The sequence below is a fragment of the Neobacillus niacini NBRC 15566 genome, from assembly GCF_001591505.1.
GTDB classification, from domain to species: domain Bacteria; phylum Bacillota; class Bacilli; order Bacillales; family Cytobacillaceae; genus Neobacillus; species Neobacillus niacini.
In genome coordinates this window covers 115,344-173,014 of sequence record NZ_BCVA01000001.1, presented here as the reverse complement: position 1 = coordinate 173,014, position 57,671 = coordinate 115,344, and the positions used below count along the sequence as shown (strand labels likewise).

Annotated in this window: 62 protein-coding genes (2 of these 62 cut by a window edge); 48 read left to right on the top strand and 14 right to left on the bottom strand. The window is 39.6% G+C overall.

Features of this window, described 5'->3' with window-relative positions; all coding sequences use genetic code 11:
• The 15 genes from bcd to BANA01_RS00845 form a co-directional block, all read left to right on the top strand.
• Positions 1–752, top strand: partial view of a branched-chain amino acid dehydrogenase gene (gene bcd / locus BANA01_RS00915; protein ID WP_034673141.1) — the 3' portion only. Its footprint begins 343 nt before the window's first position; only the last 752 of its 1,095 coding nucleotides appear in the window; its start codon lies beyond the left edge, outside the window; its stop codon occupies positions 750–752.
• Positions 753–841: 89 nt separating this feature from the next.
• Positions 842–1,945, top strand: a complete 1,104-nt coding sequence (gene buk, locus BANA01_RS00910) for a butyrate kinase (RefSeq protein WP_034673144.1) — start codon at positions 842–844, stop codon at positions 1,943–1,945.
• A gap of 20 nt (positions 1,946–1,965) precedes the next feature.
• Positions 1,966–3,387: a dihydrolipoyl dehydrogenase gene (lpdA, locus tag BANA01_RS00905; RefSeq protein WP_034673147.1), complete on the top strand. Its 1,422-nt coding sequence runs from the start codon at positions 1,966–1,968 to the stop codon at positions 3,385–3,387.
• 43 nt (positions 3,388–3,430) lie between these two features.
• On the top strand, positions 3,431–4,426 hold the full coding sequence (locus BANA01_RS00900; RefSeq protein WP_034673149.1) for a thiamine pyrophosphate-dependent dehydrogenase E1 component subunit alpha: 996 nt from the start codon (positions 3,431–3,433) through the stop codon (positions 4,424–4,426).
• 12 nt (positions 4,427–4,438) lie between these two features.
• Positions 4,439–5,422 carry an alpha-ketoacid dehydrogenase subunit beta gene (locus BANA01_RS00895; RefSeq protein ID WP_034673152.1) on the top strand — a complete coding sequence of 328 codons (984 nt, stop codon included), beginning with the start codon at positions 4,439–4,441 and terminating at the stop codon, positions 5,420–5,422.
• Positions 5,423–5,437: 15 nt separating this feature from the next.
• A complete protein-coding gene (locus tag BANA01_RS00890; protein WP_034673154.1) occupies positions 5,438–6,745 on the top strand; it encodes a dihydrolipoamide acetyltransferase family protein in 1,308 nt (435 codons plus the stop codon).
• A gap of 120 nt (positions 6,746–6,865) precedes the next feature.
• Positions 6,866–8,731 (top strand): methylmalonyl-CoA mutase subunit beta, encoded by a 1,866-nt coding sequence (locus BANA01_RS00885; RefSeq protein WP_034673156.1) that lies wholly within the window; start codon positions 6,866–6,868, stop codon positions 8,729–8,731.
• A gap of 1 nt (position 8,732) precedes the next feature.
• Entirely contained in the window at positions 8,733–10,931 is a 2,199-nt protein-coding gene (scpA, locus tag BANA01_RS00880; RefSeq protein WP_034673158.1) for a methylmalonyl-CoA mutase, read from the top strand.
• On the top strand, positions 10,932–12,056 hold the full coding sequence (gene meaB, locus BANA01_RS00875) for a methylmalonyl Co-A mutase-associated GTPase MeaB (RefSeq protein WP_034673160.1): 1,125 nt from the start codon (positions 10,932–10,934) through the stop codon (positions 12,054–12,056).
• Positions 12,057–12,169: 113 nt separating this feature from the next.
• Positions 12,170–12,607 carry a BrxA/BrxB family bacilliredoxin gene (locus tag BANA01_RS00870; RefSeq protein WP_034673162.1) on the top strand — a complete coding sequence of 146 codons (438 nt, stop codon included), beginning with the start codon at positions 12,170–12,172 and terminating at the stop codon, positions 12,605–12,607.
• A 214-nt stretch (positions 12,608–12,821) separates the two neighbouring features.
• Entirely contained in the window at positions 12,822–13,598 is a 777-nt protein-coding gene (locus tag BANA01_RS00865) for a transporter substrate-binding domain-containing protein (RefSeq protein WP_034673164.1), read from the top strand.
• A gap of 70 nt (positions 13,599–13,668) precedes the next feature.
• Positions 13,669–14,328 carry an amino acid ABC transporter permease gene (locus tag BANA01_RS00860; RefSeq protein WP_034673166.1) on the top strand — a complete coding sequence of 220 codons (660 nt, stop codon included), beginning with the start codon at positions 13,669–13,671 and terminating at the stop codon, positions 14,326–14,328.
• The gene (locus BANA01_RS00855) at positions 14,321–15,043 is read left to right on the top strand and encodes an amino acid ABC transporter ATP-binding protein (RefSeq protein WP_034673169.1); all 723 of its coding nucleotides are present in this window, start codon (positions 14,321–14,323) and stop codon (positions 15,041–15,043) included. Before BANA01_RS00860 ends, BANA01_RS00855 begins: the two co-directional genes overlap by 8 nt.
• A 55-nt stretch (positions 15,044–15,098) precedes the next feature.
• Entirely contained in the window at positions 15,099–16,082 is a 984-nt protein-coding gene (locus tag BANA01_RS00850) for an aromatic acid exporter family protein (RefSeq protein WP_034673171.1), read from the top strand.
• Between the two features lie 23 nt (positions 16,083–16,105).
• Positions 16,106–16,618: a L,D-transpeptidase gene (locus BANA01_RS00845; RefSeq protein WP_034673174.1), complete on the top strand. Its 513-nt coding sequence runs from the start codon at positions 16,106–16,108 to the stop codon at positions 16,616–16,618.
• A 48-nt stretch (positions 16,619–16,666) separates the two neighbouring features.
• On the opposite strand, the gene prli42 is transcribed toward BANA01_RS00845, so the two are convergent.
• Entirely contained in the window at positions 16,667–16,762 is a 96-nt protein-coding gene (prli42, locus tag BANA01_RS29410; protein WP_157411694.1) for a stressosome-associated protein Prli42, read from the bottom strand.
• 161 nt (positions 16,763–16,923) lie between these two features.
• On the opposite strand from prli42, the gene mce reads away from it, so the two are divergent.
• The 4 genes from mce (at position 16,924) to BANA01_RS00825 (ending at position 21,436) form a co-directional block, all read left to right on the top strand.
• Entirely contained in the window at positions 16,924–17,328 is a 405-nt protein-coding gene (gene mce, locus BANA01_RS00840) for a methylmalonyl-CoA epimerase (protein WP_034673175.1), read from the top strand.
• A gap of 5 nt (positions 17,329–17,333) precedes the next feature.
• Complete coding sequence (locus tag BANA01_RS00835; protein ID WP_034673179.1) at positions 17,334–18,884, top strand: acyl-CoA carboxylase subunit beta; 1,551 nt, start codon at positions 17,334–17,336, stop codon at positions 18,882–18,884.
• Between the two features lie 73 nt (positions 18,885–18,957).
• Complete coding sequence (locus BANA01_RS00830) at positions 18,958–20,079, top strand: tripeptidase T (RefSeq protein ID WP_034673181.1); 1,122 nt, start codon at positions 18,958–18,960, stop codon at positions 20,077–20,079.
• A gap of 79 nt (positions 20,080–20,158) precedes the next feature.
• Positions 20,159–21,436: a DNA polymerase IV gene (locus tag BANA01_RS00825; RefSeq protein ID WP_034673183.1), complete on the top strand. Its 1,278-nt coding sequence runs from the start codon at positions 20,159–20,161 to the stop codon at positions 21,434–21,436.
• Between the two features lie 44 nt (positions 21,437–21,480).
• Here BANA01_RS00825 and zwf read toward each other — a convergent pair whose 3' ends face one another.
• Positions 21,481–22,950, bottom strand: coding sequence for a glucose-6-phosphate dehydrogenase (gene zwf / locus BANA01_RS00820; protein WP_218008371.1), 1,470 nt, complete (start codon positions 22,948–22,950; stop codon positions 21,481–21,483).
• 194 nt (positions 22,951–23,144) lie between these two features.
• On the opposite strand from zwf, the gene rnz reads away from it, so the two are divergent.
• The gene (gene rnz, locus BANA01_RS00815) at positions 23,145–24,068 is read left to right on the top strand and encodes a ribonuclease Z (RefSeq protein WP_034673187.1); all 924 of its coding nucleotides are present in this window, start codon (positions 23,145–23,147) and stop codon (positions 24,066–24,068) included.
• An 89-nt stretch (positions 24,069–24,157) separates the two neighbouring features.
• Here the strand turns inward: rnz and namA are convergent, their stop codons facing one another.
• The 3 genes from namA to proC form a co-directional block, all read right to left on the bottom strand.
• Complete coding sequence (gene namA, locus BANA01_RS00810; RefSeq protein ID WP_034673190.1) at positions 24,158–25,180, bottom strand: NADPH dehydrogenase NamA; 1,023 nt, start codon at positions 25,178–25,180, stop codon at positions 24,158–24,160.
• A gap of 71 nt (positions 25,181–25,251) precedes the next feature.
• Positions 25,252–26,391, bottom strand: coding sequence for a glycosyltransferase family 2 protein (locus BANA01_RS00805; RefSeq protein WP_034673192.1), 1,140 nt, complete (start codon positions 26,389–26,391; stop codon positions 25,252–25,254).
• Between the two features lie 51 nt (positions 26,392–26,442).
• Positions 26,443–27,288, bottom strand: a complete 846-nt coding sequence (gene proC, locus BANA01_RS00800) for a pyrroline-5-carboxylate reductase (RefSeq protein WP_034673194.1) — start codon at positions 27,286–27,288, stop codon at positions 26,443–26,445.
• Between the two features lie 466 nt (positions 27,289–27,754).
• Here proC and BANA01_RS00795 point away from each other — a divergent pair, with 466 nt between their 5' ends.
• Positions 27,755–28,717 (top strand): MBL fold metallo-hydrolase, encoded by a 963-nt coding sequence (locus BANA01_RS00795; RefSeq protein WP_034673196.1) that lies wholly within the window; start codon positions 27,755–27,757, stop codon positions 28,715–28,717.
• 9 nt (positions 28,718–28,726) lie between these two features.
• Entirely contained in the window at positions 28,727–29,524 is a 798-nt protein-coding gene (locus tag BANA01_RS00790; protein WP_034673198.1) for an SDR family NAD(P)-dependent oxidoreductase, read from the top strand.
• 27 nt (positions 29,525–29,551) lie between these two features.
• Here BANA01_RS00790 and BANA01_RS00785 read toward each other — a convergent pair whose 3' ends face one another.
• On the bottom strand, positions 29,552–29,746 hold the full coding sequence (locus BANA01_RS00785; RefSeq protein WP_034673200.1) for a YqzH family protein: 195 nt from the start codon (positions 29,744–29,746) through the stop codon (positions 29,552–29,554).
• 164 nt (positions 29,747–29,910) lie between these two features.
• Between BANA01_RS00785 and BANA01_RS00780 the strand changes: the two genes are divergently transcribed.
• Both BANA01_RS00780 and BANA01_RS00775 read left to right on the top strand, forming a co-directional pair.
• The gene (locus BANA01_RS00780) at positions 29,911–31,170 is read left to right on the top strand and encodes a Y-family DNA polymerase (protein WP_034673202.1); all 1,260 of its coding nucleotides are present in this window, start codon (positions 29,911–29,913) and stop codon (positions 31,168–31,170) included.
• 62 nt (positions 31,171–31,232) lie between these two features.
• A complete protein-coding gene (locus tag BANA01_RS00775; RefSeq protein ID WP_034673205.1) occupies positions 31,233–31,562 on the top strand; it encodes a YolD-like family protein in 330 nt (109 codons plus the stop codon).
• Between the two features lie 79 nt (positions 31,563–31,641).
• Here BANA01_RS00775 and BANA01_RS00770 read toward each other — a convergent pair whose 3' ends face one another.
• From BANA01_RS00770 to BANA01_RS00760, 3 genes are all read right to left on the bottom strand, one after another.
• Positions 31,642–32,766, bottom strand: a complete 1,125-nt coding sequence (locus BANA01_RS00770; RefSeq protein WP_034673207.1) for a cupin domain-containing protein — start codon at positions 32,764–32,766, stop codon at positions 31,642–31,644.
• A 79-nt stretch (positions 32,767–32,845) separates the two neighbouring features.
• Complete coding sequence (locus tag BANA01_RS00765) at positions 32,846–33,796, bottom strand: fumarylacetoacetate hydrolase family protein (RefSeq protein ID WP_034673210.1); 951 nt, start codon at positions 33,794–33,796, stop codon at positions 32,846–32,848.
• Positions 33,797–33,898: 102 nt separating this feature from the next.
• Positions 33,899–34,666, bottom strand: coding sequence for an IclR family transcriptional regulator (locus tag BANA01_RS00760; RefSeq protein ID WP_235847036.1), 768 nt, complete (start codon positions 34,664–34,666; stop codon positions 33,899–33,901).
• Between the two features lie 177 nt (positions 34,667–34,843).
• Between BANA01_RS00760 and BANA01_RS00755 the strand changes: the two genes are divergently transcribed.
• On the top strand, positions 34,844–36,037 hold the full coding sequence (locus BANA01_RS00755) for an FAD-dependent monooxygenase (RefSeq protein WP_034673213.1): 1,194 nt from the start codon (positions 34,844–34,846) through the stop codon (positions 36,035–36,037).
• Positions 36,038–36,114: 77 nt separating this feature from the next.
• Positions 36,115–36,609: a DinB family protein gene (locus BANA01_RS00750; protein ID WP_034673215.1), complete on the top strand. Its 495-nt coding sequence runs from the start codon at positions 36,115–36,117 to the stop codon at positions 36,607–36,609.
• Between the two features lie 46 nt (positions 36,610–36,655).
• Here the strand turns inward: BANA01_RS00750 and BANA01_RS00745 are convergent, their stop codons facing one another.
• The 3 genes from BANA01_RS00745 to BANA01_RS29785 form a co-directional block, all read right to left on the bottom strand.
• Complete coding sequence (locus BANA01_RS00745) at positions 36,656–36,862, bottom strand: CDGSH iron-sulfur domain-containing protein (protein ID WP_034673217.1); 207 nt, start codon at positions 36,860–36,862, stop codon at positions 36,656–36,658.
• Between the two features lie 363 nt (positions 36,863–37,225).
• On the bottom strand, positions 37,226–38,137 hold the full coding sequence (locus BANA01_RS00740; protein ID WP_034673219.1) for an alpha/beta hydrolase: 912 nt from the start codon (positions 38,135–38,137) through the stop codon (positions 37,226–37,228).
• A 149-nt stretch (positions 38,138–38,286) separates the two neighbouring features.
• Complete coding sequence (locus BANA01_RS29785) at positions 38,287–38,427, bottom strand: hypothetical protein (RefSeq protein ID WP_169803631.1); 141 nt, start codon at positions 38,425–38,427, stop codon at positions 38,287–38,289.
• 230 nt (positions 38,428–38,657) lie between these two features.
• Here BANA01_RS29785 and BANA01_RS00735 point away from each other — a divergent pair, with 230 nt between their 5' ends.
• From BANA01_RS00735 to BANA01_RS00720, 4 genes are all read left to right on the top strand, one after another.
• Positions 38,658–39,845 (top strand): acetyl-CoA C-acetyltransferase, encoded by a 1,188-nt coding sequence (locus BANA01_RS00735; protein ID WP_034673222.1) that lies wholly within the window; start codon positions 38,658–38,660, stop codon positions 39,843–39,845.
• Between the two features lie 26 nt (positions 39,846–39,871).
• Positions 39,872–40,561 (top strand): CoA transferase subunit A, encoded by a 690-nt coding sequence (locus tag BANA01_RS00730; protein ID WP_034673224.1) that lies wholly within the window; start codon positions 39,872–39,874, stop codon positions 40,559–40,561.
• A 22-nt stretch (positions 40,562–40,583) separates the two neighbouring features.
• On the top strand, positions 40,584–41,240 hold the full coding sequence (locus BANA01_RS00725) for a 3-oxoacid CoA-transferase subunit B (RefSeq protein ID WP_034673225.1): 657 nt from the start codon (positions 40,584–40,586) through the stop codon (positions 41,238–41,240).
• Between the two features lie 88 nt (positions 41,241–41,328).
• A complete protein-coding gene (locus BANA01_RS00720; protein WP_034673227.1) occupies positions 41,329–41,583 on the top strand; it encodes a YqkE family protein in 255 nt (84 codons plus the stop codon).
• A 22-nt stretch (positions 41,584–41,605) separates the two neighbouring features.
• Here the strand turns inward: BANA01_RS00720 and BANA01_RS00715 are convergent, their stop codons facing one another.
• Together BANA01_RS00715 and mciZ are read right to left on the bottom strand one after the other, a co-directional pair.
• Positions 41,606–42,517: an aldo/keto reductase gene (locus BANA01_RS00715; RefSeq protein WP_034673228.1), complete on the bottom strand. Its 912-nt coding sequence runs from the start codon at positions 42,515–42,517 to the stop codon at positions 41,606–41,608.
• A 64-nt stretch (positions 42,518–42,581) separates the two neighbouring features.
• Positions 42,582–42,713, bottom strand: a complete 132-nt coding sequence (gene mciZ / locus BANA01_RS28910) for a Z-ring formation inhibitor MciZ (RefSeq protein ID WP_082799343.1) — start codon at positions 42,711–42,713, stop codon at positions 42,582–42,584.
• 73 nt (positions 42,714–42,786) lie between these two features.
• Between mciZ and BANA01_RS00710 the strand changes: the two genes are divergently transcribed.
• From BANA01_RS00710 to lysA, 18 genes are all read left to right on the top strand, one after another.
• Positions 42,787–43,341, top strand: coding sequence for an NUDIX hydrolase (locus tag BANA01_RS00710; RefSeq protein WP_034673230.1), 555 nt, complete (start codon positions 42,787–42,789; stop codon positions 43,339–43,341).
• The gene (locus tag BANA01_RS00705; protein ID WP_034673232.1) at positions 43,338–44,501 is read left to right on the top strand and encodes an endonuclease Q family protein; all 1,164 of its coding nucleotides are present in this window, start codon (positions 43,338–43,340) and stop codon (positions 44,499–44,501) included. Before BANA01_RS00710 ends, BANA01_RS00705 begins: the two co-directional genes overlap by 4 nt.
• A gap of 247 nt (positions 44,502–44,748) precedes the next feature.
• Entirely contained in the window at positions 44,749–45,393 is a 645-nt protein-coding gene (spoIIM, locus tag BANA01_RS00700) for a stage II sporulation protein M (RefSeq protein ID WP_034673233.1), read from the top strand.
• 110 nt (positions 45,394–45,503) lie between these two features.
• The gene (gene fur / locus BANA01_RS00695) at positions 45,504–45,968 is read left to right on the top strand and encodes a ferric iron uptake transcriptional regulator (protein ID WP_034673236.1); all 465 of its coding nucleotides are present in this window, start codon (positions 45,504–45,506) and stop codon (positions 45,966–45,968) included.
• Between the two features lie 146 nt (positions 45,969–46,114).
• The gene (locus BANA01_RS00690; RefSeq protein ID WP_034673240.1) at positions 46,115–46,342 is read left to right on the top strand and encodes a YqzK family protein; all 228 of its coding nucleotides are present in this window, start codon (positions 46,115–46,117) and stop codon (positions 46,340–46,342) included.
• 5 nt (positions 46,343–46,347) lie between these two features.
• A complete protein-coding gene (xerD, locus tag BANA01_RS00685; RefSeq protein WP_034673242.1) occupies positions 46,348–47,274 on the top strand; it encodes a site-specific tyrosine recombinase XerD in 927 nt (308 codons plus the stop codon).
• A gap of 217 nt (positions 47,275–47,491) precedes the next feature.
• Positions 47,492–48,676 (top strand): phosphopentomutase, encoded by a 1,185-nt coding sequence (deoB, locus tag BANA01_RS00680; RefSeq protein ID WP_034673245.1) that lies wholly within the window; start codon positions 47,492–47,494, stop codon positions 48,674–48,676.
• A gap of 13 nt (positions 48,677–48,689) precedes the next feature.
• Complete coding sequence (locus BANA01_RS00675) at positions 48,690–49,511, top strand: purine-nucleoside phosphorylase (RefSeq protein ID WP_063251249.1); 822 nt, start codon at positions 48,690–48,692, stop codon at positions 49,509–49,511.
• Positions 49,512–49,533: 22 nt separating this feature from the next.
• Positions 49,534–50,838, top strand: a complete 1,305-nt coding sequence (locus BANA01_RS00670) for a pyrimidine-nucleoside phosphorylase (protein ID WP_034677298.1) — start codon at positions 49,534–49,536, stop codon at positions 50,836–50,838.
• A 123-nt stretch (positions 50,839–50,961) separates the two neighbouring features.
• Positions 50,962–52,131 (top strand): D-alanyl-D-alanine carboxypeptidase family protein, encoded by a 1,170-nt coding sequence (locus BANA01_RS00665; protein ID WP_034677301.1) that lies wholly within the window; start codon positions 50,962–50,964, stop codon positions 52,129–52,131.
• A gap of 135 nt (positions 52,132–52,266) precedes the next feature.
• Entirely contained in the window at positions 52,267–52,617 is a 351-nt protein-coding gene (gene spoIIAA / locus BANA01_RS00660) for an anti-sigma F factor antagonist (protein ID WP_034677303.1), read from the top strand.
• 1 nt (position 52,618) lies between these two features.
• Positions 52,619–53,059 carry an anti-sigma F factor gene (spoIIAB, locus tag BANA01_RS00655; RefSeq protein ID WP_034677305.1) on the top strand — a complete coding sequence of 147 codons (441 nt, stop codon included), beginning with the start codon at positions 52,619–52,621 and terminating at the stop codon, positions 53,057–53,059.
• 12 nt (positions 53,060–53,071) lie between these two features.
• Complete coding sequence (gene sigF, locus BANA01_RS00650) at positions 53,072–53,830, top strand: RNA polymerase sporulation sigma factor SigF (RefSeq protein WP_034677308.1); 759 nt, start codon at positions 53,072–53,074, stop codon at positions 53,828–53,830.
• A gap of 207 nt (positions 53,831–54,037) precedes the next feature.
• Complete coding sequence (locus BANA01_RS00645; RefSeq protein ID WP_034677310.1) at positions 54,038–54,658, top strand: stage V sporulation protein AA; 621 nt, start codon at positions 54,038–54,040, stop codon at positions 54,656–54,658.
• Complete coding sequence (locus tag BANA01_RS00640; RefSeq protein WP_034677314.1) at positions 54,648–55,070, top strand: stage V sporulation protein AB; 423 nt, start codon at positions 54,648–54,650, stop codon at positions 55,068–55,070. Before BANA01_RS00645 ends, BANA01_RS00640 begins: the two co-directional genes overlap by 11 nt.
• A gap of 95 nt (positions 55,071–55,165) precedes the next feature.
• Positions 55,166–55,765 (top strand): stage V sporulation protein SpoVABEA, encoded by a 600-nt coding sequence (gene spoVAEA, locus BANA01_RS00635; RefSeq protein ID WP_034677330.1) that lies wholly within the window; start codon positions 55,166–55,168, stop codon positions 55,763–55,765.
• The gene (locus BANA01_RS00630; protein WP_034677316.1) at positions 55,728–57,212 is read left to right on the top strand and encodes a spore germination protein; all 1,485 of its coding nucleotides are present in this window, start codon (positions 55,728–55,730) and stop codon (positions 57,210–57,212) included. The genes spoVAEA and BANA01_RS00630 overlap by 38 nt, the downstream gene beginning before the upstream one ends.
• 314 nt (positions 57,213–57,526) lie before the next feature.
• Positions 57,527–57,671, top strand: the 5' end (the start) of a protein-coding gene (gene lysA, locus BANA01_RS00625; RefSeq protein ID WP_034677318.1) for a diaminopimelate decarboxylase. 1,160 nt of this gene lie beyond the right edge of the window; 145 of the gene's 1,305 nt are visible here — the first part of the coding sequence; the start codon lies at positions 57,527–57,529; the stop codon falls past the right edge of the window.

The following is a 57,671-nucleotide window of genomic DNA, read 5'->3' as shown; positions in this document are numbered from 1 at the left end:
ATGTTGGAACAACGGTTGCAGACATGGATTTAATTCATGAAGAAACAGACTATGTCACTGGTATTTCACCAGCATTCGGTTCTTCTGGCAATCCTTCACCTGTTACGGCTTATGGGGTATACCGTGGTATGAAAGCTGCAGCAAAGGAAGCGTTTGGAACGGATTCATTAGAAGGTAAAGTAATTGCGATTCAAGGTGTTGGGAATGTAGCTTATACTCTTTGTAAATACTTGCATGAAGAGGGCGCACAACTAATTGTTACGGATATTAATAAAGAGGCTGTTCAGCGTGCAGTAGAAGATTTTGGTGCACGTGCGGTTGACCCAAATGAAATATATGGAGTTGAATGTGATATCTATGCTCCTTGTGCTCTTGGGGCAACCATTAATGATGATACGATTCCACAACTTAAGGCAAAGGTTATCGCTGGGTCTGCAAATAATCAGTTAAAAGATACTCGTCATGGTGATATTATCCATGAAATGGGTATTGTTTATGCTCCCGATTATGTAATAAACGCTGGAGGCGTAATTAACGTTGCTGATGAACTTTATGGGTATAACCATGAACGTGCGATGAAGAAGGTCGACCAAATTTATGCAAGTATTCAAAAAGTAATCGAAATTTCTAAGCGTGACGGCATTCCAACATATGTTGCAGCAGATAGAATGGCTGAAGAGAGAATTGAAAAGATGCGTAATTCTCGCAGTCAATTCCTCCAAAATGGTCATCATATTTTAAGCCGTCGTTAAAAAAAGAAAGGGCAGAGCGCTGAGTGAGTAATTCAGCGTCTTTTCCCTTTAAATGATGTAAAAATGTAAAAAAATGGAGGTAAAACACGTTGCCTGATACTAAATATCGAATACTCGTCATCAATCCAGGTTCCACTTCCACTAAGATTGGGGTCTTCGATAATGAAATTTCCATTTTTGAAAAAACAATCCGTCATGATTCAGAAGTCATTAATACATTTAATAATATTATTGATCAATATGAATTTAGAAAAAATACAATCCTGGAAACACTGGATAATGCCGGGATTAATATATCGAAGCTGAGTGCTGTATGTGGACGCGGCGGGTTGCTTCGTCCAATCGAAGGCGGTACCTATGCAGTCAATAATACTATGCTTGAGGATTTACGGACTGGTTTTGCTGGGCAGCATGCTTCAAATCTAGGTGGTATTATTGCCTCCGAGATTGCTTCTGGTTTAAATATACCTTCGTTTATTGTCGATCCCGTTGTTGTAGATGAATTAGAACCTATAGCAAGAATTTCTGGTTTTTCTTTAATTGAGCGGGTAAGTATTTTTCATGCACTTAATCAAAAAGCTGTGGCACGAAGAGTCGCAAGAGAATTAGGAAAAAAATATACCGAATTAAACCTTATTGTTACCCATATGGGAGGGGGCATTACGGTTGGGGTACATAAGCAGGGCAAAGTCATTGATGTAAACAATGGCCTCCACGGTGATGGTCCTTTTAGCCCGGAACGCGCTGGAACGGTTCCAGTAGGAGATTTAGTTGCGTTATGCTTTTCTGGTCAGTACTACCGTGATGAAATAATGAAGAAACTTGTCGGTCAAGGGGGGCTTGTTGGTTACCTTGGAACCAACGATGCACTCGAAGTGGAAAAAAGAATTGAAGCTGGCGATGAACAGGCGTCTCTGATTTACGAAGCAATGGCTTACCAAGTTGCAAAGGAAATAGGAGCTGCCAGTGCAGTTTTAGCTGGGAAAGTAGACGCGATTGTGTTAACCGGCGGACTCGCGTATGGGAAGGGATTTGTGAAATCCATCACCGATAGGATTAATTGGATTGCAGATACCATTGTCCATCCAGGTGAGAATGAACTTCAAGCATTAGCGGAAGGTGCACTAAGAGTTTTACGTGGAGAGGAAAAGGTTAAAGACTATCCTAGTACGTTTAAAATAGCAAAAATCTAACAATTTGGGGAGGAAACACAGTGTCACAAGAATACGATTTAGTCATTCTTGGCGGTGGTACCGGCGGTTATGTGGCTGCCATACGTGCCTCTCAGCTTGGCTTAAAAACGGCAATCGTTGAAAAAGGAAAACTAGGAGGAACATGTCTTCATAAAGGATGCATCCCAAGTAAGGCGCTTCTAAGAAGTGCTGAGGTATATGCCACTGCAAAACACAGTGAAGATTTTGGTGTCATAACAAGTGAAGTTTCCTATAACTTTGGAAAAGTACAGGAAAGAAAAAATAAAATCATTGAACAACTTCATAAAGGTGTACAACATCTCATGAAGCAAGGGAAAATTGATGTTTATGAAGGGTTAGGCAGGATATTAGGGCCATCGATTTTTTCACCAATGCCTGGAACGATTTCGGTAGAAATGAATAATGGCAATGAAAATGAAATGCTCATTCCGAAAAATGTTGTCATTGCGACAGGTTCGAGACCTAGAACGCTTCCTGGACTTGAAATTGATGGAGAATTCGTTATCACCTCTGACGAAGCATTGGAGCTTACAAGCTTACCCGCTTCTATCATTATTGTCGGAGGCGGTGTGATTGGAATTGAATGGGCTTCTATGCTATCTGATTTCGGGGTCGAAGTCACGGTTATTGAATATGCAGACCGCATTATTCCAACTGAAGACCATGAGATATCTAAAGAAATGCAGCGCCTCATGAAGAAAAAGGGAATAAAACTTGTAACAGGAGCGAAGGTTCTGCCGGAAACAATAGTAAAAAGTGATGGCGTAACTATTTCTGCTGAAGTGAAGGCTGGCATAAAAGAATTCAAGGCAGAAAAACTTCTCGTATCAGTAGGCCGACAAGCAAATGTCGAAGGAATTGGATTGGAAAATACAGATATTCAGGTTGAAAAGGGTTTTATTGTTACCAATGAATTCTACCAAACAAAAGAATCTCATATTTACGCCATTGGTGATGTGATAGGCGGTCTGCAGCTGGCGCATGTTGCCTCCCATGAGGGAATAATTGCAGTTGAGCATATTGCTAGAAAGGATCCTTCAGAGCTTAATTACAATCTCGTGTCTAGATGTATCTATAGCAATCCTGAGGTTTCGAGTGTGGGGATTACCGAGGAACAGGCGCGCGTTAAGGGTCATAAAGTAAAAGTGGGCAAATTCTCATTCCGAGCGATCGGGAAGGCTCTTGTATTTGGAGAATCCGATGGTTTTGTCAAGATTGTCGCTGATGAGGAGACTAATGATATTCTAGGGGTGCATATGATTGGTCCTCATGTAACAGACATGATAACAGAGGCAGGATTGGCAATGGTATTGGATGCAACACCATGGGAAATAGCTCATACCATTCATCCTCATCCAACACTATCGGAGGCCATTGGTGAAGCTGCGCTTGCAGTGGACGGAAGAGCAATCCACTCATAATTTTGAATGCGTATCTATATGAGCAAACGGGAGGTAAAAATAAATGGCTGAGAATCGTCATCATGTATTAGGATTAAGTGATGAAAAGGTTTTAGAAATGTATGAAACAATGCTTCTAGCCCGCCGGATTGATGAACGGATGTGGCTATTGAATCGTGCTGGTAAAATACCATTTGTAATTTCATGTCAAGGACAAGAAGCAGCGCAAGTAGGTGCAGCATTTGCTCTTGATAAAGAAAAAGATTATGTATTGCCCTATTACCGCGATATGGGTGTAGTTTTAACTTTTGGAATGTCGCCAAAAGAACTAATGCTGTCTGGATTTGCTAAAGCGGAGGACCCAAACTCAGGCGGCAGGCAGATGCCTGGACACTTTGGGCAAAAGAGAAATCGAATTGTTACTGGATCATCTCCTGTAACAACTCAGGTTCCTCATGCTGTCGGGGTAGCGTTAGCAGGGAAAATGGAAAGGAAGGATCTTGTGACCTTTGTAACCTTTGGTGAAGGTTCTTCAAATCAAGGTGATTTCCATGAAGGAGCTAACTTTGCAGGAGTTCATAAATTACCAGTCATATTTATGTGTGAAAACAATAAATATGCTATTTCTGTTCCAATCGAGAAACAATTGGGATGTGAAAAAGTATCTGATCGTGCCATTGGATATGGTATGCCAGGATTTACTGTTGATGGAAACGATCCATTAGAAGTGTATAAAGTGGTAAAGGAAGCAGCAAACCGCGGCCGCAGAGGAGAGGGTCCTTCATTAATTGAAACAGTCTCCTATAGACTGACACCACACTCTTCAGATGATGATGACCGCTCGTACCGCGCCCCGGATGAAGTGGCTAAAGCGAAAACAAAGGATCCAATTATAACCTTTGGCGCTTATCTAAAAGAAACAGGTGTGTTGAATGATGAGTTGGAAAAAGAAATTAACGATCGTGTGATGAAACAAGTGAACGAAGCCACTGATTATGCTGAGAATGCACCGTATGCAGCACCTGAACACGCGTTGAAATACGTTTATGGTGATAAGTAAGGGGGATGTAACATGGCAGTAATTTCTTATATAGATGCGGTCACAATGGCCATTCGGGAAGAAATGGAACGTGATCCAAAGGTATTTGTGCTTGGTGAAGACGTAGGAGTAAAAGGCGGTGTTTTTAAAGCGACTCAGGGTTTATACGAACAATTTGGTGAAGAGCGTGTCATTGATACACCGCTTGCTGAATCTGCAATAGCCGGGGTAGGAATCGGAGCAGCGATGTATGGAATGCGGCCGATTGCTGAAATGCAATTCGCTGATTTTATTATGCCTGCTGTAAACCAAATTATTTCAGAAGCGGCAAAAATTCGTTATCGATCAAATAATGACTGGAGTTGTCCGATTGTTATTCGTGCTCCATATGGCGGAGGCGTACATGGTGCCCTTTATCATTCGCAATCGGTTGAGGCAGTTTTTGCGAATACGCCAGGATTGAAGATTGTAATGCCATCCACACCTTATGATGTGAAGGGGTTATTAAAAGCAGCTATTCGTGATAATGATCCGGTGTTATTCTTTGAACACAAGCGTGCATACCGGTTAATTAAAGGTGAAGTCCCAACTGCTGATTATACATTGCCAATCGGAAAAGCAGATGTAAAGCGTGAAGGCGAAGACATTACTGTGATTACTTATGGGCTTTGTATTCATTTTGCCCTTCAGGCAGCTGAAAAATTAGCCAAGGATGGGATATCCGCACATATTTTGGATCTAAGAACGGTTTATCCACTCGATAAAGAGGCAATCATTGAAGCAGCAGCCAAAACTGGTAAGGTTTTACTTATTACAGAAGATAACAAAGAAGGCAGTATTATTAGTGAAGTTTCTGCCATCATTGCTGAAAATTGCTTATTTGAGTTAGATGCGCCAATTATGCGCTTGGCAGGACCAGATGTTCCGGCAATGCCATATGCTCCTACAATGGAGAAGTTTTTTATGGTCAATCCAGACAAAGTTGAAAAAGCAATGCGCGAGCTAGCGGAGTACTAATAGGAGGTTGGGAACTTGGTAATCGAACAAATTAAAATGCCTCAGTTAGGGGAAAGTGTAACCGAAGGAACAATCTCAAAGTGGCTTGTTTCTGTAGGAGATAAAGTAAATAAATACGATCCATTAGCCGAGGTAATGACGGATAAAGTAAATGCAGAAGTCCCTTCTTCCTACACAGGTACAATTAAAGAGCTAATTGCCGAAGATGGTGACACACTTGCGGTCGGTGAAGTCATTTGTACCATTGAAATCGAAGGCGGTGCGGTTCAAGAAGAAAAAACTAGTGACCAAAAAGATGATGTTCCAGAGATGGCTGCAGTTTCTGAACCAACCGACCAAAGTAACAAAGCTCGATTTTCTCCAGCTGTTTTAAAAATTTCTCAAGAACATGGTATTGATTTATCTCAGGTGACAGGCACCGGTGCAGGCGGCCGTATTACACGGAAAGATTTATTGAAATTAATAGAATCTGGTAATATCCCTACTGCAGGAGGGAAGGGAGAGGGAACTATGGCTGAGGAGGCTCAAGTTGCTGCAGTACAAGAGACTACCCCATCTGTTGCAGCTCAGTCAGCAGCAGCTCCGAAGCAGTCTGTTCCTGCTCCGAGTATACCTGTCACTGCAGGCGATATCGAAATACCTGTAACAGGAATCCGTAAAGCAATTGCTGCAAATATGCTGCGTAGTAAGCATGAAGCACCGCATGCTTGGACCATGATAGAAGTGGATGCAACCAATCTTGTAGAATACCGCAATTCCTTAAAAGACGAATTTAAGCAAAAAGAGGGCTTTAATTTAACTTTCTTTGCCTTTTTCGTAAAAGCTGTTGCACAAGCCTTAAAGGAATTCCCACAGATTAATTCGATGTGGGCTGGGGATAAAATTATTCAAAAGAAAGATATCAATATCTCCATTGCAGTTGCAACAGAGGATGCATTGTATGTACCTGTTATTAAGCATGCCGACGAGAAAACGATAAAGGGAATTGCTCGTGAAATTTCTGAACTTGCTGTTAAAGTAAGAACCAATAAGCTTCGCTCAGAAGATATGCAGGGTGGAACTTTTACTGTCAACAATACTGGTTCATTTGGCTCAGTGCAATCCATGGGTATCATCAATTACCCACAGGCGGCAATTCTACAGGTAGAATCAATTGTTAAACGCCCTGTAGTGATGAATGGAATGATTGCCGTTCGTGATATGGTTAATCTATGTATGTCACTCGACCACAGAGTTTTAGACGGATTAATTTGCGGTCGATTCTTACAACGAGTAAAAGAAATCTTAGAAAACACATCAAAATCTACAACTTCAATTTATTAAAGAAAAATAACCGCTGCCGGATTGGTCTGCGGTTATTTTCATTGCTTGAAATCAAATAGTGTCCTAAAATAAAAAGTAACAGGAATTTAAAGAATATTATGTATTTGAGGGGGGAGTTTTATGAGTTTAGATAACCTGCGAAATCAATCTTTTCCTTTAAGCAGAATAGAGGACTGGCAAGCAAAAGCAGAAGAAACTTTGAAGGGTAAAAGTATTGAAAAGTTAAAAAGCAGTACATATGAAAATATAATTTTGAAACCGCTTTATTATCGGCGGGATAAGCAGCAAGCACCGGAGTATCCGGGAGGTACAGATTTTCGTAGAGGTATTTATCCTTTAGGATACGTAACAAATGATTGGAAGGTAGCACAGAAAATTACATATCATTCTGTTGACCAATTAAAGGAAAAGCTTCAAGGGAGCGTTGAAAAAGGACAAACAGCGCTTTCATTTGAAGTTTCGGAGGCGCTTTTTGAATCAAAAGGAATAATAAATGAAATACTTGGAGATTTACCTGATGAATTTCCGTTTGCCGTTAATGGGAGAGGTATACAATCAGCATTGCTAGCGGCATTAACCGAACGTAAGGAAAGTGCTGATCTGATTAGTGGCTATGTCGGCAGCGACCCCATTTCTCTGTTTGCGGAAACCGGATTTATTGAAGAAGACTTCTTCAAGAGTTGGATGATTGATATAAAGCTTGCAAATGAAAAACTACCAAAATTACGGACAGTCCTAATAAATACCTCAACCTACCATCAAGGTGGTGCCAATGCGGTTCAAGAGTTGGGAATTGCAGCAGCGACCGGTATCTTTCATCTTCAGAAATTATTAGATAGTGGTATGAAGTTAGAGAATGTTCTTGGAAAAATGATTTTTCAATTCTCAATTGGCAGTAATTTCTTTATGGAGCTAGCTAAGATACGTGCAGCGAGAATTCTTTGGAATAAAATTACTAATGTTTATGGGGCTGATCCAAAGGACAGGGGAATGCATATTGCAGCAGAGACGTCTTCATTTACAAAAACCGTTTATGACCCATATGTTAACCTCCTACGTGCTGGAAATGAGGGATTCGCAGCAGTTCTGGGAGGAGTCCAATATCTGCATATAACTCCGTTTGATGATATAACTGGCAGTTCTCTCCTTTCAGAACGAATTGCCAGAAACACGCAAAACATTCTAAAGGAAGAAGCATATCTACAAAAAGTGGTCGACCCTGCGGGAGGATCTTGGTACGTAGAAGCATTAACAGTAGAGCTTGCAGAAAAAGCTTGGCAGTATTTTCAGCAGATTGAAGCAAAAGGCGGTATGTTGGAAGTATTAAAATCGGGCTGGTTACAAGATGAAATAACATGTATTCGAACAAAACGGGAGCAGGATGTATCTACAAGAAAACAAAGTATTGTAGGGACAAATGTGTATGCCAATCTTGCTGAAACGGCTGGTTCTTCTACAATTCAAACGTGTAATAACCTTATAGGTGTTGATGGTACTAATACGATTAAAATTAAGAGAATAAAAAATATGAGGTTATCAGAACCATTTGAAAAACTGCGGAAAATAAGTGAAGAGATTGAAAGTAAATCAGGTTCGAAACCCAAAATCGGCATGATTTGTCTAGGAGAGTTAAAAAACTTTAAACCTAGGTTAGATTTTATGAGAGGATTCGCAGCTGCTGGCGGAATTGAAGCGGTGGAAAGTGGTTCTATTACCTCCTTAGAGGATGCCAAACAATTTGTTATAGGAACAGACACAAAATATTTTTGCTTATGTGGAAGCAATGACCATTATGAATCAATTGGACATGATATTCTTTCAGAGCTAAATAGAGAATTTCCTGAGCGGACTTTTTACTTAGCAGGACTGCCAGAAAAAGAGTTGCAAACCAAATGGTCAAATGAAGGGATAAAGCAGTTTATTCATATGAATTGTAACTGTTATGAAATTCTTTCAACCATTTTAAAAGAAATGGGGGTGGCATGAAATGAGCGCACAAAAGCCTAATTTCGAAAATATTTCCTTGTTTGATGAACAAGAATTCCTTACGAAAGATCAGTGGCAGGAACTGGTTAACAAAGAGATAGATACTTCCTTTGATGAATTGTTGTTTGAAACGAACGAACAAATTCAATTAAAACCACTCTACACATCTGATGACCATGAAGGGATCGAGCATTTAGACGACCTTCCCGGTATTCCTCCATTTACTCGTGGACCCTACCCGACGATGTATGTGAATCGTCCATGGACGGTGAGACAATATGCAGGTTTTTCTACGGCTGAGGAGAGCAATGCATTCTATCGCCGTAATCTAGCAATGGGTCAAAAAGGCTTGTCTGTTGCTTTTGATTTAGCGACACATCGAGGTTATGATTCAGATCATCCGCGTGTTGTCGGAGATGTCGGCAAGGCTGGTGTTGCCATTGATTCCGTGCTTGATATGAAGACCCTATTTGATGGGATTCCCTTGGATCAAATGTCAGTATCCATGACCATGAATGGTGCCGTTTTACCAATTCTTGCTTTTTTCATTGTTACAGCTGAGGAACAGGGAGTCACACAGGATAAGCTGTCTGGAACGATTCAAAATGATATTTTAAAAGAGTACATGGTTCGTAACACGTATATTTATCCGCCTGAGATGTCAATGAAAATTATCGCAGACATTTTTGAATATACCTCTAAATATATGCCTAAGTTTAATAGTATCAGTATTTCAGGCTATCATATGCAGGAGGCTGGGGCGCCAGCTGACTTGGAATTAGCTTACACCCTTGCTGATGGGTTGGAGTATGTAAGAACAGGGCTAGAGGCTGGAATTGACATTGATAAATTTGCACCAAGATTGTCGTTTTTCTGGGCTATAGGGATGAATTATTTTATGGAAGTTGCCAAAATGCGGGCAGCCCGATTAATCTGGGCAAAAATGATGAAATCCTTCGAGCCGAAAAGTGAGAAATCAATGGCACTTAGAACCCATTCCCAAACATCGGGTTGGAGTTTGACGGAACAAGACCCATTTAATAATGTCATTCGTACCTTACTTGAAGCGCATGCTGCGGCAATGGGACATACGCAATCTCTCCATACCAATGCTTTGGATGAAGCCATTGCCCTGCCCACTGATTTTTCTGCGCGAATTGCCCGTAATACGCAATTATTTTTACAAGAGGAAACAGGTATCACCAATGTAATTGATCCTTGGGCGGGATCTTACTATGTTGAAAAGCTGACGCAAGAATTGGTAGAAAGAGCCTGGACACATATCGAAGAAATTGAAAACCTAGGAGGTATGGCTAAAGCTATTGAGACGGGTCTCCCGAAAATGAGAATTGAAGAGGCTGCTGCTAGGAGACAAGCACAAATCGACTCAGGAAAAGAAACGATTATCGGTGTAAATCGATACCGACTTGAAAAGGAAGAAGCCATTGATATATTGGATATTGATAATTCAGCAGTTCGATTAAAACAGATTGAGAAATTGACTATATTAAAAGATGGCCGTGATGATTCTAAGGTTGCAGCAGCTTTGGAAGCTTTAACAAAGGGTGCTGAAACGGGCGAAAGCAACTTGTTAGAGTTAGCTGTGCAAGCTGCACGAGTTCGTGCTACATTAGGTGAAATTTCAGATGCAATTGAGAAGGTTTCGAGCAGACATAAAGCTGTGATTCGCTCGATTAGCGGAGTGTATAGTAAATCTTTTTCCAACGAAGAGGAAATTAGCGAAGTGAAAAAGATGACCGATGAATTCCTCGAGAATGAAGGCAGAAGACCAAGAATTTTAATTGCAAAAATGGGTCAGGATGGACATGACCGTGGTGCTAAGGTCATTGCCACCGCCTTCGCTGACTTAGGGTTTGATGTTGATATCGGTCCATTATTCCAAACCCCGGAAGAAACGGCCATGCAGGCGGTTGAAAATGATGTTCATGTAATTGGAATGAGTTCATTGGCTGCAGGACATAAGACGTTATTACCACAACTTGGAGAAGAGTTAAAAAAGCTCGGTCGAGAAGACATATTAATCGTTATTGGCGGCGTCATCCCGGCACAGGACTATCAATTTTTATATGATAATGGAGCAGCAGCTATTTTCGGACCAGGAACCATTATCCCCGTTGCCGCTCAAAAAGTGATCAAGGAAATTTATAAGCAGCTTGGCTATGAGGAAGTGGAAAAATAGATGTCTGAGGATCTGAAACCGGAATGGAGCGACCCGAATGAACCGGATAAATTCTCGAAGCTGATTAAAAGAGGACAGGAGCTGGAAGGTCAGCCTGTAACCATTGAAAAAAACACGGTCTTTCAAAAACGCAAGTCTATGGAACCAACGATTGAAGAGTTAGTTCATGGGGTGCTCACGGGAAATAGAGGCCAGCTCGCCCGCGCCATCACGCTAGTTGAAAGTAATGCTGAACAACATTTTCATAAGGCGCAGGAGCTTCTCCAAAAGCTCCTAGCCCATAGTGGTAAAGCAATCAGAATTGGGATAACCGGTGTGCCTGGTGCTGGAAAAAGTACATTTATCGAAGCGTTTGGCACCTACCTTTGTGACCTAGGTTTACGAGTGGCAGTACTAGCAATCGATCCCAGTTCGAGTCTCTCGGGTGGCAGTATTCTTGGCGACAAAACACGGATGGAGCAATTGTCGCGGAATCCAAGAGCTTTTATCCGACCATCACCAACGGCTGGAAAACTGGGTGGAGTACATCGGAAAACTAGAGAATCGATGTTGATTTGCGAGGCAGCTGGCTTTGATGTGATCTTAATCGAAACTGTCGGAGTGGGCCAAAGCGAAGTAATTATTAGAGACATGGTCGACTTTTTCATGCTACTTGTCCTAACAGGTGCGGGTGATGAATTACAGGGAATGAAGAAAGGAATCATGGAGCTAGCTGATACTGTCCTTGTTCATAAAGCAGATGGAGCCAATAAGGAAAAAGCAGAGCAGACAAGAAAAGAGTATAGCCGTATCCTTCATTTTCTTCAGCCGGCAACTAAGGGATGGGCATCCAAGGCTTATACCTGCTCCTCCTTAACAGGTGAGGGTATCAAAGAGGTTTGGGATGTTATTAAGGACTTTGAGCTGAAAGGAAAATCCTCTGGAGTGTTTGCCGAGAGACGAAAAGGACAGCAGCGTGATTGGATCTATTCTCTCATAACTGATCAGCTGCACTATAGCTTCTTTCACCACCCGGAAGTTAAACTCAAATTACCTCAATTGGAAAATGAGGTAATGGCTGGGGAAAAAACGGCTGCTACAGCTGTTGATATACTCTTCCATACGTTCCTATCAGGTAAAAAGTAGTGACTGTCAATTTATTGATAATCTTTCTCGTTGAAAAAGTTCCTATTTATTTGAAAGAAACACATTTTTACTGTTATCATGTAGTTATATCGACTTAATTAGGAGTGAAATGTATGAGCATGGATTTCAATTTTTTCATGAATGATGTTGTAGCTCAAGCACGTAAAGAGATTACAGCAGCTGGCTATAAAGAATTAAGGACGCCTGAAGAGGTTGAAGAGGCGCTTGAACAAAAAGGTACAACCTTAGTGATGATTAACTCTGTATGTGGTTGTGCAGGTGGCATTGCACGTCCAGCAGCCTCCCATGCCCTTCATTATGATAAACGTCCTGATCAACTTGTTACTGTTTTTGCAGGACAGGACAAAGAAGCAACAGAAAAAGCACGCAGCTATTTTACTGGTTATCCACCGTCCTCACCATCTTTTGCCTTATTGAAGGATGGAAAAATTGTTTCAATGGTAGAAAGACACCAAATCGAAGGCTATGATCCAGCTACAGTTGTAGCAAGACTGCAAAAAGAATTCGAAGAAAACTGCGAAGAACTTTAAATCAAAGTCAAAAGAACCAATTTCCTTAACGGGAAATTGGTTTTTTTATATTAAAAAAGTAATAATAAATTTTAATAAATATACTTGCATAGTTATTCAGTTCCGTGTTAAAATTCATTACGTTGTATAAATATTAAGCTTTAACTCTATAAAGTTAGAAAAAATATTATTAATTTTTTAAATTAATTTTCAGAAAATTATAGGAGGAAAACAAATGAAAAAGTTAATGGGTTTATTCTTAATAATGATATTAGCTGTCGGTGTATTGGCAGCTTGTGGTGGAGCGAAAGATTCCAATGAAGGTGATAAAAAGACTCTTGTGATGGCTACCTCAGCGGATTATGCTCCATTTGAATATATTGAATCAGATAAAAGTGACGAAATTATTGGCTTTGATGTTGACTTAGCTAAAGCGATCGCTGGAAAACTTGGCTATGAAGTGGAAATTAAAGATATGGATTTCGGCGGGTTGATTCAGTCGCTTAAATCTGGACAAGCAGACTTTGTATTAGCAGGAATGACTCCTACTGAAAAAAGAAAGAAAAACGTAGATTTCAGTGATATTTATTACACAGCACAGCACATGGTTATCTCTAAAACAGACAGTGGCATTGCAACAGTAGAAGATTTAAAAGGTAAAACAGTTGGCGTTCAGTTAGGCTCAATTCAAGAAGGTAAAGCAGAAGAAATTAATAAAACAGTAGCTATCAAAGTAGAAAATCGTAACCGTATTCCAGAGCTTATTCAAGAATTGAAAGCTGGACGTTTTGACGCTATCATTATTGAAGACACAGTAGCAAAAGGCTATCTTGATAAAGAATCAGATTTAACCAGCTTCACAATGAGCGATGACCCAGAAGAAGCAGGATCTGCGATTGCATTTCCAAAGGATAGCGATTTAACGGAGAAATTTAACAAAGAGCTTAAAAACATGAAAGAAAACGGCGAATTACAAGAATTGATTGTTAAATGGTTTGGCGGGGAAAACTAATTCTACAACCAAGACGTTCAGAAGTCTTCTGAACGTCTTACTAATTTCTTTAAGAGAGGACGGCAGATGAATGAACTTAGATTTCACACAATTCATTCCTTCGATGCCATATATTTTAGAAGGAATACTTGTTACTCTTAAGATTGTCATTTTAGCAGGGATATTAGGATTTGCTTTAGGTATTATTCTTTCGTTGTTTAAAATTAGCAAATTTAAATTTCTCGGCTGGTTTGCGGACGCATATACGTCAATTTTTCGTGGTACCCCATTAGTTTTACAACTGATGTTGATTTACTATGGTTCGCCGCAGTTAATCGGATATCAAATTGAACCATATACAGCTGCGATTCTTTCCTTTGCCCTTAATTCCGGCGCTTACATATCTGAGATTATTAGAGCAGGAATTCAGGCAATTGATAAAGGACAGCAGGAGGCAGCAATGGCTCTTGGTGTGCCTTACACAAAAATGATGTGGGATATCATAATGCCTCAAGCCCTTAAAAATATCCTGCCAGCATTAATGAACGAATTTATTACATTAACAAAGGAATCGGCCATTGTCACCACCATTGGTGTAATGGATATTATGCGTCGTTCCTACCAGGTTGGGGCTGAAAATTATTCATTTTTTGAGCCACTCTTGATTGCCGGTTTAATTTATTATGTAATGGTGGTTATCTTGACCTTCTTAGGAAAAGCGGTCGAAAGGAGAATGAGACGCAGTGATTAAGGTAGAGAATTTATATAAAAACTATGGCAAGCTTGAAGTATTAAAAGGGATTTCCACGACAATCGAGGCGGGAGAAGTTGTTGCAATTATTGGTCCCTCTGGTTCAGGAAAGTCTACCTTCCTGCGTTGCATGAACCTTCTTGAGACTCCAACCAGCGGTAGTATTTTTGTAAGAGACCAGGATGTTACCGATAAAAAAACAAATATTTTGAAGGTGCGACAAAACGTAGGAATGGTTTTTCAACACTTTCATCTATTTCCGCATAAAACTGTTCTCCAAAATCTTACTTATGCACCGATGAAGGTAAAAGGTTTGTCAAAGGGAGAAGCAGAAAAGATTGCCTTGGATTTGCTAGAAAGAGTTGGGTTAGCGGAAAAAGCGAATGAATACCCAACCAGGTTATCAGGCGGACAAAAACAGCGGGTGGCGATTGCACGAGCACTTGCTATGGAGCCAGAAGTTATGCTTTTTGATGAGCCAACCTCTGCTCTTGACCCAGAGATGGTTAAGGAAGTTTTAGAGGTAATGAAATCACTTGCTCATACTGGAATGACAATGGCTATTGTGACACACGAAATGGGATTTGCTCGTGAAGTTGCGGATCGAGTTCTCTTTTTAGACGGCGGAGTGTTAGTAGAAGATGCAAAACCTCAAGAATTTTTCACAAACCCAAAGAGCAAGCGTGCACAAGATTTCTTGCAAAAAATGCTCTAATCAGGATATGCTAAAGATGGTCAGTGATGATCATCTTTTTTTTTAGGAGAATGCTATGAAATATCGAATTGGATACCGAACAATCAAAACGGCCTTAGGCACTGCCATCTCAATATTACTTGCTCAACAGCTGGGACTACACAACTTTGCCTCAGCAGGTATATTAACGATTTTATGTATCAAGGTTACGAAAAGAAAATCTATACGGGCTTCATGGGATCGGTTTTTAGCTTGTACATTAGCGATGCCATTTTCGAGTCTATTTTTTGAACTAATTGGCTACCATCCAATTGTAATCGGGATTATGCTATTATTTTTTATCCCAACTGTAGTGATGTTTAAAGCTAACGATGGAATTGTTACGAGCAGTGTTATTATTTTACATATTTATATGGCAAACAAATTATCACTAGCACTTTATCTTAATGAACTTGGGGTAATTATTATCGGAATTGGCGTTGCACTTCTAATTAATTTATATATGCCTAGTGCAGATGATAAATTAAAACACTATCAAATGAGAATCGAGGAAAACTTTAAAGTTATTTTCTATGAAATGGTTTCTTATCTTAGAACAGGGGAAAGTACATGGTCTGGAAAAGAAATTACAGAAACGGCAAACTTACTAGAAGAAGCAAAGTTATTCGCTTTTCGAGATGTTGAAAACCATTTTTTACGGGAAGAAAATGATTATTTTCATTATTTTAAAATGAGGGAAAAGCAATTTGAAATTATTGAACGAGTGCTGCCGATTGTTACTTCACTAACTGTAACATTACCGCAGGGAAAAATGATTGCTGAATTTCTCCAAGAATTATCCCAACATATTCAACCTGTCAATACGGCCCACATTTATCTTGAAAAGTTAAAAGAGATGAAAAAGGAATTTGAAGAAATGGATCTGCCTAAGACAAGGGAAGAATTTGAGGTGCGTGCTTCACTGCTTCAATTAGTAAAAGAGATGAATGAATATCTAATCATTAAAAGTACTTTTAATACAACGAGATGGAATAAATTAAGGAAAGTAGAAGCAAACTAAGGAAAAAATGGCAGGTGGATTTTATGTTGAAGATGCTATCGCCAATCCTGTTCGCTTTTTTTATTTCACCCCTTTGGCCTCTCGGACCGAATCCTCTTCCTGGTGATCCTTTCCTTATTGTCAATAAACAAACAAATGAATTGGCTTTTATTAATGAAAATAAGGTTCAAACTGTTGTGAGTGTTGGCACTGGTAAAACGAAGGAGTTAACACCTGAAGGGCTTTATACGATAACGGTAAAAGCAGAAGATCCATATTACCGCCGTAAGGATATTCCTGGAGGTGACCCCAAGAACCCACTTGGATCTAGATGGATAGGTTTTGATGCTGAAGAAACAGATGGGAGAATATACGGAGTTCATGGTACTAATCAGCCTGCTTCCATCGGAAGATATGTATCACAAGGGTGTATTCGTACACAGAATGAAGTCATTTCTTCTTTGTACCCCATCATTCCATTAGGTACAAAAATATTAGTCACTTCAACGAGTAAATCATTTGAGCAGCTTGCGAAAGAATATAGAGCAATTAAATAAATTGTAAAAGGGACTGTTTTCGAACAGTCCCTTTCCTATGATTTCTAATTAAATAAATTGAGCAATCCCAATTAAGAGTGTTGAGGCTAACATAGCAATTAGCATTAAATATACGACTATTTTTCTTGTCTTTTTAGAATTCAAAGTGGGTTCCCCCTTTATTTTATTAGCTTTCTATATATTTTACAGGGAAAAGCCCATTTGAACAATGGAACAACATCTCATTTTGGGAAGGAATTATGAACTTTTTAGCGAATATTGTAATTGTCGAAACTATTTAAATTTATGAAAAATAGAGGGGTAAAATGATAAAAAAAGTAGACCACATTGGAATTGCTGTTCGATCGCTAGAAACGACTCTGCCTTTTTATACAGAGGTCCTTAGACTTCCTTTATTAGGGATTGAAGAAGTAGAAAGTCAAAAAGTAAGGGTTGCATTTTTGAAAGCAGGGGAAACAAAAATAGAGCTTTTAGAACCAACAACAGAGGATAGTACAATAGCTCACTTTATTGAAAAACGTGGTGAAGGGATGCACCATATCGCTTTGGGTGTGAACTCTATTGAAGAAAGAATAATAGAGATGAAAGAAAAAGGGATTCGCATGATTGACCAAGAGCCAAGAATGGGTGCTGGAGGAGCACATATAGCTTTCATGCATCCCAAGTCAGCTTCGGGTGTATTAGTCGAATTATGCGAAAAGAAGGGGTGAAGGTAATGATAGACATATATGAGAAAATAAATGAATTATATGATAAACGCCGGGAAGTGGAGCTTGGTGGCGGGGACGAAAGAATTGAAAAACAACATGAGAAGGGAAAATTAACCGCAAGAGAACGAATTGAGCTTTTGGTTGATAAAGGATCATTCGTTGAATTAAGCCCATTTATAGAACACAGGACCAACGATTTTGGTCTAGATGAACAAAAAGGACCTGGTGATGGCGTTGTTACTGGTTACGGAAAAGTAAACGGGCGGCCAATTTACTTGTTTTCACAAGATTTTACTGTATTTGGCGGTGCCCTTGGGGAGATGCATGCAAAAAAAATCGCCAATGTAATGGATTTAGCTGCTAAAAACGGTACACCGTTTGTTGGTCTAAATGATTCTGGAGGAGCACGAATTCAAGAAGGTGTGGTTTCACTAGATGGTTACGGTCACATCTTTTATCGAAATGCTATTTATTCTGGAGTAATTCCGCAGATTTCTGTCATCATGGGCCCTTGTGCCGGTGGAGCTGTCTATTCACCTGCAATCACCGATTTCGTATTCATGGTTGAAAAAACAAGTCAAATGTTTATTACAGGTCCAAAAGTAATTGAAACTGTGACGGGTGAGAAGATCTCTGCAGAAGACCTTGGCGGTGCCCATGTTCATAATAGTATTAGTGGAAATGCGCATTTTGAAGCTGCTTCTGAGCAGGAGGTATTAGAAGAGGTTCGAAAGCTTCTTGGCTATCTTCCTCAAAATAATGAAGAAAAGCCACCAATACTTGCGGTAAATGAAGAAAATGAATATCGACCAGATTTGACCGACGTTATTCCTTTTGACGCTGTCCGTCCTTATGATGTTCGTAAAGTAATAGAACAAGTAGCGGATGCAGACTCTTTTATGGAAATTCAGAAAAACTTTGCAAAAAATATCGTCGTTGGCTTTGCGCGGATTAAAGGGGAAACGGTAGGACTCGTTTGCAATCAGCCAAAAGTTATGGCGGGCGGGCTTGATATTAATTCTTCCGATAAAGCTGCAAGATTTATTCGCACTTGTGATTCGTTTAATATCCCGATTATCACATTCGAAGATGTTACCGGCTTCTTCCCAGGTGTAAAACAGGAGCATGGAGGGATTATCCGACACGGTGCAAAGATTCTATATGCCTATTCAGAAGCTACTGTTCCGAAGTTAACCGTTATTTTAAGAAAGGCTTATGGAGGCGCATATGTTGCACTCAATAGTAAGTCTATTGGAGCGGATTTAGTTTTTGCTTGGCCAAATGCTGAAATTGCGGTTATGGGACCTCAGGGAGCGGCCAATATCATTTTTGCAAAGGAAATACAAAATAGTGATAACCCAGAACAGGTAAGACAGCAAAAGATTGAAGAATATCGAGAAAAGTTTGCCAATCCATATGTTGCGGCAAGCAGAGGAATGGTCGATGATGTCATTGACCCGCGAGAAACGAGAATAAAAATTATCCAGGCATTAGAGATGCTTCGAAATAAAAAGGAATCTAGACCTTTTAAGAAACACGGGAATATCCCACTTTAATGTAATCATTTGAAGACAGGTTTATGAAAGAGTATACTCTAGTAGTGAGTACATAAAACGGAGGGTTATTCAGATGATTAATCATGAGCGTCTTTTGAATGAGTTTTTAGAACTTGTACAAATTGATTCTGAAACTAAATATGAGACTGAAATCGCTAAAGTCTTAAAACAAAAGTTCACAGATTTAGGTCTTGAAGTGTTTGAAGATGATACAACGGCTATAACGGGACATGGAGCAGGTAATTTAGTTTGTACACTAGCTGCCACTAAAGATGGTGTAGATCCTATTTACTTCACTTCCCATATGGATACAGTCGTTCCAGCAAGAGGTGTTAAGCCCTCAATTAAAGACGGCTATGTCGTCACAGATGGAACAACAATTTTAGGTGCCGATGATAAAACGGGTCTATCAGTTATGCTTGAAACGATCCGCGTTCTAAAAGAACAAAATATTCCTCATGGCCAAATTCAATTTGTTATTACTGTCGGTGAAGAATCTGGCCTTGTAGGGGCTAAAGCACTGGATTCTTCCTTATTGAAAGCAAAGTATGGCTATGCATTGGACAGTGATGGTTCAGTAGGAAATATCGTGGTGGCTGCTCCTACCCAAGCCAAAATTAAAGCGGTCATTTACGGAAAAACCGCTCATGCGGGTGTTGCACCTGAAAAAGGAGTTTCTGCGATTACCATTGCAGCGAAATCGATTGCGAGAATGTCGTTAGGCAGGATTGACTCAGAAACAACCGCAAATATCGGACGCTTCGAAGGCGGCACACAAACGAATATCGTTTGCGACCGTGTTGATATTTTAGCTGAAGCTCGTTCTCTCATTGCTGAAAAAATGGAAGCACAAGCTGCCAAAATGAAGGAAGCCTTTGAAACTGTTGCAGCTGAAATGGGCGGTAGAGCAGAAGTTGACATCGAAGTCATGTACCCCGGCTTTAAATTTGGGGAAGGCGATCAGGTTGTAGAAATCGCACGTAAAGCAGCAGCAAAAATTGGCCGCAGCTGTGAATTACAGCATAGCGGCGGCGGAAGTGACGCTAACGTTATTGCGGGCTTTAACATTCCAACCGTAAACCTTGCAGTTGGTTATGAAGATATCCATACAACGAATGAACGTATGCCAATTGAAGAATTAAACAAGCTGGCAGAAATGACAATTGCTATTATTGAAGAGGTTACAAATCAATAAGGAATGTGGAAGGGGAGCCAACTGGTTCTCCTTTTTGCTATACTATAAGTACCATTGTTTTTTAGGAGAAGTGTCACGCATGAAGGAAATGTATCCGAAAAAGGGCAGAGTCATTCTACATGTAGATATGAATAGCTTTTATGCCTCTGTGGAGATGGCTTATGACCCAGAATTGAAGGGGAAACCCGTTGCAATTGCTGGTAACGTCGAGGAGCGCCGGGGGATCATTATCACCTGCAGCTATGAAGCTAGAAAGTTTGGAGTCAAGACTACTATGCCGCTGTGGGAAGCGAAAAAGCTTTGTCCGCAATTAATTATTAGGAAACCGAATTTTGACAGGTATCGAACGGCGTCTATCGCCATGTTTGAGATTCTTAGGAATTACACAGAATTGGTCGAACCTGTATCCATTGATGAAGGATATATGGATATAACCGATTCCTTTGAGCTAGGCAGTCCAATCGAAATCGCTCAGAGTATTCAAAAAAGAGTGCTCGAACAGCTCGATTTGCCGTGCAGTATTGGTATAGCTCCAAATAAATTTTTGGCAAAAACAGCTTCTGATATGAAAAAACCAATGGGAATAACGATACTGCGAAAGCGTGACATCCCTTCCATTTTGTGGCCGTTAAACACGAGTGAGATGCATGGTGTTGGAAAAAAGACTGCTGAAAAGTTAACAACCATTGGTATTCATACAATCGGAGAATTAGCGGCAGGCAATGAGATACAGCTTAAATCATTGCTTGGTATTAATGGAATACGAATAAAGGAAAGGGCAAATGGAATCGATACTCGACCGGTTGATCCTGAGTCGGTATCTGATTTTAAAAGTATTGGAAACTCAACAACACTGCCAAAGGATACGAGCAATCAACAAGAATTGTACCGGATTTTGGAATCATTAGCAGAAACGGTTTCAGTAAGGTTAAAGCGGAAAAATGTCTTAGCCACAACGCTGGGCATTACAATCCGTTTTAAGGATAGAAAAACGATTACCCGCAGTAAAAAACTTGCCAATCCTATACAGCAGAAAGAGGACATTGCTTCGATTGCTAAGCAGATTTTTATTAAGGAGTGGAACGGAAACCCTGTCCGTTTGTTAGGGATAACAGGCTATGATTTAGTGGAACATGACCTTGCTTTTAAACAGCTAGATTTATTTTCATTTGAAAAGGATGCCAAAAAGGAACCGTTATTGAAAACACTGTCCACTTTACGTGAGAAATATGGGAAAAATATCATTGAAAATGCAGGCATTCGAAAAGTAAACAATGCTCATAACATTGGTACCGGAACGAGTTTTAATAAAGATTTTCTCCGTTCTTTCCCGGAAAAAAAGAAGGAAGACAATTAAAAGCTCCGCCATTGTTTATCAACAATAACGGAGCTTTTTTTGTATTATTTACAGATATCTACATCTAGATCGGTTACAGGCCACCAGAAGAATCCATCCTTTTCTAACAGCTCGTCAGCCTCTTTCGGTCCCATTGAACCAGATTCGTAATTTGGATAGTTTTCGGCTTTTGTTTTTTCCCATACTTCAGAAATATTATCAACAAACGCCCAAGAATAAGCGACTTCATCCCAATGAGTAAAATTGGTTGCGTCTCCACGCATGCAATCATATAGTAGCTTTTCATACCCTTCAGGTGTGTTCATAGCATGTATTCCTGTGTTGGCAAAACTTAATTTAACTTCTTGTGCATCGAGATGCCCGCCCGCCTTTTTAGCGTTGAGATGAAGGGTGATTCCTTCTTCAGGCTGAATATGAATAACAAGCAGATTCGGGTTCAACAGTTTCTCCGGCTGGTAATAAAGGTTCATCGGAATGTCTTTAAATTGAACCACAATCTTCGTCGATTTCGTTGCCATCCTTTTTCCAGTTCGAATATAAAAAGGTACACCCGCCCAGCGGAAATTATCAATCATAATCTTTCCAGCGACAAAGGTTTCTGTATTGGACTCTTTATCAACCATTGGCTCGGCCCGGTATTCAGGTACCGGTTGATCCTCTACCGTACCAGATCCATACTGCCCGCGGACAAAGTATTTATTTATTTTATCCCCTTTAATCATTCTTAATGAACGAAACACTCTGACCTTCTCAGAACGTATCTCATCTGTTGTCAATTTAATTGGGGGCTCCATTGCAAGCAATGCTACCATTTGCATGATGTGGTTTTGAACCATATCCCGAAGAGCTCCGCTTGTTTCATAATAACGTCCGCGTTCTTCCACTCCAAGTACTTCACTTGAGGTAATTTGAATATTGGAGATATAGCGGTTATTCCATAATGGTTCAAACAGGGCATTGGCAAAACGAATAACTTCGATATTACGAACCATTTCTTTGCCTAAGTAGTGATCAATTCTGTAAACTTCGCTCTCTGAAAAAGCCATACGAATTTGTTTGTTTAACAATTTTGCTGATTCTAAATCATGTCCAAAAGGTTTTTCTATTACAAGTCGTTTGTATCCTTTGACATCCGTCAAACCATCCGATTTTAAATGGAGAGCAATTGGTCCAAAGAATTCAGGTGCCATCGCAAGATAGAAAATACGATTACCTTCTAATTCATACTGATCATCAATTTGCTGTGCTAATTTTTTTAGGTTTTGATATGAGCTTGAATCGGCCACATCATGTGACTGATAATAGAAATGAGAGATAAACTCGTCAATTTTTTCCTTTTTGCCTAGAGCAGTTAATACCGAGTCCTTTACAGAATTCTGAAACTCTTCAGTAGATAAGGGTCTCCTTGCTACGCCTATAACTGCAAATTTGTCTAATTTACCTTTCTGAAACAATCGGTAAAGGGACGGAAAAAGTTTCCGAACGGCTAAATCTCCCGTTGCACCAAATATCATAATTAATGAAGTCATATTTTTAGATTGTTCCACGATAAGTACCTCTCTTTATATGTATTCAATTTATATTTCGCAAAAAACAACTCAAGAATGTATTCAAATCTATTCCTTTTAAAGAGAATATACGCACAAAGGGCAATTGTGCAAGCGATATGCTATATTATTTATATTATTATTCGGAAGGCGTGTTTATATTGGATATATTATTTTTAGGTACTGGTGCTGGAATTCCAGCAAAGCTTCGCAATGTTACATCTATAGCCCTAAAATTACTCGAAGAACGAGGTGCTATTTGGTTGTTCGATGCAGGTGAAGCCACACAGCATCAAATTTTACATACTTCGATTAAACCGCGTAGAATTGAGAAAATTTTCATTACCCACCTTCATGGTGATCATATCTATGGCCTTCCTGGACTATTGGCCAGCCGTTCTTTTCAAGGCGGAGAAACAGAAGTGATTATTTATGGACCAAAAGGACTGAAAGACTATATCTCCATAAGCCTAACGGTCAGCCAAACCTATTTAAAATACCCACTAAAAATCGTTGAAATAGACGAAGGGGTTATTTTTGAAGATGAACAGTTTATTGTCGAAGCTCGACTTTTAGAACATGGTATTCCTTCATATGGGTATCGGATTATTGAGAAGGATAAACCAGGGACTCTATTAGCGGAAAGACTAGTCGAGGCGGGAGTACAGCCAGGACCGATTTTCCGGAAAATTAAAGAAGGTGAAACGATTACGCTAGATGATGGCACTATTATCGTACCAACAGATTTTCTCGGTCCGGATATAAAGGGTCGAATTGTAACGATTCTTGGAGATACAAGATACTGTGACAACGCAATTCTTTTAGCCAAGGACGCAGATTTATTAATTCATGAAGCAACTTTTTCAAAAGGTGAAGAGAAGCTTGCCTTTGATTATTTCCACTCGACCACCCATCAGGCTGCAGAAGTGGCGAAACTAGCTGGAAGTAAGCAGCTCTGTTTGACCCACATCAGCTCACGCTACGATCGGCAATCTTGGGGTGAACTTGTTGCCGAAGCACAGGAAGTTTTTGCGAATACAGATATTGCAGAAGACTTTAAAGAAATCAGCATAGTGTTTAAATGAAAAGACGGTCAGAAAGCCGTCTTTATCTTTTTAAAAGGCACTTCTCATATACCGTTGCTTTTTAAAACAAAATTTAAAGATGGTGGGTTTTAGAAAATCCATCCACGCTCGTATTGTTTTGGACTCTCAATACTTACTCCTAGTTCTTTGGCAGCTGTTCTAGGCCAGTAAGGGTCACGTAATAATTCTCGAGCCAAAAATACTAAATCTGCACGGTCATTTTGAAGGATTTCCTCCGCTTGAATCCCCGTTGTAATTAATCCAACTGCTCCAGTTGCAACTTCGGCACCATCTCTAATCGTTTCTGAGAATGGAACTTGATAACCGGGGAATTCTGTTATCCTCGCTGGTACCACTGCCCCTGAGCTCACATCAATTAAATCAACACCTTGTTCCTTCATCCATTGACTGAAAAATACGTAATCCAGAGGTGTTAACCCCTCGTCATTATAATCGTGAGCTGAAACACGTACAAACAGGACACCATCCCATACTGTTTTAATAGCTTCAATAATTTCGCGAAGGAATCGGTAACGGTTTTCAGCAGATCCTCCGTATTCATCCGTTCTTTTATTCGATAACGGGGAGAGGAACTCATTTATCAGGTAGCCGTGGGCACCATGAATTTCTATGACATCAAAGCCAGCTTTTGCTGCACGCTCAGCACCTTTTTTAAAAGCATCAACTGTCTCGGCAATGTCTTGTTTATTCATTTCTTTAGGAGTCTTCCTTTGTTCATCAAAAGAAATGGCCGAAGGGGCAATGATTTCACCTTCTAGAACTGCCTTTCTACCCGCATGGGCAAGCTGGATACCCGTTTTAGCACCATGCTCCTTCATCAAGTTGATGATTTCTTTGAATCCTTGAATGTGGTCATCACTCCAAATTCCTAAATCCCTAGGTGAAATTCTGCCCTGCTTCGTTACTGCGGTTGCTTCAACAATAATCAGACCGACTTGACCAACAGCCCGGCTTGTATAATGAGTACGGTGCCAGTTTTGAATATGCCCATCTTCGTTATGACTGGAATACATGCACATCGGCGCCATTACGATTCGATTTTTCAGTGTAACATCCTTAATCGTATAGGGAGAAAATAATTTTGTAGACATATGGAACCTCCTAAAGTCATTTTCTATGTACCTGCTCATCTAAGCAGCAAATGGCAGTCTTTCAATAAACATCACTCTTTGACTCTTAATTCTCTTAATTTATATAAGGTGCCTCTCCACATAATGCCGCCGCGTTTAAAGGTTAGATAACTGGCACGAATGATTGAATAAATAAACAGCAGCGCGGTCACAGGCAGTACTAGAAACATAGCAGGGGAGAATATGGTCATTTTTTTGATGACCATAACGTAGTGAATCCCACTTAACAAAATAATTCCTAAACTTAATAGTGTAACAACTTTATTAGAAGAAAATATTGTTATAAAGGGTAGAACATTGGTAATAAAAACGCCAAATATCGCAAAAAACACCATACTAACCCGGTAATGTAATCCGGCAAATGTATTCTTTTCGAGTCCAATAAGTGCTTCCTGCAAACTTCCGTACCATTCAACCTCAATCAGCGTAAGTGCCGTGACAATCCTCTGATGATAGCCGGCTTGTTTCATTCTCATTCCAAGCTGTAAGTCATCATCCGGCCGCATTTTCACCATTTCATGTGTTCCAAAGCTGCAATATGCTTCTTTCGAAACGAGGTTAAATGCTCCAATTCCAGTCCCAATTTTTGACTTGGGATTATTCGCTGCCCAAGGTCTTTTAAAATAAGAAAACCCGAATAGAAAAAAGGCTACAAATGATTTTAACCAAAATTTTTTCGCGCTCAGGTTTGGTGCAGCTGTTAAATGGTCAAGCTTATGATTCTCAAAATAATGAAGAGCTTTTGCAAATGCCTCACTTTCAAACTTTACATCGGCATCGGTGAACAATAGCCATTTTCCTGACGCTTTAAGGAAACCTTGATATAAGGCATTATTTTTCCCAAGCCACCCTTCAGGCAATTCTTCTATGTGGATAACAGAAATTCGCTGATCTTCCTTTGTTAGCTCTTCCATCACCAGCCCAGTGGCATCAGTTGAGCGATCATTGACGAGAATCCATTCAACGTTTCTATAAGTTTGCGCTAATTGACTGAGAATACTTGCTCTTATTTGATTTTCTTCATTGCGTGCCGCTACAATTACCGATAATAAAGCGCCATTTTTTAAGCAATCCTCAACTTCTAAAGCGTCTATTTTCCGTAAACCCATTAGCCCGTCTATAAGAAAAATAGTCCAGACCAGGATTCCCATTGAAAATAATACCGTTAGCATTTCTTACACTTCCTAGTCTTTTTTACCATAGTTTAAATGAATAGACACAAATTAGGAAGTTGGTTCGGTAATTTCAAGTTGTTCACGTAAAGCCGCTCCCATTTTTTTCGATTGTGCTGTTGCAGCCTTAATACAAGAAATGAACGCTTGCTGAACTTGATGTTCTTCAAGTACTTTAACCCCCGCCTCTGTTGTACCGCCCGGGCTTGTTACGTCTCTTCGTAATTGTTCAGATGATTTAGTAGAGTTTTTCACCATCTCGGCTGCTCCAATTAACGTTTGTACGATTAATTCACTCGCCATATCCTTATCGAGTCCAACCTCAACAGCACTTTTTTCCATTGCTTCTATAAGGTAATAAATATACGCAGGTCCGCTGCCGGAGAGTCCTGTAACAGCATCAAGCTGCTCCTCTTCTACAAAAGTAGTCAAGCCGACGGTTCCAAACAAATCTTTCATTAATTCAATTTGGTGAGGGGTAACTCGTTCATTTACTGCAACAGCTGTGGCGGATTTACCTACGGCTGCGGATGTATTTGGCATTGCTCTAACAACCGCAATTGGTAATCTCGCTAATGTCTCTATGGTACTCATTGACACACCAGCTAACACAGAAACTACCAGCATGGTTTCGGTTAAATATTCACGGATATATTGGATGGCAGTTGCGGAATCTTTTGGCTTCATCGATAAAATGACGATGTCAGCTCCTGCAAACAATTCGTTTAAATCGTAAGTGGTACGGACACCATACGTATCACTTAGCCTTTTCAACCGCTCTTCATTTGAATGATTTGTAACCCATATATTCTTCCTATCAATCAGACTATTTTCAAGAATTCCTGAAATAAATGCCTCCGCCATCGAACCGGCACCGATAAATGCTATCTTTTTCATGAATATTGCCCCCTCATACTTTTAATAAAAACAAAAAGACCCCTCATCCGAAAAGGACGAAAGGTCTAGCTTCCGTGGTACCACCTTCATTTACCCATACTTAATTCATGTTAGGGTTCACTCGACTCCGATAACGCCGGATTACGTTAGGTTTTCCTAAGTGCTCATAAGGTAGGTTCAATGATAAAGAGGGCTGTGAAGACTTTCAGCCGATGGTCTTCACTCTCTTTTGCCATTTTTCATTTACTGGTTCTTAATCATCGCGATTGTACGAATCAAATTTTACTAGTGATTATCCAAGATAACGCCCTTTCTGTCAAGTGACAAAATCTGAATTTTTTATTTATTTTAACTATATTATGCAAAAATAATGACAATGGAAAGGAAAATTCGTTACACTTACTATTATAAATAATTGTAAAAAAATGTTCACATTCTATTTAAAATAACGATAGGAGTTTTTTGAATGGCAGAATGGAAAGACGATATCGCAAAAATAATTTTGCCGACTCCTTATGCAGTCGGGGACGTTAATGTTTACTTAATTAAAGGTGAGCGGCTGACACTTGTCGATTGTGGTGTGAAAACCAAGGAGTCATGGATTGCATTTAAGGCTCAGTTGTCTCAATTACACTTAAGCCCGGCAGATATTGAACAGGTGATTATTACTCATCACCACGCAGATCATGTTGGAATGCTTGATTTTTTACCCGATCATGTAGAGGTTTTCGGGCACCCGTTGAATGAACGGTGGATTAAACCAACAGAGGCCTTTTTTCAAGAACAAGAGGATTTTTTTCGAAGACAATTTGTTGACTTTGGAATCCCCTCAGAACATTTTTCGTCCCTCTTACATCTAAGACAAACATTCAGGTACTCCTGTAACCGATCACTGACGGGAGAACTTGTGGAAGGGATGATTCCGCAAGGGTTAAGCCAGTGGAAAGTCATAGAGACACCAGGCCATGCCCAGAGTCAAATCGCTCTATTTCGAGAAAGTGATGGAATTCTAATTGGAGGGGATTTAATTCTTGCACATATCTCACCGAATCCATTCCTAGAGACGCCAGCACCAGGTGAAGTGGAAAGACCGAAGCCGCAGCTTCAGCATAATCATTCAATGAAAAAGCTGTTATCTTATCCAATTCAATTCGTTTACACAGGTCATGGTGAGGAAGTTTTCCAATTAAAAGAGCTAATTGAAAAAAGACTGATTCATCAACACGATCGGGCAATGAAGGTTAATAATTGGCTAAAGGAGGAGCAGCATACTGTATTTGAACTTTGCAAGAGGCTTTTTCCTACAGCGTATAAGCGTGAATTGATATTAACATTATCGGAAACTGTGGGCCAGCTTGACTATTTAGCCTCAATCGGCGAGATTAGTAGTAGTGAGGATCATCAACCAGTCCTATATCAAGCTAGATGAGGTGTGAGTATGGGTAGGGAACAGCTTAAAGGTAAAAATATTGTCATTACCGGTGCATCCGGGGGGATAGGTGCTGAAATCGCCAAGCTTTGTGCGGAAAGTGGTGCCAACCTTGTGCTGCTTGCAAGAAGCATTGAAAAGTTGAAACAGCTGCAAATGGATTTGCAGCAAAAGTATCAAGTAAGGGTAGAGGTCTATCAATTAGATGTCTCTAATACGGAAAAAGTAAAGGAAGTTTTTACAGCCATTTTTACTGATTTTGGCGAGGTGGACATCCTGGTTAATAATGCAGGCTTCGGTGTATTCCGTGAAGCCCATGCAGCAACAATGGATGAAATTAAAGGGATGTTCGATGTCAATGTTGTCGGACTGATGGCGTGCACTAGTATGGTGCTCCCGAAAATGCGTGAACGCCGTTATGGACATATCATTAATATTGCCTCCCAGGCGGGAAAAATCGCTACGCCAAAATCAAGTGTGTATTCGGCTACAAAGCATGCAGTTCTTGGCTATACAAATTCGCTTAGAATGGAGCTTAGTGATTACAATGTTCTTGTCACATCTGTGAACCCTGGCCCCATAGCAACGAATTTCTTTAATATTGCCGATGAAAAAGGTACCTATGTTAAAAATGTTCAGAAGTTTATGCTTCAGCCTGAATATGTCGCTCGGAAAGTTGTTGACAGCATGCTGACAAAAACGAGAGAAATTAATCTGCCGCGCTGGATGAACATGGGCAGCGTTGTCTATGTTCTCTTCCCAAGACTGTTTGAACGTATCGGAAAAAAAGCATTTAACAAAAAATAAAACCGCTAAGCGCGGTTTTTTGTGTTTTCAGCCTGTTACAAATTCGTATACAGTGTCATTCACAGCCTCATATAAATCTACCCCAGGCTGCTCTGCTTTTATTTGAATAATCCGATCTGCCAGCGCCTCTAAATCATTACTGCTCATTGGCAGTGAATCTATATCGGAATAATATTGTTTAAAACAATTTTTTATCATTTTAATAATCAATTTTTTCTCCATTTATGTGCACCCCACCCATAATTATACCGTTTTTTTCTCCCGAAAAATAACCATAACCATGAAACGTGTCAAAAAATTACCATTGAACACGAACGCATATTCGCGTAATATATGTATATAATATAAGGAACAGATGTTCGATTTTTGTGAATGGAGGAAAAGTCATGGTTGATTACAGCACGTTACCGCACAATCAAATTTTATGCGTCGACATGAAGAGCTTTTATGCCAGCTGTTCCGCTGTCATGTATGGTCTTGATCCCTTGACTTGCTATCTAGCTGTGGCTGGTAACAAAGAACGAAATGGAAGTGTTGTGCTTGCCGCGTCACCACGTTTAAAGAAAGAATTCGGAATAAAAACAGGTTCCAGGCTATTTGAAATTCCCGATGACCCGCGCATTCAAGTGGTGGAGCCAAAGATGGCAACTTATTTGCGTATTTCCACTGAAATCACCCGTGTGTTTAATCGTTATGTACCAAAGGAAGCGATCCACACGTATAGCGTTGATGAAAGTTTTATCAAGGTGGATGGGGCACTTCATTTGTGGGGGGATGCCTTTACAATTGCTGCAAAAATAAAGGACGATATTGAACGTGAATTTCAGCTTCCTTGTGCAGTCGGAATTGGTCCTAATATGCTGCTGTCGAAGCTTTGCCTTGATCTCGAAGCAAAAAAGCATGGAATTGCTGAATGGAAGTATGAAGACGTCCAGAACAAGCTTTGGAAGGTTTCACCGCTAAGAGAAATGTGGGGAATTGGCAGGCGTGTTGAAAAAACACTAAATGGGATGGGCATTTTTACGGTTGGTCAGCTGGCTCGCTATGATTTAGAAGCACTGGAAAAGAAATTCGGAATCATGGGCAATCAGCTTTATCATCATGCCTGGGGAGTAGACCTTTCAGACTTGGGAGCACCCTTGGTTGAGGGGCAGATCAGCTTTGGAAAAAGCCAAATCCTTTTAAGAGATTATAAGGAAGAAGAAGAGATAAAGCACGTCATTTTAGAAATGTGTGAAGAAGTAGCCCGAAGAGCGAGATCTCGCCGTAAGGCTGGGAGAACCATCAGCCTTAGTATTGGCTATAGCCAAGATGAACTTGGCGGAGGATTTCATCGCTCAAGAACCATTCAGCAGCCAACGAATGTAACGATGGATCTTTACCGAGTCTGTCTTGAATTATTCCACGAACATTATACAGGAAAGACGGTAAGGCAAATTGCCATTAGTATCGGAAATATCGTCGATGATTATGAGTTTCAGCTCGACCTGTTTGACATGGGGGCGGTGAAGCGGCGGGAGCTTGGCTATGTAGTGGATTCTATTCGGAGACGCTTTGGTTCAGGTTCTCTGCTGCGGGCTGTTTCCTATACAACTGCCGGAACGGCAAAGCACCGGGCAACACTTGTTGGTGGACATAAGAGGTAGTAAGAAAAGCAGAAGCTCCTTATGCGTGGAGCAGGACAGCGAAAGTAAGGAGGAGAATATGAATGATTCGCGACCGCGGAAGAATCAAATGGGTTTCAATGATGCTTCCTGAGCATATAAAAATGCTGAGAGACTGGGTGAAGGAAGATCAGTATGAAGAGCGGAAAGAAATCGATGAACAGCAGCTCGAACTTATGAATATGACCTTATCTGAAGCAATCGAATTCGACCAATTCGTTACCATTACTCATTATCGAAATCGAAATTATGAAATTGTCGTTGGAAAAATTCATCATTGGGACCAAATGACTGGCAGGCTTCATATTATCGATCACTTTGAAGACGTACACCGTGTCCCGATTACAGCGATTGCGGATATCCGATTAACATAGAAAAATCGGCCTCACAAACATATGAGGCCGATTTTTTTTGTTAATCTTCTGTTGAACTGCGTCTGTGATTTTGAAATTCTTAACGGAAATCCGCTTTAAATTCACCAGTAATTTTTTGGTGGCCGTTATTCTCTTCAAACAATTGCTCTTGTTCCAAGTCGAAACGGTTCATAATTGGCAAGTCGTTTACTGAGAATAGGTAAGAGTCTTCTGAGGCAGTATGTTCATACCATGCCCAGTTTGGAACAACGAAGTAATCGCCTTTTTTCCAATCAAAGCGGATGCCATTGATAACTGTCTGACCTGAACCTTTGTGCACTTGGTAAACGGTGGAGTGCGTATGGCGCAATGCCTTTGTTTTGAAGCCATGTGGTAAATGCTGCATTCTAGTGCCAAGCGTCGGGTTCGCCGATTTACCTGTAGATGGGTTGATGTACTCTACTGCGTATCCATGGTGTGGATCCGGATCGAATTCCATTAACCCTTTAATTCCTTCTACCGTGCGATCCCATTTATAATTTGCAAGTGGAGCAACTGTATATTTATCATCACCAACAGGACGAACCATGCCGCCGCGATAACGTCTCTCTGAGAAATTATCTGGAATATCTGGCTGTTGTAAACCATCTTCATAAGGTTCAAAGAATGTACCGCCGATTGCATAAATGGTAGGAATATCTAAAGCATCCATCCAATACATAGGCTCAGTTCCTAAGTGGGCGTGCCCATGCCATAAATTCTTTGGAGTAATTAAAAAGTCACCTTCCTCCATGAAAATACGCTCACCCTGCACGATTGTATATGCACCGGAACCTTCAGAAATGAAGCGCAATGCACTTTGTGAGTGACGGTGGGAAGGTGCTTTTTCACCAGGTAATAACATTTGAACAGCTGCATAAATCGTTTGGGTAGTAGATCCCCATCCCCAAGGTTCACGATACGTTAATCCTGGGTTTTGGAAATAAATCGCCCGGCGTTCCCCGCCGCGTTCTGGTGTGAAGATTTGGGCCGCTTCCGCCATTTTCTTTTTGATTAATTCATAACTCCAAAGATAAGCTTGGGCTTGAGGCTTTGGTGTTTTGTGCATAATCGTAGGAATTGCTTCCCAAAGAGGTCCTAAGTTGTATTGTTGTATATCTCTTGTGTAATCGGTTACAAGTGAGCTTTTCATAAACTCTTGAACTTCTGGATTTACTTCAGCCATTTCTCATTCTCCTTTATTATTTAAATTTAATAGAGAAAAGGGGAGCAGCGACTGCTGCTTGATCCCTTGCAATGTCTAATTAAACAGTGACTACCGCTTGTGTTGCCTTTACTTTGTTTTCAAGTGCACCGATTTGGTCAATTTCAATTCGAACTACGTCTCCATCTTTTAAGAATTGGGGAGGATTCATTGCAACTCCAACGCCTCCAGGAGTACCTGTTAATACAACATCTCCAGGCTCTAAGGTCATTAAATTGGATAAGAAAGCTACTAATTTTTGAACAGAGAATACTAGATTAGCAGTATTGGTTTTTTGACGTACTTCACCATTTACTTTTAGGATAACATCTAAGCCAGAGGGATTTTGTAATTCATCGGTAGTTACCAAATATGGTCCCATTGGTGCGCTTCCATCTACTGATTTTCCTTGTAACCATTGGAGCGTGCGTCGTTGAATATCACGATAAGTTACGTCATTTGTAATCGTATAACCTGCTACATAGTCTAATGCATCTTCTTCGGAAACATTGCGGGCTTGTTTGCCAACAACAAAAGTAAACTCTGCTTCATAGTCAAGCTGGTCAGAAATTGGATAGAACGGAATATCGTCCTCTGGCCCTAAAATTGTATTTGCGAATTTTGCAAAAATAACTGGGTTAGAAGGGATTTCACGCCCCATTTCTAAAATGTGTTCACGGTAGTTGTGGCCAACACAGATAATTTTTCCTGGTTTTTGAACGGGTGCCTCTACCTTAACTTCCTCGATGTTATAAATCACTTTTTTATCAAAGCTTTCAGGATTAGCCGAAATGAAATCGATTGCATTTTGCGCAAGTTGAAGGGATTCTTTACCGCCCTGGTATAACTCGTCTGTATTTTCTGGCACATATGCTTTAGCGATTGCTTCGAATCGGTATTTTCCTTCTGCTTTTAATTGTGCTTGGTAAGCATAGTTTAAGTCGATAACCTGGTTTTCCACGATTGCGCCTGCACGTGTATGCCCGGCGACAGTATAATTTATAAGTTTCATTATTGCTCCTCCTTGTTTTTCACTAATTATGAAATTAGTTCACTATTTATAAAAATAGTAAAAGAATTCGAGATAATTGTCAATATTATTTGTTTTCAGAATTTACTTTCTAAAACCAAAATACTCTGAAATTTCTTTTGCAAAACTGAGAACATATTGTCCAGTCGGATGATCCGCTGATTTAGGTACGGTCTCAGAAATACCAACGATGGTAATAGCACCAATTAGTTCATTGGTGAAATTTAATAGAGGGACACTAAAAGAAGAGACATGCTTTACTAGAGGTTCCGTTTTTGAAGCAAAAAACACTACTCTTGTCTGCTCTTTTTCAGCTTGAAATTGCTGTAATTCACTTTCATTGAACGTTGAAAGTTCAGCTTCTTCCCATTCTTTCATACGGACGTCTTTTTCAAAAGCTGAAAAAACAACGCCAGTAGAAGAGGAGAGCGGCAAGTGTGTCCCTATTTGAGCACCAATATTTATTCCATAATCATCTGCACTTTGAATATATGAAATCAGTGGACCATTTTTTGAAGGAACGGCTAATAGTACGGTTAGGTTGGTTTTATCAGTGATCTTTTTGATATAGGGAATAACCACTTCTATTAAAGAAGATTGGCCTAAAGCTGCATTTCCTAACTGAACTAATTTATGTCCAAGCGTATACGCGTTTGTATGAGGATTACGATAGATTAATCCGAATTGGGACAGTGTCGACAAATATTTATATAAATTGCTTTTTGTCATAGCAGTAAGGTTTTGTATATCAGTAAACTTTAGAGGTTCTTTTTCCCTTGCTAAGATCTCTAATATGTTTAACCCAATTTGCAAGGACTGAATACCGACCGTTTTCGTTTCAGTTGTCATCATAATCACCTCCTTTTTTGGATGATTTTTGGATAATAAAAGAAAAATGATTAATAGAAATTTCTAAATTTTAAAAGTTTTTTGTTGACGAATTGGTGAAAAATGATTTAAAGTTTTCTCATGAGGTAACGAAGTTCTCTATTTGTGGAAGATAATAACTTAGTTGGAGGGGTATTGTCAATGACTAATGTAAGCGACATCATTATAGTAGGCGGAGGAATCGGTGGTTTAGCAGCAGCGCTGTCCATTCAAGAAACAGGTAAAACAGTAGCAGTTTTTGAGCAAGCACCGGAATTTGGAGAAGTAGGTGCAGGAATTCAGTTAGCACCCAATGCGTTAGAGGTTTTAGACCGTCTAGGTGTAAAGGAAGAAATTCTAAAGCATGCAGTAGTACCAAAACGTCTTGTACTAAAAGATGTTTATACAGCGAAAGAATTAGCAACGTTAGATTTGGGGGAGGGGTTCCAAAAAGAATTCGGCCAGCCTTACATCGTATTGCATCGCTCGGACTTACACAGAGTTCTTTATGAAGCATGTCAAAAAAGCAGCAATATTAAATTCTTTACCAACCAATGCATTCAAACTGCAGAACAAAATGGTGATATTGTAACCATTGTTAACCAAAATGGTGAAACGTATAGTGCAGAAGCTGTTGTTGGTGCGGATGGAGTAAAATCAAACATGCGGAAGCAGTTGGTTGATGATCATCCGGTAAACTCTGCGTATGTAGCTTACCGTGGAACGATTCCAATTGAAGAAGTGTCAAGTAATACAAACTTAGACTTAGATGATGTAATCATGTGGATTGGACCAAACCTGCACATGGTACAATATCCAGTTCGCCGCGGAGAGCTTTACAACCAAGTAGTGGTATTTAAATCATATGATGCGACAGTAGAAGATTGGGGAACTCCAGAAGAAATGGCACGTCGTTTTGAAAATTGTCATCCGAAAGTTGAAAACGCTTTAACATACATTAACCGTCAATTCCGCTGGCAAATGTATGACCGTGAACCTATCGATAATTGGACAAATGGCAACATTACGTTATTAGGAGATTCTGGTCATGCCATGCTTCAATATTTAGCACAAGGCGGCGTTCAAGCCCTTGAAGATGCATTTGTATTGGGTGAGGAATTAAAGAAACATAATTCTTACGAAGAAGCATTTAAAGCATACCAAGAAGTTCGAATCCCACGTTCTTCAATGGTACAAGGATCTGCACGCAGGTGGGGCGAAATTATTCATGCTGAGGATCCGACAGCACTTGCACTTCGTAACTTTATTTTCGAAAATCACAAGCCAACTGACTACCATGTCGTGGATTTCCTATATGGCTATTTCAAGAAAAATTATGAACGTGTAAATTGCTAATTAAAAAACGCGTTAGAGCTGGCTCTAACGCATTTTTTAAATTTATGTATGAAGTGAATAAAAGGAGGACTTAAACGATGGTAACGGCAATGCTGAATGAAAAATTGGAATTATTTAAAAAGAGTATAGATGATATTGCAGCGGTATTGAAAAATACGGAAGAGGGTTCACTTTATGTTAAACCGTCTGAAACAGAATGGTCCGCAATGCAAATCATTTCTCATATTATAGAAGCTGTGAATTTTTGGGTTGAAGATTTGGAGGCGCTGCTAGTGGTTCCTGGTGCAAAATGGGGACGGAATCATGAACACGTGCGTCGTTTAGCCGCAGTAGATGAAAACGTTGTTTCTCGGATTAAGAAAGAGGAGGCTTTAACAGCATTACAAAACTTAGTCCCGAAAGTTGAGGCAGCACTTGTAAAAGTGACAGAAGAAGACTTAGTAAAAACAGCACCAAGCTATAATCCAAACTTTGACGGAAAACCGTTATCATTCTTAGTCGACCATTTAATCGTTAAGCACGTAACGGGTCATTATGGGCAACTTGTACGTCATTTAGAAAAAATTCAATAATAGAACAAAAAGGACTTCTCTGCAGGAAGTCCTTTTTCCGTCAGCATTACTCTTCTTTTGTGACCCTTACTTGAGAGTCAAATTTCCCTTTATGAGAACCATCACAAAAAGGTTTGTTGTTGGAAAGCCCGCAGCGGCAAAGAGAAAAGGCTGGCTTCGTTTCCATGACGTTGCCGGCTCCATCTAGCAATTCTACCTCACCAGTAATCCGCAGTGAACCATTGTCGTTTACTTTAATTTGTACCTTTGACATTCTTGACACTCCTTTTAAAAATGTGATGTTTTCAGAATATATTGAATACGGGGAAAATGCAAGTAAGCAGAAGTCTTGTCCTTAAGCAAGTAACCAGTAAGAGTAAAATAAGCGGAGGATTTCCGGGTAAATACAAAGCGGAGCTCTATTCGGGGTATATAAGGGGAGTTTTTCCGCCTATCAAAGAAAAATCTCCTCTTTTTTTAAACTTTTGAGTAAATAGGCGGAATCTCTCCGCCTATTTAGGCTTTTTTAAATACAATTTGCTAATTAAGCGGAATGTTTCCGTCTATTTTCAGCTCGGGTGCTTAACACTTGGGAAGTCTTTTTAGGTAAGCAGATATATTCTATAAGTCACTGATGTTATGCTTTCTCAACATACTTTTGCAAAAATTTGTCTATAACTCTGCGATATTCTTCAGGATTCTCGTTAAAAGACTGCGCATGACGACCATTTGCTGCAAGATAAAGCATCTTTGGGCCATGTTTTTTCTCATATAATTCCTTTGTCATGGCAGGGAGTATAAAATCATCGTTTTCGCTGTGAATAAATAAAATAGGATGTTTAATATTTTCGATAACTGAAATGGGTGAGACGTGACGAATTGAATATTTCTCACGGAGGCGCAAAATGAAATCAGCAATGGGAATTAACAATGTTGAAACATTTTTCAATTCTTTTTTTAATTGATAAGATACTTGCTCTTTTAAGTCAGAGAACGGACAGTCTGCTATATAAAAATCAGCACTATCCTCGAGCATTCCAGCGTACAGAAGCATCGTAGCTGCCCCCATCGATTCACCATGAATTCCGAGCGAAAGTGTTGGCCCCTTCTCTTTTTTTAACCAATCAATAACTGCCTTTAAATCAAATTTTTCATAATGACCGAAGCTGGTTGTCTTTCCACCAGATTCACCGTGTCTCCGATGATCGTAAATCATGGCATTAAAACCACGCTCTAAGAAAAGGTTCATATATTTTATCGAATTAATCTTTGTTTCCGTTACACCGTGGGAAATAATGACATAGCGATTGGACATGTGTGGTTCAACCAGCAGCGCTTTAATGGGATAGCCAAAAGGGGAATCGATGATTACCTCTCGCTTAGGTAGTGATTCGAAATGCTCGGGGTTAAATCTACCCGATTCCTTTTCCCTCTGTACGATAAATTGTTCATCCTTTTTTTTCATATAAATAAGCCTATTTGTAAAATAAAAACCTAAAGAAAATGTAATCAAGAATGAAATTAGAAGAGCTCGCAACGCCTTTCTCACAAGTACACCTCCAAAAGGTTCGTAATAGTAATTATTTGGTAATTAATGTTGGCTTTTATTTTAACATAGGAAAAGCCGCTAACTCCATTTAGCGGCTTAGTAAATATATTTAGGTCTAGCAGAAGCGCCTAGAGGCGCTTCTGCATTTCTTATTGCTCAGCATTTTGTCTCTTCGTAGGATGAAGTGCCTTTTCTATTTCCTCAGCAGCAATTATTCGTTTACCTGTACCGGCAGATTCAGCATAATCCTTACCTTTTTGGCTGTATCCCTTATCGCGTTTTTGGCTCATTATCGTCAGACTCCCTTCGAAGTGGTTTCATTAAATAAGGTGCATATATATAAGCCCGATTATTCAAGGTAAATTAAACATCATTTTCCCCCTTCAATCCTCATACCTTCTTTGTAGAGGTGCTGAATTTTAAAATTCAAGAATAATAGAAATTTTGACAAAATAAGAGGGTTTTCTGCGTTCACACTCGAAATAGTAAAGGAAAAAGTGCTAATAAGGAGAGGAAAATAATGAGTCAAACAGAAGTAGTAATTGTTAGCGCAGTTCGTACTGCACTAGGTAATTTTAACGGGAGTTTGAAAAATGTATCGGCGCCGGAATTAGGAGCAACGGTCATCAAAGGGGCTCTAGAACAAGCAGGAGTCAAGCCGGAGCAAGTGGACGAAGTTATTTTAGGTAACGTCTTGCAAGCAGGACTTGGTCAGAATCCAGCTAGACAGGCAGCCATTGGCGCAGGAATACCTGAAAGTGTTTCCTCGATGACGATTAATAAAGTGTGTGGTTCTGGTTTAAAGGCTGTTCACCTTGCAACACAGGCAATTCTAGCAGGAGATGCGGAGATTGTTGTTGCTGGGGGTATGGAAAATATGAGCCAAGCACCTTATCTGTTAAAGAATGCCCGTGAAGGATTTAAAATGGGTGATCAAAAATTAATCGATACGTTGACAGGTGACGGACTGACATGTGTTTTTAACCAATATCATATGGGCGTTACAGCTGAAAACTTAGCAGATAAATATTCCATTACTAGAGACGAACAGGACCAATTTTCAGCATGGAGTCAGGAAAAGGCTTCTAAAGCAATTGAAGAAGGAAAATTTAAAAATGAAATTGTTCCAGTCGTTATTCCTCAGCGCAAAGGGGATCCAATTGTTTTTGATACAGACGAATATCCGAAAAAAGGGACAACAGCAGAGAAACTCGGTGGATTACGTCCAGCATTTAAAAAAGATGGCAGTGTAACTGCTGGAAATGCATCGGGAATCAATGATGGTGCAGCAGCTTTAGTAGTGATGAGCCGTAAAAAAGCGGATGAACTGGGGATAAAACCGTTAGTAACCATTAAAGGGAATGCAAGCGCTGGTGTTGACCCAAGCATAATGGGAATCGGGCCAGTTCCGGCAGTAAGAAAAGTACTGGAAAAAACGTCAATTTCTATGGAAGAGATTGAGTTAATTGAAGCGAATGAGGCATTTGCTGCCCAATCTTTGGCAGTTGACCGAGAACTTCATTTTAATAAAGAGATATTAAATGTAAACGGCGGTGCTATTGCTCTTGGTCACCCAATTGGTGCAAGCGGTGCTAGAATTCTCGTTACGCTAATTCATGAAATGAAGAAAAGAAACGCGCAAAAGGGATTGGCAACACTTTGTATCGGCGGCGGTCAAGGGGTAGCAACGGTAGTTGAGCTAGCTTAATCCTACAATGAGGGGAGACGAGTACGATGAAGAAGATCAGTACATCCTTCCAGGAAGCAGTTGCGGATATTCAAGATGGAGCGACGTTAATGGTCGGCGGGTTCGGTTTGTGCGGCATACCTGAAAATCTAATCCAAGCATTGGTTGATAAGGGCGTAAAGGATTTAACGGTTATCTCCAATAACTGTGGAATTGATGATTGGGGTCTTGGGCCTCTTTTAAAATATAAACAGATAAAAAAAATGATCGGTTCCTATGTGGGGGAGAACAAGGAGTTTGAAAGACAGGTTTTAGCAGGCGAGCTTGAAGTAGAACTGACGCCACAAGGTACATTAGCTGAAAAAATAAGAGCAGGCGGAGCTGGTATACCAGCCTTTTACACGCCTGCAGGGGTAGGTACACCGATTGCTGATGGCAAGGAAACAAAAGTTTTTAATGGCAGAGAGTATCTGCTAGAGGAAGCATTGACAGCTGATTTTAGTTTTGTCAGGGCATGGAAGGGAGACAAGATGGGAAATCTTGTTTACCACAAAACAGCACGAAACTTTAACCCGATGATAGCAGCAGCTGGAAAAGTAACGATTGCCGAAGTGGAGACACTCTGTGAAATTGGAGAACTCGATCCGAATTTTATCCACACTCCAAGTGTTTATGTTCAGATGATTATAGAAGGTAAGCAGGAAAAAAGGATTGAGAGGTTGACAGTTAGAAAATAGATTGGTGGAGGGAGAGAAAGCAATGGTCTCTGTTAGAGAGAGAATTGCAATAAGGGCAGAGAAAGAAATTGAAGACGGTTTTTATGTGAACTTAGGAATCGGTATGCCGACGCTGGTTGCCAATTATATTTCTAATAATAAACAGGTTGTGCTGCAATCGGAAAATGGATTACTTGGAATTGGTCCATATCCAACGGAGGAAGAGGTAGACCCGGATTTAATCAATGCAGGAAAAGAAACGGTTACGGCAATTAGCGGTGCTTCTTATTTTGATAGTGCTGAGTCATTTGCGATGATTCGCGGCGGACATATTAACCTAGCGATCCTTGGCGGGATGGAGGTTTCTGAAACAGGAGATCTAGCAAACTGGATGATACCAGGTAAAATGATAAAAGGAATGGGCGGTGCCATGGATTTAGTCCATGGAGCGCAAAAGATCATTATCATTATGGAGCATGTGAACAAGCGCGGTGAATCAAAAATCTTAAAACAATGTACCCTGCCGTTAACCGGTAAGGGTGTGGTTAACCGAATTATTACAGAACGTGCCGTCATGGATGTAACGGACACAGGATTAAAGTTGATTGAAGTAGCAAAAGGCTTTACAATCGAAGATGTTGTCACCTCAACAGAAGCAACGTTGACAGTGGATGAAAACGTGGTTCTAGAAGCTTATTAAAAAGTATGGCAGGCTGATCAACAGCCTGCTTTTTGTATCAAAAATAATGCTATAATACATATGGAATAATGATTATGGGGGATTTAGGATGAAAAAGAAATCGAAACAAAAAAATCAATCTAAACCAAAAAAAGAAGAAGCAGCGGTTACGCTTAAAGATATGATTAATCCGGAATTAATTAAGCAGTTAAAAGAACAGCAGGACCAGTTGAAGGCAGCAGAAGAGCGTAAACGAGCGGAAGAAGAGCAGCGGAAACGTGAGGAACGCCGCTTAAAAGAAAAAAATAAATCATTTGAGGAGCTGCTGAACGAGAGCGGCATGAACTGGAAGGAATTTAAATAGGAGAGCCAAGGGCTCTCCTATTTTAGCGATGCTCTCTATATATCCCTGCCTTTGAAATCTCTTTAATCAGTGTTACTTCTTCTTTGGTCAGGGGCTGGCTTCTTACCGCCCTAGCATTGTTTCTGACTTGTTCTGGACTGCTCGCTCCAGTAATGACTGTGGCAACACCAGAGTGGGCCAAGTTGTATTGAAGAGCAATTTCCGTAAAAGAGCGTCGTGGAGCAAGTCGATCCTTTAAGATCGGTAACACCTCAAGCAGCTCTTCCTGACTATAGTCTTGATATCCTTTTGGAGACACCTTTTCTAGCATTTTATCACTAAGCAGCCCTTTTGCTAGAGGACCACGGGTTACAACACTGATTCCATGCTCATGCAGATACGGCAATGCTTCTTCTTCCGGACGTCGGTCTAGGATACTATATTGCATCATGACAGAGACAATATGTGATTTCTTTACATACTCACGAATAACATTTGGGCGGATTGATGAAATTCCATAATAGTGGATATAGCCTTCCGATTTTAATTCCTCAAATGCTTCAATCGTTTCGTCGATTCTATCCTCGATTGTTCCCCCATGAAGTTGATAAAGGTCAATGTAATCAGTACCTAGCCGTTTTATACTTTGTTTTACAGCTTCTTTTATGTACAATTTGGATGGGTCCCAAGACCAGCCTGATTTATCTGGCTGCCAGCGGTTCCCAACCTTTGTCGCGATAATAACCTTTTCCCGCACATCCTTTAAAGCAGCCCCGACGATTTTTTCGTTTTCACCAAAATCATATAAATCAGCAGTATCAAAATAATTGATACCTTCTTCTAATGCAGTCTCGATTATCTCACGTGCTTTTTTTTCCTCTGTACCGATCGACATGCAACCTAAGCCTAATTCAGTAACCGATAATTCTGAGCTTCCGAGTTTTCTTTTTTTCAACAATTATCACCCCGTCCTTTTATATAATTTTACGCAAGTCCGGGGAAGACTACAAACGGAAAGGTTATTTACCAGCGACTTTTTCTACCCATTCGGCAACGGTAGAATAATCCTTATTGTATTCTTTTAGCTTTTGGATGATCTGCCATCCCTTACCTACAAGAATAATTCCCTTATCATGCACGTATACCTTCATCCATACCCCTCCAAATAATGTATGGTAAAATGTATGAGCAGCATATAGCGAATTAGAACAGGAGTTGAATTTGGTGACAAATCTTCATGAAAGAACCATACAAAGCGAAGAAATTTTTTCTGGAAAAATTATTAGCCTGCATCTTCAAGATGTTGAACTTCCGAATGGGAAACAGTCAAAAAGAGAAATAATTAAACATCCAGGGGCAGTCGCTGTTTTAGCTATCACGGATGATAAAAAAATTGTTATGGTCGAACAATTCCGTAAAGCTCTTGAGCGGACAATCGTAGAAATCCCAGCAGGAAAGTTAGAAAAGGACGAGGAGCCGGCTCTCTGTGCACGACGGGAATTAGAGGAAGAAACAGGATATGCTTGTGAAAGTTTGGAGCTATTAATCTCGTTCTATACATCACCTGGATTCGCAGATGAAATTGTACATCTATTTGTAGCCAGTGGACTAACAAAAAAAGAAAATGCGGCAATGCTTGATGAAGATGAGTTTGTAAACATTGAGGAAATAACACTGGATCAAGCGATTCAATATATAAAGGAACAAAAAATTTATGACGCTAAAACTGCTTATGCAGTCCAATACTTACAGCTTCAAGAGGCACTAGAAAATAAATGAAACGTTATTATGTAGATTTACATATTCACATCGGAAGAACCTGGACTGGCAAGCCTGTAAAAATAACAGGTGCTAAATCATTAACGTTTACCAATATCATAGAACATGCCCGGCATGAAAAAGGGCTGAATATGATTGGAATTATTGACAGCCACTCACCAGAAGTAATCCTTGAAATGGAAAGCCTAGTTTCAAGTGGAGACATGATTGAACATCCGGATGGCGGCTTAGCATTCGGAGATTTAACCGTAATCCCCGGTTCAGAGTTAGAAATCTATGATGAACAATGCAATGGTCCGATTCATGTCCTGTGTTATTTTCCTACTATCGCCATAATGAGAGAGTTCTCTAATTGGCTGGCTGCACATTTAAAAAATGTCCAGCTGAGTTCGCAGCGGATTTATGTAACAGGTATTGAATTGCAAGGAAAAGTAAAAGAACTAAGCGGCTTATTTATTCCGGCTCATGTGTTTACACCATTTAAAAGCTTATACGGTAAAGGTGTCAATAAATCTTTAACTGAAGTATTTGACCCGGCTTTGATTGATGGTATTGAGCTTGGATTAAGCTCTGATACAAGGATGGCAGACCAGATTAAAGAACTACATCATTATACATTTGTGACAAACTCAGATGCTCACTCCCTTGCCAAAATTGCCCGTGAATATCAGGTAGTATTGATGAAAGAACCTTCATTTTTAGAATTAGGAAAGGCATTGAAAAATGTTGAAGGTCGACACATATTAGCAAATTACGGGTTAGACCCGCTCCTAGGTAAGTATCACAAAACTGTTTGTGCACAATGTGCCCATCCTGCCGGTGAGGAAGACCAAATATGTACTCTTTGTGGAAAAAATAAGATTATTAAAGGGGTTGCCGATAGAATTCTTGAGTTGAAGACAGCCGATCAGAGTCCAGATCAACGTCCTCCCTATATTCACCAAGTTCCACTGGAGTTTATACCGGGCTTAGGACCAAAATTACTTGAAAAACTCGTCGATCATTTTGGTTCAGAAATGGCTATATTGCATGAAGTTCCATATCAGGCATTGACCGAAGTCGTCCCACCAAAGATTGCTGATATGATTATGAATGCAAGAGAAGGTAAAGTGACTTTAACAGCAGGCGGCGGAGGAAAGTACGGAAAAATTGCAGACTAAATTTAATATTTTTATTTAATAACCTGGCGGAGTCACTAAATCTGCCAGGTTTTTGAATGTAACAGACACGATTAAACCTGAAAGTGAATATATCAGCGCTAGATCAAATATATCGGCATTAACTAATTATATCAGCGTTAAACCACATCTCCTCTTTTAAAAAACAAATCTATTAATTTATCGTCATAGATTTACTAGAAAGGCATAAAATGTAATAACCGATTAGGAGAAGTAGGAGGGACTGCAGATGAAGAAACGATTGTACCAGAACGATGCCGCCAGTTATTTCCGTGAGCATTCCTCGATTTTTTTATTTATTGTTATTTTATTTTTAATGGGTGTCATCTTCGGAGCCATTGTCGTAAATAGTATGAGTATCATCCAAAAAGAGGATTTATTTTACTATTTATCACAATTTTTTGGACAAATACAAAACGGAAAAATAGCCGAGAATAATGATTTATTTGCACAAAGTTTTCTTCATAACAGTAAGTTCATTGGGCTGATTTGGATTTTAGGAATTTCAATTATTGGGCTGCCGGTAATTCTAATTGTTTTATTTATAAAAGGTCTAGTGGTAGGTTTTACAGTTGGTTTCTTAGTTAGTCAATTAGGCTTGAAGGGTTTTTTGCTTGCATTTGTGTCCATTCTGCCACAAAATTTGATTATCATTCCCGTTTTCATTTTGATGGCTGCTTTATCTGTTATATTCTCAATGAGAATGATAAAAAAACAATTCTTTAAGGCCTATGGACAACCGATTTTACCATTTTTTAAAAACTATATTCTGGTCTTCATTGTTGCTGTAGTTCTTATTTCTGCCGCTTCAGGAGTGGAAGCTTATGTATCACCATGGTTGATGAAATCGATGATGGGTTCGCTTGATTTATAATTATTATTATATAATATATATTTTAAACTCTTGTTTATAATAATTTTATTTTGACACCTCTTTCTCATCTGTTATAATGAGAATAGCAGCGGCGAGGGAGGGACTTCGGGATGGAGACAAGGATTGAGAGAATTAAAAAGCAGTTGCATTCATCAAGCTATAAGCTTACACCTCAACGTGAAGCAACCGTTCGGGTATTGTTAGAGCATGAAGAGGATCATTTAAGTGCAGAAGATGTATACCTCCTCGTTAAGGAAAAGTCGCCTGAAATTGGATTGGCAACTGTATATCGTACACTTGAATTACTAACTGAATTGAAAATTGTTGATAAAATTAACTTTGGTGATGGAGTTTCGCGTTATGACCTTCGCCAAGAAGGGGCAGCCCATTTTCATCATCATCTTGTTTGTATTGAATGCGGAGCGGTGGATGAAATCCAAGAAGATCTTCTTGAAGATGTAGAAGCTGTAGTCGAGCGCAGATGGAATTTTAAGATAAAAGATCATCGTTTAACGTTTCATGGCATCTGCTATCGCTGCCAGGATAAAGTGAAAACTGAGGAATCTGCAGAATAATAGCCAAAAGTCCTTTATAAAAAAGGGCTTTTTTTCTTTCTAACAAGCTTGCCCAAAATTTATTCCTGGATAATTGGAACTCTAAGTATAAAAGTTGGACAAATTGGCATATCTTTAAGTAGGCCAAACTGTTTGGGGGAAGGTAAATGCTTACTTTTATTAAAATAGCACTTCAAACCTTAAAGGTTTTTATCATATTCACTGGATGTACGATACTCTTTTACTATGGTATTATGTGGGTAAATGAGGAGTACCAAAATTATCACCGTTATGATTCACCACAAGGATCTGCTTTAAAGGTTTCAACATTAAATAAAGACGAGAATCCAATTTGGCTGGATCGGCTGATTTTGTTTTACTTAAATGGGGAGTAGTTTCAATGGATGATTATTTAAAAAATTTTATGCAGTTTTTACTCGTTGAAAAGAGAGTGGCAAAAAACACACTGCTATCATATGAACGAGATTTAAAAACATATCTTCACTACTTGAAAAACGTGGAAGCGATTGAATCATATAATCAAGTCCAGCGGGCTCATATTATCCATTTCCTTTCTTTTTTGAAGGAGCAAGGAAAATCCACAAAAACCTTGGCTAGGCACGTTGCTTCTATTCGCGCTTATCATCAGTTTCTGTTGCGTGAACAGATGTCGAATCAAGATCCTTCTGTCTTTATTGATCCTCCAAAGTCTGAGCGGTCAATGCCGAAGGTTTTAAGCATAAAGGAAGTTGAAAAACTATTAGATTTCCCCAATGGACAAGGGCATTTTGGTTTAAGGGACAAAGCAATGCTAGAGCTTCTCTATGCTACCGGTATTCGGGTTAGTGAGCTTATTCAAATTGATATAGACCATGTAAATGTAACGATGGGTTTTGTCACCGTCAGCGGTAAAAATTATAAAGAACGAATCATACCAATTGGAAAAACAGCAGCTGTGGCATTAAAGGATTACATTGAAAAAGGAAGACCCAATTTTGTTACTAAAAATGAAAATCACTCAGTGAATTTTCTACAAGAAAATCACGCTGAACGGGCATTATTTTTAAATCATCATGGAAAAAGGTTAACACGTCAAGGATTCTGGAAAATTTTAAAAAAGCTTGCTCAAGAGGCTGGTATTGAGGGTGAGTTAACACCGAATACACTTCGCCATTCGTTTGCAACACACCTATTGGAAAACGGTGCAGACCTAAAAGCAGTCCAAGAAATGTTGGGACATGCTGATATCTCAACAACGCAAATATATACCCAAGTAACTAAGACAAGGTTAAAGGACGTCTATAGCAAATTCCATCCAAGAGCTTAATAGGATACTAGTTACACATATATTTTAAAAGTGTCGAAAAGCTGCCAAAATTATTGGCAGCTTCTTCTTGTAATTTTATAATAGTTTAGTAAAATATAGAGGTCAGACTTCTGACGTTTTATGATTAAAAGTGCATAATAATCCTATTTTATTAAGGGTAATCTATTTTTATTAATTAGAAAGTTTTAAATGGAAAAGAAAAAGGAGGCAGACTAGAATGGCAGTTAATACATATAAACGAGTATTTTTAATCGTAATGGACTCTGTTGGAATTGGTGAATCACCTGATGCAGATAAGTTTGGCGATAAAGGTGCAGATACCCTGGGACATATTGCCGAAAGAATGAACGGTCTAAATATGCCAAACATGGGTCAGTTAGGTTTAAGCAATATCCGCGAAATTAAAGGGATTGAAAAAGCCTCGAAACCCATAGCATACTATACAAAAATGATGGAAGCATCGAATGGCAAGGATACTATGACAGGTCACTGGGAAATAATGGGTTTGAATATCCAAACGCCATTTCGTGTATTCCCTGAAGGATTCCCGGATGAGCTTCTTTCAGAACTAGAAGAACGCACAGGCAGAAAAATTATTGGCAATAAACCCGCTAGTGGAACAGAAATATTGGATGAACTAGGGGAAGAGCATATGAAAACAGGAGCCTTGATTGTCTACACTTCTGCAGACTCAGTACTTCAAATTGCTGCACATGAAGAAATCATTCCAATTGAAGAACAATATAAGATCTGTAAAATTGCTCGTGAGTTAACACTTGATGAAAAATACATGGTCGGCCGCGTTATCGCTCGTCCATTCTTGGGTGAACCGGGTAATTTTAAGCGAACAGCTAATCGTCATGACTATGCATTAAAACCATTTGATAGAACCGTTATGAATGAGATGAAAGATGCTGGATTAGATGTCATTGCAATTGGAAAAATCTCAGATATTTATGATGGAGAGGGAGTTACCCAGTCTTTAAGGACGATTTCCAATATGGATGGCATGGATAAGCTTGTACAGACACTGGATATGGACTTTACGGGAATGAGTTTTTTAAATTTAGTTGATTTTGATGCACTATATGGACACCGCCGCGATCCAGAAGGCTATGGGAATGCACTACAAGAATATGATGCACGCCTTCCCGAAGTGTTTGCAAAGTTAACAGAAGACGATTTGTTAATCATTACAGCTGACCACGGAAATGATCCAGTAGCACCGGGAACGGACCACACACGTGAATATGTCCCACTCATTGTCTATTCGAAGAGAATGTCAGAGGGTAAAGAACTTCCTATTAGAGAAACATTTGCTGATATTGGAGCCACGGTTGCAGATAACTTTAAAGTGAAAATGCCTAATTACGGAAAAAGTTTTTTAAATGAACTAATATAAAAGGGGTATGAATATGAATATCGAGAAAATCCAAAATGCAGCAGGCTTTTTAAAAGAGAAATATTCAAATACACCAAAAATCGGACTTATCTTAGGCTCTGGTCTTGGTGTTCTAGCGGATGAAATTGAGAATCCTGTAAAGATACCATACAATGAAATCCCTGATTTCCCAATTTCAACAGTTGAAGGGCATGCCGGACAGCTTGTTTTTGGAGTCTTGGAGGGAGTGGAAGTGGTTGCGATGCAAGGTCGTTTCCATTTTTACGAAGGGTACGGTATGGACAAAGTAACCTTCCCTGTACGAGTGATGAAAGAATTAGGTGTGGACATGTTAATCGTAACGAATGCTGCAGGCGGGGTCAATGAAAGTTTTGAAGCAGGAGATCTTATGATTATTAGTGACCATATTAATTTTACAGGAGCTAACCCTTTAATAGGTCCCAATGATTCCAAATTTGGTCCCCGTTTCCCTGATATGTCAGAAGCCTATACAAAAGAATTACGCAATGCAGCAAAAGAGGTTGCATCCCGCTTAAATATTAATGTGAAAGAAGGCGTATATTTCGGATTTTCAGGACCAGTCTATGAAACTCCAGCTGAAATTAGAATGGTTAGAACACTTGGAGGCGACGCTGTTGGTATGTCAACAGTCCCTGAAGTCATCGTTGCCCGCCATGGGGGGATGAAGGTCCTGGGGATTTCTTGTATTACGAATATGGCTGCTGGAATTCTAGATCAGCCTTTATCACATGAAGAAGTTATTGAAACAACCGAAAGAGTAAAAGCAAACTTTCTATTATATATTAAAGAAATTGTTAAAAGCATAGCGGTATAATCTTATAAAAGTGGTGATAAAAATGAGAATGGTTGACTTAATTGAGAAAAAAAGAGATGGGCAGGAACTGACTACTGAAGAAATAAAATATATTATCAATGGATACACAGATGGTTCTATACCAGATTATCAGGTTAGTGCTCTAACCATGGCAATCTTTTTCCAAGGGATGACAGAAAAAGAAAGAGCAGATTTAACGATGGCCATGGTTGAATCTGGCGATCAAATTGATTTGTCACAAATAGAAGGAATAAAAGTGGATAAGCATTCCACCGGCGGGGTTGGGGATACAACAACACTTGTACTTGGACCACTTGTTGCCGCATTGGGTGTTCCTGTTGCGAAAATGTCAGGGCGGGGTTTAGGCCATACCGGCGGAACCATTGACAAATTAGAAGCAGTAAAAGGATTTCATGTTGAAATCGAGAACGAAGAATTTATCGAATTGGTTAACAAAAACAAGATTGCTGTCATTGGACAAAGTGGCAATTTAACTCCTGCTGATAAAAAGTTATATGCGTTAAGGGATGTAACAGCAACGGTTAATAGTATTCCGCTAATTGCAGGCTCAATTATGAGCAAAAAAATTGCTGCTGGTGCTGATGCAATTGTTCTAGATGTAAAAACGGGTGCAGGTGCATTCATGAAGACAATTGACGACTCAAGAGAACTGGCAAAAGCAATGGTGAGTATCGGAAACAATGTCGGCAGACGAACGATGGCAGTTATCTCTGATATGAGTCAGCCGCTTGGGTTTGCAATCGGAAATGCGCTTGAAGTGAAGGAAGCGATTGATACTTTAAAGGGTGAAGGACCGGAGGATTTAACAGAGCTTTGTTTAACTCTTGGAAGTCACATGGTTTACTTAGCAGAAAAAGCAAATTCATTAGAAGAAGCACGCACCATGCTTGAAAATGTTATTAAAGATGGCTCTGCCCTTGAAAAGTTTAAGGTCTTCCTGAGCTCACAAGGTGGCGACGCTTCGATTGTGGATGATCCTTCTAAAATGCCGCAAGCCCAATTTACTTTCGAGTTAGAAGCGAAAGAAGATGGATATGTATCTGAAATTGTTGCAGATGAAGTAGGAACGGCTGCGATGATATTAGGAGCAGGAAGAGCAACGAAAGAATCGGTCATTGATTTAGCTGTTGGTCTTGTTTTAAGAAAGAAAATCGGCGATCAAGTGAAAAAAGGCGAATCATTAGTAACCATTTATAGTAACTTTGAAGATGTAAACGAAGTAAAAGAAATGCTTTATGAAAATATAATTGTATCTCCAAGTAAAGTGGAGGCACCAATCCTTATTCACGAAGAAATAACAGAATAGAACGTTGAAGTATGGTCCAGGAAAATATCCTGGACTTTTTTATTTTATTAACAGGTAAATACTGTATAAAGTTGTTGAATTTGGAAAAAATGGAATCTATATAAAGAATGGAGGGTTATGCGAATGAAACGATATATCTCTTTACTAGTAATAGTCTTGTTAGTAACAAGTCTTTGGATACCATCCGTATCTGCAGAGGAAAAACAAAGTACTGATATCACAGAAAATGTGAGATCCGCGATTTTAATCGAGCGTGACACAGGTCAGATTCTTTATGAAAAAAATAGTAATGAGGAGCTTCCACCTGCGAGTATGACAAAAATTATGACCATGCTGCTAATTATGGAAGCAATTGACCAAGGGAAACTCAAATGGGATGAAAGTGTTCGAACAAGTGAGTATGCTGCATCAATGGGCGGCTCACAAATATTCCTTGAGCCTGGAGAAGAAATGACCGTAAAACAAATGCTTCAGGGTATTGCGATTGGTTCAGGAAATGATGCTTCTGTTGCCATGGCAGAAAAAATTGCCGGATCGGAAGAAGCCTTTGTTGACATGATGAATAACAAAGTAAAAGAACTTGGTTTAAAGAATACCGTTTTTAAAAATACTACTGGCCTTCCAGGAAGCGGTCATTATAGTTCCGCACATGATATGGCGATTATGGCCAAGGAACTATTAAAATATGAGGATATAACAAAGTTTACTGGAATGTACGAAGCGTATCTTCGTGAAAACACCGATAAAAAGTTTTGGCTTGTTAATACCAATAAACTAGTTCGCTTTTATCCTGGAGTAGATGGTCTAAAAACCGGCTTTACTGGTGAAGCAAAATACTGTCTTACTGCAACTGCACAGAAGGATGGAATGCGTGTAATTGCTGTGGTCTTTGGGGCGCCAACCTCTAAGGAAAGAAACGCTCAAGTAACAAAAATGCTAAATTATGCGTTCGCTCAATATCAAACACACCCAATGTTCAAACGAAATGAAGTAATTGGTAATGCCCACGTGAACAAGGGGAAAGACAAAAAAGTTGAAGCAGTAACAAGCGAGCCACTTTCTTTACTTACTAAAAAAGGCGAAAAGACTGAGGATGTAACACGGAAAGTAAAAATTAATAAAAACCTTAACGCACCTATAAAAAAAGGGGATAAGGTTGGAACGATCCAGTTTGTAAAAGACGGAAAAGTACTCCTTGAAAGTGAATTGGTTGCCAAAAATAATGTAACAGAAGCAACCTGGTGGACCCTATATAAACGTGCATTTGGGATGTTCACAAAAGCAGGATCATAAGCACGGTGCTTCCGCTTTTCGTGTCGAATACCTACTTTTTTTAGCAAATATCAACTAGTTTTGTCTTGAGAGAAGGAGATTGTCCTTACGGTAACGAATTGACTCACTATACCAGATGAAGGAGGCTAGGATATAGTGAGTCTTAACATTGAAATGGAAATTAAACATGATGTTTTATTGCTGCGTTTAAGTGGTGAACTAGATCATCATACTGCCGACGATTTACGGGAACAGGCAGCTCATGCAATAGAAAAGAATGAAATTCGTCATATAATTTTAAATCTTGAACAGCTTTCTTTTATGGATAGCTCGGGATTAGGAGTCATTTTAGGGCGGTACAAGCAAATAAAGCAGGTGCATGGTGAAATGGTCGTTTGTGCAATTTCCCCAGCAATACAACGTTTATTCGATATGTCGGGGATGTTTAAGATTATCAAGCTAGAACCGACAGAAGAATTTGCATTGCAAAGATTGGGGGTGGCCTGAGATGAAGAATCAGATGAATCTTCAATTCAGTGCTTTAAGTCAAAATGAATCATTTGCTCGTGTCACGGTTGCAGCTTTTATCGCACAGCTTGACCCTACTATGGATGAACTTACTGAAATTAAAACTGTTGTATCTGAAGCAGTAACCAACTCCATTATACATGGTTATGAAAATGACCCGGATGGGATTGTTTATATCCAAGTAACAATTGAGGATAATTTAGTGGATATTTCAATTAAAGATGTTGGATTAGGAATTGTAGATGTGGAAGAAGCTCGACAGCCATTATTTACAACGAAGCCAGATTTAGAAAGGTCTGGTATGGGATTCACTATCATGGAAAATTTCATGGATGAGGTTGAGGTTCTCACACAACCAGGTAAAGGAACCGAAGTAAGACTAAAAAAGCATTTACACACAAGCAAAATGCTATGCAATTAAGGAGACTTGCCAATGGATGTGGAGGTCAAAAAAGATAAAGCGCAAACGTATTTAAAGGACCATGAAGTGAAGGAATTGATTAAAAAAAGCCAAGACGGAGACCAAGCAGCAAGAGACCTAATTGCTGAAAAAAATATGCGTCTTGTTTGGTCCGTTGTCCAGCGGTTTCTAAATAGGGGATATGATCCGGATGATCTTTTCCAAATTGGATGTATCGGATTACTGAAATCAGTGGATAAGTTTGATCTTTCCTATGATGTGAAATTTTCTACCTATGCAGTTCCAATGATTATTGGTGAAATCCAAAGGTTTATACGTGATGATGGAACGGTAAAGGTAAGCCGTTCATTAAAGGAAATGGGAAATCGAATTCGAAAGGCGAAAGATGAATTATCGAAGACATATGGAAGAATTCCAACTGTTAACGAAATTTCAGAACACCTGCAGCTGTCGCCGGAGGATGTTATACTCGCTCAGGAAGCAAGTCGGACGCCATCATCCATTCATGAAACAGTATATGAAAATGATGGAGACCCTATTACTTTATTAGATCAGATCGATGACGGAAACGAAGGCAAATGGTTCGATAAAATCGCCTTAAAAGAAGCAATACGGGAGTTGGATGAACGTGAGCGTCTCATTGTTTACTTACGATATTATAAGGATCAGACTCAATCGGAAGTAGCAGTGAGGCTGGGAATATCTCAAGTTCAAGTTTCCCGGCTTGAAAAAAAGATTTTACAACAAATGAAAGACCGTATGGATCTCTGATGATCCAACGGTCTTTTTGCTGTGTACAGCTAAAAATGGGCCGATAAACATGGTTTGTCAAATTACGGTAACAATTGGCCTAGGATAGTACTCCTCAAATGTAACAATCAGCCGGCGATTTGGGTATTTCTGTTCTTTTTTTAGTAAAGAAAGATTTTTTGCTCATACTAGTTATACAAGTAAATTAATGTGTGGGGAGTGAATGTTTTGGAAAAAACAATCTACATCCGCATGCGGAATCGTGTTCTGGCTAAACCGGAGGAAATTATCTATTTAGACGACATAGCACAGATCATTGCACCAGAAACCATAATCACTATGTTAAAAAAATTAAAAGTCCATCAAATATCTATTCATGACAGAAATATTGTCATTATCGATGTTATGAAAGTTATTAAATTGATTTCCACATTAATTGAGAATGCCGATGTCCAAACCATTGGACCAGCTCAAACGATTGTAGAAGTCATATTAAAGAAAAAGCAAATGTCGTTACCTTTCTTCATCCTTATTTGGTTTTTATTATTTTTTGGTTCTGCGATGGCAATTATGAACTTTCATGACGATGTCAGTATGCGGAGTGTTCAAGAAAAGCTATACAAAATCATTACTGGTGTGGAAGATTCCAAGCCATGGATATTTCAAATCCCCTATTCAGTTGGGTTAGGCCTAGGGATGATTTTATTTTTTAATCATGTGTTTCAAAAAAGAATCAACGAAGAACCAAGTCCCCTGGAAGTAGAGATGTTTAACTATCAAATGGACCTAGATAACTATGTCATCATTCATGAAAATAAGGAAAGTATGAAGCGAACCAATGACGATTAAAGTACTTGCTGTCATGTTTATCGGTCTTGCAGGAGGATTAGCAGTTGGTTCTGGATTTGTTGCTTTTTTAACAGTTCTTGGTATTATCCCGAGACTTACGCAATTAACAAAGACAATGAAAATGATTCGGCATTACGAATGGGCAGTTGTTTTGGGGGCATTAACAGGGATAGCTGGGAGTCTAAGAGATCCTGTCTTAGGGATAAGTCCATATTTTATGGTGCCTCTTGGATTAACTGGAGGAGTTTTTGTTGGGATGTTAGCCGCAGGGTTAACAGAGGCATTAAATGTATTCCCTGTCCTAGCAAAGAGGCTGGGGATTGATGGGAAAATTATTATTCTAATCATGGCAATCGTTTTAGGGAAAATTGCAGGGTCAATTTTTCAATGGGTCTATTTTGTTCATCATTAACGTCAGCCTGTCTAGCTCTAGGCGCCATCGGCTCGAGGTCAAAAGCCGATAAGCAGGCGCCTTTCGCATTTCGATTAAGAAAGGACATCCAAGGAATGAGTATTCGAAGGCGGGTAATATTAATTACTGATGGTGACGAGTATGCAAAGAGGGCAGTAGAAATTGTTGCTCGTGAAGTGGGAGGGCGTTGTATTACGCAGTCTCATGGGAATCCTTCTGCTCTAACAGGGGAGGAGATCGTAAAACTAATTAAAAAGGCTGTTAATGATCCAGTATTAGTTATGTTTGATGATAGTGGACTTGTTGGTGAAGGTGCAGGCGAACGGGCATTAAAGTATGTAGCCACCCATAAGGATATTGAAGTTTTAGGAATTATTGCTGTTGCTTCAAAAACCCATCAAGCAGAGTGGACAAGAATAGATGTAAGTATTGACCGGGATGGTGAGTTAACGCCATATGGCGTAGATAAACACGGTATCCCAGAGCTAGAGATTGGAAGATTAAATGGTGATACGGTTTACTGCCTTGATGAATTAGATGTTCCCATTATCGTCGGAATCGGAGATGTGGGAAAAATGGCGCGGCGTGACCACTATGAACGCGGAGCACCCATTACAAAAAAAGCCGTGGAATTAATACTCGAAAGGAGTGGGTTTCGTGACGAGAGAGAAAGAACACGCATGGCCGATACCTGAATCGCTACAAGAAATTGAACATTATATGAAACAGCGGGTCGGTTTAGGGGTTAGTTTTGACTTTGGTGTTCGCAAGTTAAAAATTCTCAAAAAAGATGTGCACTTCTACTGGATTACTGGATTATGTGATACTCAATTTATTATAGAAACAGTTGAAGAACTTGTTAGAATAAACGACCATGAAAAGTTATCAACGGACCTCTTTAAAATAGTTGAAAACAGGCTCGTGAATCAGTCTGTTCAGCCGGTAAAAACACTTGATGAAATGGTTACCCAGGTATTGTCTGGTCTAATCGTTGTTGTTGTCGAAGGTGCAAATACTGCACTGGCTGTTGACGTCAGAAGTTATCCTGGCCGTAGCCCCCAAGAGCCAGATACAGAAAAAGTCGTTAGAGGTTCTCGGGATGGTTTTGTAGAAAATATTGTATTGAATACGGCTTTAACAAGAAGAAGAATTCGGGATGAACGATTGCGGTTTGAAATACTGAAGGTCGGTGAGCGTTCAAAAACAGATATAGCGATCGGCTACATAAATGACATTGCAGACCCGGATTTAGTCAATATCATTAGAAAAGAGCTAAAGGCGATTAGTGTTGATGGCATTCCCATGGCAGATAAAACAGTTGAAGAGTTTATCTTAAAACAAGGATTTAATCCTTATCCATTAGTCAGGTATACAGAACGTGCTGATGTAGCGGCAGCACATCTTTTAGAGGGGCATGTGGTTATATATGTTGATACCTCACCAAGTGTAATTATTGCACCAACCACTTATTTTCATCATGTGCAACATGCAGAGGAGTTCCGTGAATCTCCTGTTATGGGTACGTTTGTACGTTGGTCTCGATTTCTAGGTATTTTAACATCGATATTTTTGCTTCCATTATGGATGTTATTTGTGTTAGAACCATCCTTGCTGCCAGAAAGGCTTTCATTTATTGGACCAAATGAGCATACCAATATTCCAATTGTACTACAGATTTTATTAGCAGATTTCGGGCTGGAGTTTTTAAAAATCGCAGCAATACATACTCCTACGCCTCTTTCAACAGCAATGGGGTTAATTGCTGCCGTGTTAATTGGCCAGATTGCTATCGATGTTGGATTATTTGTTCCAGAAGTAATCCTATATGTTGCTGTTGCTGGTATTGGTTCCTTTACGACACCAAGCTATGAGCTAAGTGTTGCAAATAAAATAGCCAGAATGATTCTAGTAATTCTTGTGGCAATCTTCCATACACCGGGCTTTGTAATCGGCGCTACTCTGTTGTTTATTCATTTAGTCACAACACGTGCCCTTAATACTCCATATTTTTGGCCATTTCTCCCTTTTGAGCCTAAGGGATTTTTACAAATTATTTTCCGCCGTGCAGTTCCCGGGTCGTTATTTCGGCCTAGTATCGTACATCCGAGGAATCGATACCGTCAACCGCCGGGTGAACAATAACTTATTGCGGAATGCAAAAGGTTATGCTACAGTATTTTTAATTGTATAAAGTTTGTTTTCTTAAAGAGTGTTGTTAAAATCTTAAAGCCGATTTTAACGTGGAAATAGCTATTTTGCACTAAGAATTTAGTTTGCAGGCTCTTTTCTTATTTAATTTTATCCCAAAATGCAACAAAGTTTAAGAAAAGAGCCCATATAAAAGGATAAGAAGCTAAAATAGGCAGTATCCTTTCTGGATCCTGTCTATTTATTATAACTTTTTTAAAGTACGCACCATACACTAATAAAGAGTCTTTACGGAGAGAGGGAAGGAAATGTATTTTTACGGGACAACAGGCGTAAACGGCAAGGGAAATTTGGAAATAGGCGGAGTAGATGCAGTAGAGTTGACCGAGCAATTTGGAACACCTCTCTATGTTTATGACGTATCATTAATGAGGGAACGAGCTAGAGGATTTA

Coding starts and splice junctions, on each gene's coding strand:
- BANA01_RS00900 (WP_034673149.1), top strand. CDS start 3,431: ATGGCTGAGAATCGTCATCATGTATTAGGATTAAGTGATGAAAAGGTT.
- BANA01_RS00895 (WP_034673152.1), top strand. CDS start 4,439: ATGGCAGTAATTTCTTATATAGATGCGGTCACAATGGCCATTCGGGAA.
- BANA01_RS00885 (WP_034673156.1), top strand. CDS start 6,866: ATGAGTTTAGATAACCTGCGAAATCAATCTTTTCCTTTAAGCAGAATA.
- scpA (WP_034673158.1), top strand. CDS start 8,733: ATGAGCGCACAAAAGCCTAATTTCGAAAATATTTCCTTGTTTGATGAA.
- meaB (WP_034673160.1), top strand. CDS start 10,932: ATGTCTGAGGATCTGAAACCGGAATGGAGCGACCCGAATGAACCGGAT.
- BANA01_RS00870 (WP_034673162.1), top strand. CDS start 12,170: ATGAGCATGGATTTCAATTTTTTCATGAATGATGTTGTAGCTCAAGCA.
- BANA01_RS00865 (WP_034673164.1), top strand. CDS start 12,822: ATGAAAAAGTTAATGGGTTTATTCTTAATAATGATATTAGCTGTCGGT.
- BANA01_RS00860 (WP_034673166.1), top strand. CDS start 13,669: ATGAACTTAGATTTCACACAATTCATTCCTTCGATGCCATATATTTTA.
- BANA01_RS00850 (WP_034673171.1), top strand. CDS start 15,099: ATGAAATATCGAATTGGATACCGAACAATCAAAACGGCCTTAGGCACT.
- BANA01_RS00845 (WP_034673174.1), top strand. CDS start 16,106: ATGTTGAAGATGCTATCGCCAATCCTGTTCGCTTTTTTTATTTCACCC.
- mce (WP_034673175.1), top strand. CDS start 16,924: ATGATAAAAAAAGTAGACCACATTGGAATTGCTGTTCGATCGCTAGAA.
- BANA01_RS00835 (WP_034673179.1), top strand. CDS start 17,334: ATGATAGACATATATGAGAAAATAAATGAATTATATGATAAACGCCGG.
- BANA01_RS00830 (WP_034673181.1), top strand. CDS start 18,958: ATGATTAATCATGAGCGTCTTTTGAATGAGTTTTTAGAACTTGTACAA.
- BANA01_RS00825 (WP_034673183.1), top strand. CDS start 20,159: ATGAAGGAAATGTATCCGAAAAAGGGCAGAGTCATTCTACATGTAGAT.
- zwf (WP_218008371.1), bottom strand. CDS start 22,950: ATGATATTTGGTGCAACGGGAGATTTAGCCGTTCGGAAACTTTTTCCG.
- namA (WP_034673190.1), bottom strand. CDS start 25,180: ATGTCTACAAAATTATTTTCTCCCTATACGATTAAGGATGTTACACTG.
- BANA01_RS00805 (WP_034673192.1), bottom strand. CDS start 26,391: ATGCTAACGGTATTATTTTCAATGGGAATCCTGGTCTGGACTATTTTT.
- proC (WP_034673194.1), bottom strand. CDS start 27,288: ATGAAAAAGATAGCATTTATCGGTGCCGGTTCGATGGCGGAGGCATTT.
- BANA01_RS00795 (WP_034673196.1), top strand. CDS start 27,755: ATGGCAGAATGGAAAGACGATATCGCAAAAATAATTTTGCCGACTCCT.
- BANA01_RS00790 (WP_034673198.1), top strand. CDS start 28,727: ATGGGTAGGGAACAGCTTAAAGGTAAAAATATTGTCATTACCGGTGCA.
- BANA01_RS00785 (WP_034673200.1), bottom strand. CDS start 29,746: ATGGAGAAAAAATTGATTATTAAAATGATAAAAAATTGTTTTAAACAA.
- BANA01_RS00780 (WP_034673202.1), top strand. CDS start 29,911: ATGGTTGATTACAGCACGTTACCGCACAATCAAATTTTATGCGTCGAC.
- BANA01_RS00775 (WP_034673205.1), top strand. CDS start 31,233: ATGATTCGCGACCGCGGAAGAATCAAATGGGTTTCAATGATGCTTCCT.
- BANA01_RS00770 (WP_034673207.1), bottom strand. CDS start 32,766: ATGGCTGAAGTAAATCCAGAAGTTCAAGAGTTTATGAAAAGCTCACTT.
- BANA01_RS00765 (WP_034673210.1), bottom strand. CDS start 33,796: ATGAAACTTATAAATTATACTGTCGCCGGGCATACACGTGCAGGCGCA.
- BANA01_RS00760 (WP_235847036.1), bottom strand. CDS start 34,666: ATGATGACAACTGAAACGAAAACGGTCGGTATTCAGTCCTTGCAAATT.
- BANA01_RS00755 (WP_034673213.1), top strand. CDS start 34,844: ATGACTAATGTAAGCGACATCATTATAGTAGGCGGAGGAATCGGTGGT.
- BANA01_RS00750 (WP_034673215.1), top strand. CDS start 36,115: ATGGTAACGGCAATGCTGAATGAAAAATTGGAATTATTTAAAAAGAGT.
- BANA01_RS00745 (WP_034673217.1), bottom strand. CDS start 36,862: ATGTCAAAGGTACAAATTAAAGTAAACGACAATGGTTCACTGCGGATT.
- BANA01_RS29785 (WP_169803631.1), bottom strand. CDS start 38,427: ATGAGCCAAAAACGCGATAAGGGATACAGCCAAAAAGGTAAGGATTAT.
- BANA01_RS00735 (WP_034673222.1), top strand. CDS start 38,658: ATGAGTCAAACAGAAGTAGTAATTGTTAGCGCAGTTCGTACTGCACTA.
- BANA01_RS00730 (WP_034673224.1), top strand. CDS start 39,872: ATGAAGAAGATCAGTACATCCTTCCAGGAAGCAGTTGCGGATATTCAA.
- BANA01_RS00725 (WP_034673225.1), top strand. CDS start 40,584: ATGGTCTCTGTTAGAGAGAGAATTGCAATAAGGGCAGAGAAAGAAATT.
- BANA01_RS00720 (WP_034673227.1), top strand. CDS start 41,329: ATGAAAAAGAAATCGAAACAAAAAAATCAATCTAAACCAAAAAAAGAA.
- mciZ (WP_082799343.1), bottom strand. CDS start 42,713: ATGAAGGTATACGTGCATGATAAGGGAATTATTCTTGTAGGTAAGGGA.
- BANA01_RS00705 (WP_034673232.1), top strand. CDS start 43,338: ATGAAACGTTATTATGTAGATTTACATATTCACATCGGAAGAACCTGG.
- spoIIM (WP_034673233.1), top strand. CDS start 44,749: ATGAAGAAACGATTGTACCAGAACGATGCCGCCAGTTATTTCCGTGAG.
- fur (WP_034673236.1), top strand. CDS start 45,504: ATGGAGACAAGGATTGAGAGAATTAAAAAGCAGTTGCATTCATCAAGC.
- BANA01_RS00690 (WP_034673240.1), top strand. CDS start 46,115: ATGCTTACTTTTATTAAAATAGCACTTCAAACCTTAAAGGTTTTTATC.
- xerD (WP_034673242.1), top strand. CDS start 46,348: ATGGATGATTATTTAAAAAATTTTATGCAGTTTTTACTCGTTGAAAAG.
- deoB (WP_034673245.1), top strand. CDS start 47,492: ATGGCAGTTAATACATATAAACGAGTATTTTTAATCGTAATGGACTCT.
- BANA01_RS00675 (WP_063251249.1), top strand. CDS start 48,690: ATGAATATCGAGAAAATCCAAAATGCAGCAGGCTTTTTAAAAGAGAAA.
- BANA01_RS00670 (WP_034677298.1), top strand. CDS start 49,534: ATGAGAATGGTTGACTTAATTGAGAAAAAAAGAGATGGGCAGGAACTG.
- BANA01_RS00665 (WP_034677301.1), top strand. CDS start 50,962: ATGAAACGATATATCTCTTTACTAGTAATAGTCTTGTTAGTAACAAGT.
- spoIIAB (WP_034677305.1), top strand. CDS start 52,619: ATGAAGAATCAGATGAATCTTCAATTCAGTGCTTTAAGTCAAAATGAA.
- sigF (WP_034677308.1), top strand. CDS start 53,072: ATGGATGTGGAGGTCAAAAAAGATAAAGCGCAAACGTATTTAAAGGAC.
- BANA01_RS00640 (WP_034677314.1), top strand. CDS start 54,648: ATGACGATTAAAGTACTTGCTGTCATGTTTATCGGTCTTGCAGGAGGA.
- spoVAEA (WP_034677330.1), top strand. CDS start 55,166: ATGAGTATTCGAAGGCGGGTAATATTAATTACTGATGGTGACGAGTAT.